The sequence below is a fragment of the Spirillospora sp. NPDC048824 genome (assembly GCF_043198455.1).
Lineage (GTDB): Bacteria > Actinomycetota > Actinomycetes > Streptosporangiales > Streptosporangiaceae > Spirillospora.
Genome location: NZ_JBICUS010000020.1, coordinates 55530 through 97530 on the forward strand (window position 1 = coordinate 55530; position 42001 = coordinate 97530).

Here is a 42001-nt window from a genome sequence, read left to right on the forward strand (position 1 = left end):
CCAGACCGGCGCCGCCCTCATTCCCGTGACACTCTGGTACGAGGGCGAATACTGGGCGGCGCGCGTCCACGACGAGATACCGGTCCCGGACGAGGGCGGCAGACAGGAGAAGATCCAGGCCATGACCCAGGAGCTCGCGCACGTCTTCGAGGCGGGCATCGCCGCCCACCCCGAGGACTGGCACATGCTGCAGAAGGTCTGGGTGGAAGACCTCGCGGACGGCGGCCCATGAAGGTCGGCATCGTCTGCCCCTACACCTGGGACGTGCCGGGCGGCGTCCAGCAGCACATCGGCGACCTCGCCGAGGCGCTGATCGCCCTCGGCCACCACGTGTCGGTGATCACGCCAGCGGACGACGACGCGGAGCTTCCGCCCTACGTCGTGTCGGCCGGACGCGCCGTCCCCGTCCCCTACAACGGCTCGGTGGCCCGGCTGGCGTTCGGGTTCCTGTCGGCGGGCCGCGTCCGGCGCTGGATCAACGAGGGCGCCTTCGACGTCCTGCACGTCCACGAGCCCGCCGCGCCCTCCCTGGGGCTCCTCGCCTGCTGGGCGGCGGACGGCCCGATCGTCGGCACCTTCCACGCGTCCTACGAGAAGTCGCGCATGGTGTCGGTGACCGCGCCGATCCTGCAGAGCGCGCTGGAGAAGATCACCGGCCGCATCGCGGTGTCGGAGGCGGCCCGCACCACGCTCGTCGAGCATCTCGGCGGCGACGCCGTGCTGATCCCCAACGGCGTCGCGACCGAGCGGTACGCGATGGCCGACCCGCTGCCCGGCTGGCCGGGGCGCGCCCCGTCGGCCGGGGGATCGGCCGGGGGCGTCCCTCGCGGACCCGGCGGCGGCGCTCTCGGGTTCCTCGGCCGGATGGACGAGCCCCGCAAGGGCCTGCCCGTGCTGCTGCGCGCCTTCGAGATCCTCGGCCGGCGGCGACCGGGCCTGCGGCTGCTGCTCGCCGGGCCCGGCGACGCCGACGAAGTGGTGGCCCGCGTCTCGCCGGAACTGCGCGACCGGGTCGTCGTCCTCGGCCTCGTCAGCGAGCAGGACAAGGTCCGCGCCTACCACTCGGTGGACGTGTTCGTCGCGCCCAACCTCGGCGGCGAGAGCTTCGGCATCGTGCTCGCCGAGGCGATGTCGGCGGGCGCCCCCATCCTGGCCAGCGACATCGAGGCGTTCGACCGGGTACTGCGCGGCGGGCGCGCCGGGGCGCTGTTCCCCGCCGGCGACCACGAGGCCCTCGCGGCGGCGGCCGGCGAGCTGCTCGACGACCCGGCCCGCCGCAAGCAGCTGTCGGCGGAGGCCCGCGCCGCCGTCCGCGACTACGACTGGTCGGCGGTGGCCCGCGACGTACTGCGGGTGTACGAGACGGTCGCCTTCGCCGGCGCCGGCGTCGTCGAGTCCGGCCTCGGCGCCTAGGAGGCCATCGGATGTACGACTGGATCATCGACGTCCTGTTCTGGATCGCCGTCGTCTTCCTCGCCGGCGTGTACGTGTCGTGGCGCGCCACCCGGCTCGACCGGCTGCACGTCCGCGTCGAGACCGCCCGCGCCGCGCTGGACGCCGCGCTGGTCAGGCGGGCCGCCGCCGCGCTGGAACTGGCCGCGTCGCGGCTGCTGGACCCGGCGGCCAGCCTGGTCCTCGCCACCGCCGCGCACGAGGCCCGCACCGCCGACGCCGACAACCGCGAGTTCGCCGAGAGCGACCTGTCCCGGGCTCTGCGCGCCGTCGTCGACCAGCCCGAGTTCGTCGGTACCCTCACCGCCGGCGGCTCCGGTGAGGGCAAGGCGGTGCTGGACGAGCTGTCCTCGTCGGCCGCGAAGGTCGCCTACGCCCGCCGGTTCTACAACGATGCCGTCTCCCAGGCCAGGATCGCCCGCCGCAAGCTGCTCATCCGGGTCCTGCCGCTCGCCGGCCGGGCCCCGCTCCCGGACTTCTTCGAGATCGACGACGACCCGCCCGGAATCTGAGCACGCGGATCCGAGCACGCGGATCCGAGCACGCGGGATTGATCACTTTCGGCCCCCGCGGCCGTACCGCCGAGCGGGCGGGCGCACACGGTCGCGTTCGCTACCCTCTGGCAGAAGGTAAAGGGAGGGTTCATCGTGCGATCCGCCTGGGGCACCACCGGCAGGGGCCGAGCGGCCGCGGGTCTCGGGGCCCTCGTCCTCGGCGTCGGCCTTTCGGCCTGCTCGGACTCGGGCGGCCCGGAGACGGCGCCGCCGCCGCGCAGCACGGGCGGGCCCCAGCAGACCGGGCCGCCGCCCCCGCCGCCGACGCATCCGTTCACCGGTGAGCGCAAGGGCCTGGACAACCCCGTCCTCGCCGTCAAGATCGAGAACACCAGGCCCGCGCTCCCGCAGAGCGGGGTGAAGGCGGCCGACATCGTCTACGTCGAGCAGGTCGAGGGCGGCGAGACCCGGCTGATGGCGGTGTACTCGTCCGAGCTGCCGAAGCGGGTCGGGCCCGTCCGCAGCGCCCGCATCTCCGACCTGCACATCCTGCCGCAGTTCGGCCGGCCCGCCTTCGCGTTCTCCGGCGTCCAGAGCAAGATGAAGAAGTACGTCCGCGAAGCGCCGGTGTACGACATCTCACAGGAGAACGCCGGAGGCGCCTACTTCCGGTCCGGGGGCAAGCCCATCCCGTACAACCTCTACGCCGACCCGAAGGTCCTGCTCAAGAAGGCGCCCAAGGCCGCCAAGCCCCGCGACATCGGCTTCCGCTTCGGGGACGCCCCGCCCGGCGGCGAGCCCACCAAGTCCTTCACCGCGCGGTGGCCGTCAGCGAGCATGGGGTTCACCTGGTCGAAGAAGCATGAGCGGTGGCTCGCCAGCTTCGGCGGGCGGCCCGACCGCGCCGCCGAGGGCGGGCGTCTCGGCGGCCAGACGGTCGTCGTCCAGTACGCCAAGACGACCCGGTCGAAGTTCCACGACTTCCTCGGCAGCTACACGCCGCTGATCGACACGACCGGCACCGGGCGGGCCCTCGTCCTGCGCGACGGGAAGTCCTACAAGGCCAAGTGGTCGCGGCCGTCCGAGAAGAAGGGGACGACCTTCACCACGGCCGGCGGCGAGCCGATGAACTTCGCCCCGGGACAGGTCTGGGTGGTCCTCGTCAACGACGGCAAGCCCTTCATTCCCTAGGCGCCGCCCCGCGGGCGCCGCGTCAACCGCCACTGTGTAAGGCTCGCCCGCCGCGCGTTGACACTGTGGCGGGTCCAGAGGTCCCACGAGCAGGCAATACCATGGAAAGGACTTATCGTCCGTCCACGTGAGGAATGCCCGTGTCCACTTCCAGTCCCGCCCCTGAGAACGCCGCGCCCGAGACCGGGACCGCCCGCGTCAAGCGCGGCATGGCGGAGATGCTCAAGGGCGGCGTGATCATGGACGTCGTCACGCCCGACCAGGCGAAGATCGCCGAAGACGCGGGCGCGGTGGCCGTCATGGCCCTGGAGCGGGTGCCCGCCGACATCCGCGTCGAGGGCGGCATTTCCCGGATGAGCGACCCCGACATGATCGACGGGATCATCTCCGCGGTCTCCATCCCGGTGATGGCCAAGGCCCGCATCGGCCACTTCGTCGAGGCCCAGGTGCTGCAGGCCCTCGGCGTCGACTACGTCGACGAGTCGGAGGTGCTCACCCCGGCCGACTACGACAACCACATCGACAAGTGGGCGTTCACCGTCCCGTTCGTGTGCGGCGCCACCAGCCTCGGCGAGGCGCTGCGCCGCATCACCGAGGGCGCGGCCATGATCCGCTCCAAGGGCGAGGCCGGCACCGGCGACGTGTCCAACGCCACCACGCACATGCGCCAGATCCGGCAGCAGATCCGCAGGCTGCAGTCCCTGCCCGAGGACGAGCTGTACGTCGCCGCCAAGGAGCTCCAGGCCCCCTACGAGCTGGTCAAGGAGGTCGCGTCCGCCGGCAAGCTGCCCGTCGTGCTGTTCACCGCCGGCGGCATCGCCACCCCGGCCGACGCCGCCATGATGATGCAGCTCGGCGCCGAGGGCGTCTTCGTCGGCTCCGGGATCTTCAAGGCCGGCAACCCGGCGCAGCGCGCCGAGGCCATCGTCAAGGCCACCACCTTCCACGACGACCCCGGCGTCATCGCCAAGGTGTCCCGCGGCCTCGGCGAGGCCATGGTCGGCATCAACGCCGCCACCCTCGGCGACGACCAGAAGTTCGCGGGCCGCGGCTGGTGAGGCGGGCGTGCCGTGCGGACGGCGCCGCGATGAACGGGCCGTCCCCACTGCACACGGCGCCCTTACAGGGTTTACGCTGGCGGCGCGGCCGGTAAGGGTAACGCGGGCCCCGGGGCGGTGCCCGGCCGCGGGAGGGGAGAGCATGGCTTGGTCGGTCGCGCTGGCGTGCGCGAGCTCGGGTGAACCCACCGAGGTGTTCCGGCCGGGCCTGGTGCCCGATCCGGACGCCGCCGCGGCGATCGCGCGCGGCCTGTATCCGGCGGACACCCTGACCGAGACCGGTGACACGGTCCTGGACTTCGCGCTCTGGCCGTACGAGGACGAGCTGTTCGTCGGGGCGTTCGAGCGGGCGCTGCTCCTGTGCGACCGCCGGCTGTTCTGCCTCGACGACGACGCCCGCCGCATCGCCGACACCGCGGCGGCGGCGCTGCCCGGCGCGCACTGCGGCGTCCTCGTCCTGCACACCGTCATCCGCGGCTGCTGGTTCCGCTGGTACGAGTCCGGGGAACTGCTCCGCGACGTGTTCGTCACCGCCGAGGACGGCGTCGTCGTCGACCAGGGCGAGCGGCTCCCCGCCGAGCGGCCGTTCTGGCGGGCCATCGACGCCGGCGCGCCCGACGTCCCGCTGCCGTTCGACCCGGAGGAGTTCGGGCTCGCGCTCGCCGAGGCGCACATGTTCGGCCGCGGCATCGCCGACCGCGGCAAGGACGGCTTCCTCCCGCTGGAGCTCCCGCTGCGCCGCTTCAAGCACGTGTGACGCGCCCGGACCCGGAAGATCCGCGAGGTCGGGGGGCGTTGTCGTGAACGTCTAGGCTTGCACGACCCCGCGAAACCCCGGAAGGTTGCACGTGACCGCTGTGCCGACGATCGGTGTCCTCGCCCTGCAAGGCGACGTGCGTGAGCACGCGACGGCCTTGGAGGCCGCCGGGGCGCACACCCTGAACGTACGCCGCCCCGAAGAACTGGAGCGGGTCGACGGGCTCGTCCTGCCCGGCGGGGAGTCCACCACCATGTGGCGGCTGGCGCGCTCGTTCGAACTGCTGGAGCCGCTGCGCAAGCGGATCGAGGCCGGACTGCCCGTCTACGGATCCTGCGCCGGGATGATCATGCTGGCGGACCGGATCCGGGACGGCGCCGCGGGCCAGGAGACGCTCGGCGGCATCGACATGACCGTGCGGCGCAACGCCTTCGGCAGGCAGGTCGATTCGTTCGAGTCCGCCGTCCCGCTGACCGGTATGGGAGACACGCCGTACCACGCCGTTTTCATCCGCGCACCCTGGGTGGAGTCCGTCGGTGACGCCGTCGAGATCCTCGGACGCGCCGAGAGCGGCCCGAACGCCGGTAGGATCGTCGCCGTCCGCCAGGGGCGCCTCATGGCGACCGCGTTCCATCCGGAGTTGACAGGCGATTTCCGCGTGCACCACTACTTCGCCGATCTGGTGCGCCGGACGACAGAGGAGGAGTGACAGATGTCCGGCCATTCCAAGTGGGCGACGACCAAGCACAAGAAGGCGGCACTCGACGCCAAGCGGGGCAAGCTCTTCGCCAAGCTGATCAAGAACATCGAGGTCGCGGCCCGCACCGGCGGCGGCGACCCGGACGCCAACCCGACCCTCTACGACGCCATTTACAAGGCGAAGAAGAACTCCGTCCCCAACGACAACATCGAGCGCGCGCGCAAGCGCGGCGCCGGTGAGGAGGCCGGGGGCGCCGACTGGCAGAACATCACCTACGAGGGCTACGCCCCGGGCGGTGTCGCCGTCCTCATCGAGTGCCTGACCGACAACCGCAACCGCGCCGCCTCCGAGGTGCGCGTCGCCCTCACCCGCAACGGCGGCTCCCTCGCCGACCCGGGCTCGGTCTCCTACATGTTCAACCGCAAGGGCGTCGTGATCGTCCCCAAGGACGGCACCAGCGAGGACGACGTGATGATGGCCGTCCTGGACGCCGGCGCCGAAGAGGTCAACGAGCTCGACGAGGAGAACTTCGAGGTCGTCAGCGAGGCGGGCGACCTGGTCGCCGTCCGCAGCGCGCTGGTGGACGCCGGGATCGACTACGAGTCGGCCGAGAGCAAGTTCCTGCCGACCGTCACCGTCCCCCTGGAAGAGGACAACGCCAAGAAGGTCTTCCGGCTCCTGGACGCCCTCGAAGACTCCGACGACGTCCAGGACGTCTACGCGAACTTCGACGTCTCCGACGACATCCTGGCCACCCTGGACTGACGCCGCGGCCCCCACGGCCCCCCGGCCCCGGCCGGGATCGCGACGCGCCCCCGACACCCGCCGCCCCGCCCTTCTCTCCGGATTTTCCGCCGACACGCCGCCGCCCCCTCCACGATACGGGGCCGGATTGGTAGCGTTGGCGGCCGAACAGGTGATCGAAGGAGCGGCCTTGCGGGTGATGGGGGTGGACCCCGGGCTCACCCGGTGCGGGGTGGGGGTCGTCGAGGGCACCCCGGGCAAACGGCTCCACCTGGTGCACGTGACCGTCGTGCGGACCGCGCCCGAAGACGACATCCACCTGCGCCTGCTGGGCATCGAATCGGGCATCGAGGCGCTGATGGACGAGTTCCGTCCCGACGCCGTCGCGGTCGAGCGCGTGTTCTCCCAGCACAACGTCCGCACCGTGATGGGCACCGCGCAGGCGGCCGGGGTCGCGATGCTGGTGGCGGCCCGCCGCGGCCTGCCCGTCGCGCTGCACACCCCGAGCGAGGCCAAGGCCGCCGTCACCGGGAACGGGCGCGCCGACAAGGCGCAGGTGACCAGGATGGTGACCCGGCTGCTGTCCCTGGAGTCGGCCCCGAAACCGGCGGACGCGGCCGACGCGCTCGCGCTGGCCATCTGCCACGTGTGGCGCGGGGGAGCGCAGCAGCGGCTCGCCACGGCCCAGCGGTCGCGGATCGAGGAGGCTGCCAGGGCCGAGCGCGAGCGCCTCGCCGCCCGGAACAGCACCGCCAGGAACAGCGCCGCCCAGAACAGCACCGCCCAGAACAGGGGAGGAACCGTACAGTGATCGCCTTCGTCAGCGGCCGGGTGGCCGCCGCCGGGCCCGACGGCGCGGTGATCGACGTGCACGGCGTCGGCCTGGCGGTGCAGTGCACCCCCGCCACCCTGGCCGGGCTGCGGGTCGGCGACGAGGCGAAGGTGCCGACCTCCCTCGTCGTCCGCGAGGACTCCCTCACCCTGTTCGGCTTCGCCGACGACGACGAGCGGACGGTGTTCGAGATGCTGCAGACGGCCAGCGGTGTGGGGCCCAAGCTCGCGCTGGCGATGCTCGCGGTCCACCCGCCCAACGCGCTGCGCCAAGCGGTGGCGAGCGAGGACCTCACCGCTCTCACCAAGGTCCCCGGCATCGGCAAGAAGGGCGCCCAGCGCATCGTGCTGGAGCTCAGGGACCGCCTCGGCGGCCCGGTCGGGGACGGCGCCGGCGGCGTGCGCGCGCCCGCCCGCGCCGAGCCGTGGCGCGAGCAGGTCCAGATGGGCCTGATCAACCTGGGCTGGTCCGCCAAGGACGCCGACGCCGCCGTGGACGCCGTCGCCGCCGACCTCGACGGGGGCGAGACGCCGCCGGTCGCGGCCCTCCTGAAGTCGGCGCTGAAGAAACTGAGCAAATAATGAGCGGGAGCGAACCGGGGGGTGTGGGGGGTCGTCCCCCCACAGGGAGCAGGATGAGCGGGAGCGAACCGGGGGGTGTGGGGGGTCGTCCCCCCACAGGGAGCAGGATGAGCGGGAGTGAGCCCGAACGGCTGGTGTCGCCGGATGCGGACGGGGCCGAGGAACAGCGGATCGAGGCCGCGCTGCGGCCCCGGAAGCTGGACGACTTCGTCGGGCAGGAGCGGGTGCGCGAGCAGCTCTCGCTGGTGCTGCAGAGCGCGCTGCGGCGCGGCCGGACGCCCGATCACGTGCTGCTGTCGGGCGGGCCCGGCCTCGGCAAGACCACCCTCGCCATGATCATCGCCGCGGAGCTGGGGCAGCCGCTGCGGATCTCCTCCGGCCCGGCCATCGAACGGGCCGGAGACCTGGCGGCGGTGCTGTCCACGCTCGCCGAGGGCGAGGTGCTGTTCCTGGACGAGATCCACCGGCTGGCGCGGCCCGCCGAGGAGATGCTCTACATGGCGATGGAGGACTTCCGCGTCGACGTCGTCGTCGGCAAGGGCCCGGGCGCGACGGCGATCCCCCTGGACATCGCGCCGTTCACGCTGGTCGGCGCCACCACCCGGGCAGGGATGCTGCCCGGGCCGCTGCGCGACAGGTTCGGGTTCGTCGCGCACATGGACTTCTACGAGCCCGCCGAGCTGGAGATCATCGTCCGGCGTTCGGCGGCGCTGCTGGACGTGGAGATCGGCGACGACGCCGCGGCCGAGATCGCCGGCCGGTCCCGGGGCACCCCCCGCATCGCCAACCGGCTGCTGCGCCGCGTCCGCGACTACGCCGAGGTGCGCACCGACGGGACCGTCACGCTGGAATCAGCGCGGGCCGCTCTGGCGTTGTACGAAGTGGACGAACGGGGGCTGGACCGGCTCGACCGTGCCGTCCTGGAGTCGCTGATGCGCAAGTTCGGCGGCGGCCCCGTGGGGTTGTCGACGCTGGCCGTATCGGTGGGGGAGGAACCCGAGACCGTGGAGGTCGTCGCCGAGCCGTTCCTCGTCCGGCAGGGCCTGCTGGCGAGGACGCCGCGCGGGCGCATCGCCACCGCGGCCGCGTGGGCGCATCTGGGTCTCACGCAGCCGCCGACGGCGCCGATGGCGGGAACGCTGTTCGACGTCGACGGAGACGCCGGCCGTCCCGAATAGTGATCATCCGATAACGGGTTGGGAACTTCCCGGTGTCGCCGGTCGTCACGTCGTTGCCGGGGTCTCGCGTACTCTCTAGACTCCGGGACTTGGTTCACCGTCTCCAGCCGGCGGTCCCGTTGCACATGACCGGTCCGGTCACAGGCTGGGCTAACGACATCGGAAGGATGCCCCAGTAATGGGCGGCGACATGATTATCGCGGCGGATTCGGGCGGCAGCGGGGCCTTCAACCTGCTTCTGCTCCTCGCCATTCCCCTGGTCTTCTACTTCCTGCTCATCCGGCCGCAGAGCAAGCGCCGCAAAGAGCAGATGCAGATGCAGAACGCCATCGAGCCCGGTGTGCGGGTGCTGACGACCAGCGGCATGCGCGCGACCGTCGTGGAAGCCGACGACGACGGCATCGTCCTGGAGATCGCCGACGGCGTCGAGGTCCGCTTCGTCAAGCAGGCCGTCATGCAGGTCCTCAAGGACGACGAGCCCGAGGACCTCGACGACGAGCACGATGACGACGACGAGGACGGCGAGGACGGCGACCGCGTCGACCTGTCCAAGGACGGCGACTCCGGCGACGAGGCCGACGAGGACTCGGCCGGCGACGACTCGGACGAGGACGGCCCGGACGAGACCGCCGAGGCGGAGGAGCCCGACTCCAAGTCCGGCAAAGGGCTGAAGGTGAAGACGGCGAACAAGTCCGCCGGCTGACCCCTTCTCCCGCCACGATCCGGAATCAGGGCCATGCCGGCCGGGCACCGGGCCAGGGCGGCGGCGACATCGCCGGACCGGGCTGCAAGTACGGACTGGGCTGCAAGTACGGATTGAACGAGAACGGCGTCGGCGTGAAGCCGTCGCCGTTCTCGTCTGCCGTCCCGTCCGGTGCCGGCGGCGGGCCCGCCGCCGGCACCGGAGGTCCCGGCGGTACAGTCGCCGTCCGTAGGTCGTGCGGACCGGGACGCGGCGGCGGCCCGGACGCGGGACCCGGCAGCGACGGCGCGGCGGCAAGTAGGAGCGAACTGTGGACCTCGGCAAGCTGATCCAGGAGCGGATCCGCGACGTGGACGACTACCCCAAGCCCGGGGTGGTCTTCAAGGACATCACGCCCCTGCTGTCCGACCATGTCGCGTTCGCCGGTGTGGTGGACGCGATCGTCAACCACCACGGCCGCGGCACCATCGACAAGATCGTCGGGATCGAGGCGCGCGGTTTCATCCTCGCCGCGCCCGTGGCCTACCACTTCGGCGCGGGGTTCGTCCCGGTGCGCAAAAAGGGGAAGCTGCCGTCGCGGACGCGCGAGGAGACCTATGATCTCGAGTACGGGACCGAGACGATCGAGATCCACGTCGACGCGCTCGAACCCGGTGACCGTGTGCTGATCGTCGACGATGTCCTGGCGACCGGAGGGACGGCCAGGGCCGCCGCCGAACTCGTCCGCCGGAGCGGAGCCGAGGTCGCCGGCCTGACCGTCCTCCTTGAGCTGTCGTTCCTGGACGGACGCGACAAGCTGGGGAATCTGGATGTCCATTCGCTGGTTACGGTCTAGTAGGAAATGGGCGCCGGATAGACTGGCGCCATCAGGGTCCGGTGGGGAACGGGCGCATCTCGCGGAAGCGGGCGGTGCGCCCGGATGGACTAAGGAGGCTGGGTGCCCGGTGAGGTGGTATCGACCGACGCGGTGAACGACGCCGCCCCCGAGGCTCACCCGGTGCCGGAGACCACGGGGGAGAACGGTGTGCGACCCGCGTCCGCCGCGCCGCCGCGCCGCACGGCACGGAGTGCGCCACCGCCCGGCCGGCCCGCCGCCGAACCCCCGGAGCCGCCCCCCGAACGGTCCGCGCCGTCCGCGGAGAAACCGGGGACGCCCCTGGGCCCACCGGCGAAGGACTCTGCCGGACCGGCCCACACCGCCCAGGCTCCCGAAGGGCAGGCCCCCGAAGGGCAGGCCCCCGAAGGGCAGGCCCCCAAAGGGCAGGCCCCCAAAGGGCAGGCACTCGAAGAGCAGGCACTCGAAGAGCAAGGCCTCCACGATCAGGAACCTCAGGGGCATGGCCGTCAAGAGCAGGCCCCGCCCCCCGAGGACCCCGGCCCGGCCGGGGACGCCGACACCCCCGAGCCCGCCGTTCCGTCCAGGCCCACGCCGGCCACGATTCCACCGTCTGCCGCCCGGGTGCGCCGAAGGCTCGCCAGGTTGGGCGCCCAGCGCGGCCCCGCTATGAACCCGGTACTAGAACCACTGATCAAGACGGTCCGCAACACTCATCCGAAGGCGGACCTCCGGCTCATCGAGCGCGCCTACGACGTCGCCGCTCACCACCACCGCCACCAGAAGCGCAAGAGCGGCGACCCGTACATCACGCATCCCCTCGCCGTCGCCACGATCCTCGCCGAGCTCGGCATGAACACCGAGACGCTCTGCGCGGCGCTGCTGCACGACACCGTCGAGAACACCCCCTACACCCTTGAGCGGCTCGGCGCCGACTTCGGCGACGAGATCGCCGCCCTGGTCGACGGCGTCACCAAGCTCGACAAGGTCAAATACGGGGAGGGCGCCGAGGCCGAGACCGTCCGCAAGATGGTCGTGGCGATGTCCCGCGACATCCGCGTCCTGGTGATCAAGCTGGGCGACCGGCTGCACAACATGCGCACGCTGCGCTACATGCCGCGGCCCAGGCAGGAGAGGAAGGCCCGCGAGACCCTGGAGGTGTTCGCGCCGCTCGCGCACCGCCTCGGGATGAACACGCTGAAGTGGGAGCTGGAGGACCTCTCGTTCGCCACGCTGTACCCCAAGCGGTTCGACGAGATCGCCCGGCTGGTGTCCGAGCGCGCCCCGCGCCGTGACGTCTACCTGCAGGAAGTGATCGAGTACGTCTCCACCGACCTGCGTGAGGCCCGGATCAAGGCCTCCGTGACCGGACGGCCGAAGCACTACTACTCGGTCTACCAGAAGATGATCGCGCGGGACGTCAGCTTCGACGACATCTACGACCTGGTCGGCATCCGGGTCCTCGTCGACAGCGTCCGCGACTGCTACGCCGCCCTCGGTTCGATCCACGCGCGATGGAGCCCGGTCCCCGGCCGGTTCAAGGACTACATCGCGATGCCGAAGTTCAACATGTACCAGTCGCTGCACACCACGGTGATCGGCCCCGAGGGCAAGCCCGTCGAGCTGCAGATCCGCACCTGGGGCATGCACCGCCGCGCCGAGTACGGCGTCGCCGCGCACTGGAAGTACAAGGAGGAGACGGTCGGCGGCCGCAAGGCCGGTGACATGCAGTGGCTCCGCCAGCTTCTCGACTGGCAGAAGGAGACCGCCGACCCGGCGGAGTTCCTGGAGTCGCTGCGCTTCGACCTGTCGGTCTCCGAGGTGTTCGTGTTCACCCCGAAGGGCGACGTGATCGCGCTGCCGCAGGGCGCGACCCCCGTCGACTTCGCGTACGCCATCCACACCGAGGTCGGGCATCGATGTATCGGCGCCCGTGTCAACGGGCGTCTGGTCCCCCTCGAATCGACCCTCGACAACGGCGACACCCTCGAGGTCTTCACCTCCAAGTCGCAGGACGCCGGCCCGAGCCGCGACTGGCTCGGCTTCGTCAAGAGCGCCCGCGCCCGCAACAAGATCAAGCACTGGTTCTCCAAGGAGCGCCGCGACACCGCGATCGAGTCCGGCAAGGACGCCATCGCCCGCGCGATGCGCAAGCAGAACATGCCGCTACAGCGGATGATGTCCGGGGAGGCGCTGCTCGCCCTCGCCCGCGACATGCGCTACCCGGACGTGTCGTCGCTGTACGCGGCGGTCGGCGAGAGCCAGGTCTCCGCGCAGCACGTCGTCCAGCGGCTCGTGGACGCCCTGGGCGGCGTGGAGAGCGCCGAGGAGGACCTTGCCGAGATCGCGCTGCCGACCCGCCGCAAGCGGAGCCGCCCGGCGGGCGACCCGGGCGTCGTCGTCGCGGACGACCCCGACGTGTGGGTGCGGCTGTCGCGCTGCTGCACCCCGGTGCCGGGCGACGACATCGTCGGGTTCGTGACGCGCGGCCACGGCGTGTCCGTCCACCGGGCCGACTGCGCCAACGTCGAGAGCCTGAAGTCGCAGCCCGACCGGCTGATCGACGTGAAGTGGTCCCCGGGCGAGGACTCGGTCTTCCTGGTCGCCATCCAGGTGGAGGCGCTCGACCGTCCCCGGCTGCTGTCGGACGTGACCCGCGTGCTGTCCGACCAGCACGTCAACATTCTGTCGGCGTCGGTCACCACGACCCGCGACCGCGTCGCCGTCAGCCGCTTCACGTTCGAGATGGGCGACCCGAAGCACCTCGGCCACGTCCTGAAGGCCGTCCGCTCCATCGACGGCGTGTACGACGTCTACCGGGTGACCAGCGGCGCCACCCGGTAGGGGCGGCGCCGCTTTCGCCGGTCAGCTTTCGCCGGGCCCGTCCCCGTCCTCGGCCTGGTCCTCGGGGTCGACGTCGATTCCGGCCTCCGCGCGCTGCTGCGGCGTGATCGGCGTCGGCGCCGCGGTCAGCGGGTCGTACCCGGACGCGGCCTTCGGGAAGGCGATCACGTCGCGGATCGAGTCCTGCCGGGCCAGCAGCATCACCATCCGGTCCCAGCCGAACGCGATGCCGCCGTGCGGCGGCGGGCCGAACTTGAACGCCTCCAGCAGGAACCCGAACTTCGACTCGGCCTCCTCCTTCGACAGGCCCAGCACGTCGAAGACCCGCTGCTGCATCTCCGCGCGGTGGACGCGGATGGACCCGCCGCCGATCTCCGTGCCGTTCAGGACGAGGTCGTAGGCGTTCGCGAGCGCACCGCCGGGGTCGTCCTGGAAGGTGCCCGCGAACTCCGGCTTCGGCGCGGTGAACGGGTGGTGGACGGCCGTCCAGCCGATCTGCTCGCCCTTGTCGTCTTCGACGGGCTCGAAGACCGGTGCGTCGACGACCCACACGAACTTCCACGCCGACGCGTCGATCAGTTCTCGGCGGCGGCCGATCTCCAGGCGGGCGGCGCCGAGCAGCTCCTGCGTGGCATGCCGCTTCCCGGCGCCGAAGAAGATCGCGTCGCCGGCGCCGGCGCCGGCCGCGGCGGCCAGCCCCTCCTTCTCGGTGTTGGACAGGTTCTTGGCGACCGGGCCGCCGAGCGTCCCGTCGTCCTGGACGAGCACGTACGCGAGGCCGCGGGCGCCGCGCGCCTTCGCCCAGTCCTGCCAGCCGTCCAGTTCCCTGCGGGTCTGGGACGCGCCGCCCGGCATGACGACCGCGCCGACGTAGGGGGCCTGGAAGACGCGGAACGGCGTGCCGGCGAAGTACTCGGTCATGTCGGTCAGCTCAAGACCGAACCGCAGGTCGGGCTTGTCGGATCCGTACCGGGCCATCGCGTCGGCGTAGGTGATGTGGGGGATCGGCCGCGGGATCTCGTATCCGGCGATGTCCTTCCACAGCCGGGCGACGAGGTCCTCGCCGACCCGCAGGACGTCCTCCTGGTCGGCGAACGACATCTCGATGTCGATCTGGGTGAACTCCGGCTGCCGGTCGGCGCGGAAGTCCTCGTCGCGGTAGCAGCGGGCGATCTGGTAGTAGCGCTCCAGCCCGCCGACCATGAGCAGCTGCTTGAACAGCTGCGGCGACTGCGGCAGCGCGTACCAGTGGCCCGGCTGGAGCCGGACGGGGACCAGGAAGTCGCGGGCGCCCTCGGGCGTCGACCGGGTCAGCGTCGGCGTCTCGACGTTGACGAAGCCGTGCTCGCGCATCACCTCGTGCGTCAGGAACGACGCCTCGGAGCGGATCCTCATGGCCCGCGCGACGGCGTCGCGGCGCAGGTCGAGGTACCGGTACCGGAGCCGGATCTCCTCGTTGACGTTGACGTCGCCCTCGATGGGGAACGGCAGCGGTGCCGCGTCCGACAGCACCTCGATGTCGGTGGCGGCGACCTCGATGTCCCCGGTGGGCAGCTCCGGGTTCTCGTTGCCCTCCGGCCGGACGCGGACCTCCCCGACGATCTTGACGCAGAACTCCGAGCGCAGGTCGTGCGCGGTGTCCTCTTCTCTGAACACGACCTGCGCCGTGCCGGACGCGTCGCGCAGGTCGATGAACGTGACGCCGCCGTGGTCGCGGCGGCGGCCGACCCAGCCGGCCAGCGTGACCTGCTGACCGGCGTGCTCCTTCCGGAGCGTCCCCGCCTCGTGCGTGCGGATCATTTCGAAAGCCTTTCCTTCAACGTCGTGACGATGCCGGTGAGCGGGACGGCTGTCTGCTCGCCCTCGGCCAGATCCTTGACCTGGGCGACGCCGTCCGCGATATCTCGCTCCCCGAGGATCACGGCGTAGCGGGCACCCGAGCGGTCCGCGTCCTTCATCGCGCCCTTCAGCCGCTTGCCGCCGAACGCCATGTCGGCGGCGATCCCGGCCCGGCGCAGGTCGTCGACCAGCGCGAACATCCGGCGCTCGGCGGCGTCGCCGAGCGCGACGCCGAACGCCTCGCAGCGCGGCCCGGTGGTGAACGCGGCGGCGCCGTCCTCCTGCGACTCGGCCTCCAGCGCGAGGACGGTGCGGTCCAGCCCGAGCCCGAACCCGATGCCGGGCAGCGGCGGGCCGCCGATGTCCTCCGACAGCCCGTCGTAGCGGCCGCCGCCGCCGATGCCGGACTGGGCGCCGAGCAGCGGGTGGTCGAACTCGTAGGTCGTCCGGGTGTAGTAGTCCAGGCCGCGGACGAGGGCCGGGGTGTCCTCCCACGGGATGCCGAGGTCGCCCAGCAGCTCGCGGACCCGGTCGTGGTGGGCCTTGCAGGCCGGGCACAGGTGGTCGGCCATCAGCGGGGCGTCGGCGATCTGGGCCTTCACCTGCGGGCGCTTGTCGTCCAGGACCCGCAGCGGGTTGATCTCGACGCGGGCGCGGGTGTCGTCGTCCAGGTCCAGGCCGCGCAGGAAGTCCTGCAGCAGGGCGCGGTAGGCCGGGCGGCACTCCTTGCAGCCGAGCGAGTTCAGCAGCAGCCGCACCCGGGTCAGCCCGAGCGAGCGGTACCAGTTCCACGCGATCGCGATCGTCTCCGCGTCGACCTGCGGGTCCTCGCTGCCGATCGCCTCCAGGTCGAGCTGGTAGAACTGCCGGTAGCGGCCCTGCTGGGGGCGTTCGGCGCGGAACGCGGGCCCGGTCGTCCACACCTTCACCGGCAGCGGGCCCTTGTGGAGGTTGTTCTCCAGTACCGACCGCAGCACCGACGCGGTGAACTCGGGACGCAGCGTCAGCGACCGGCCGCCCCGGTCCTCGAACGTGTACATCTCCTTGGACACCACGTCGGTGGACTCGCCGACGCCCCGCCTGAACAGGTTGGTGTCCTCGAAGACGGCCAGCTCCAGGTAGCCGTAGCCGGCCAGCCTCGCCTGCTCGGCGAACGCCTCCCGGATGGCGTAGAAGAGGTCCGCGCGCGGCGGTACGTATTCACTGACCCCTTTGGGGGCCCGGAAGCTCGAACTCATGATTTTTTTGGCTCAGAATCCCTTGCTGGGGCCGTCCGCCGGCGTCAACTCCGAAAGGAACGGGTTGGTGGCGCGCTCGCGGCCGATTGTGGTCTGCGTCCCGTGGCCGGGCAGGACGGCCGTCTCGTCGGGCATGGCGAGGCACACCCTGGACAGGCTCGCGAGGATCTCCTCGTACGATCCGCCCGGCAGGTCGGTGCGTCCGATGGACCCGGCGAACAGCAGGTCACCGGTGAACATCACGTCCGGGAGCTGCTGCGTCTTCGGCGTCCGGAACGTCACCGACCCCGGTGTATGGCCCGGCGCGTGGTCGACGGTGAAGCTCAGCCCGGCCAGCTCCAGTGCCGCCCCGTCGGCCAGTTCCCGCACGTCGTCCGGCTCCGACAGCTCCAGCCCCCCGAACAGCTGCTGACCGGCGCCCAGCGACAGTCCCTTGGCCGGATCGGTGAGCAGATCGCGATCGTCCGGATGGATGTAGGCGGGCACGTCCCTGGCGCCGCAGACGGGGGCCACCGACCAGACATGATCGATATGGCCGTGCGTCAGAAGCACCGCGACCGGCTTCAGCCGGTGCTCGCGCAGGATCTCCTCGATCCCGGCCTCGGCGTCCTGGCCGGGGTCGATGATGACGCATTCCTCACCCGCGGAGGGCGCCACGACATAGCAGTTCGCGGCGAAGGATCCAGCGGGGAACCCGGCGACGAGCACGGTCGTCCTTCCTTAGAACCAACTCGGGTGGGCTTACCCGAGGGTACCGGCGCGGCCGCGGCCACCGCGAACGAGATGGCGCGGTCGCCGTGTCGTCGCGCAGGGCATGCGGCGCACCGGTAAGCGCACCCTGAAAGCGGAGACGCGTTCACTCTCCTGGACCGCTACTATGCGCTGCACGTTCACCTGATCACACCGGAGGAGCAGCCACGTGGCGGGGAAGGACCGCAAGAAGCAGCTCGCGCGGCAACGCTACGAGCGCCAGCAGCAGCGGCGGGCCCAGGAGGCGGCGAAGACGCGCCGCCTCAAGATCATGGGCTCGGCCGCCGCGGTGGCCGCCATCGTCGTGGGCGGCGCCGCGATCGTCGCGTTCACCGGCAAGGACGACGAGCCCGAGGCGGGCGCGAAGGCGTCCGCGACGCCCCAGGCCAAGCCGGGGGAGTGCGCCTACAAGCCGGCGTCGGTGCCGGGGGCCCCCAAGGACCTCGGGACACCGCCCGTCAAGCCGGTCCGCACGGGCACGGTGAAGGCGACCGTCGAGACCGACCACGGCGACGTCGTGTTCGAGCTGGACGGGCAGAAGGCGCCCTGCACCGTCAACTCCTTCGCGTTCCTGGCCGAGAAGAACTACTACGACAAGACCGAGTGCCACCGGCTGACCAGCGGCGGGCTCAACGTCCTGCAGTGCGGCGACCCCACGGGCAAGGGGACCGGCGGTCCCGGCTACCAGTTCGCCAACGAGAACACGGAGGGCGCCAAGTACACCGCGGGCACGCTCGCCATGGCGCACAGCAGTCAGCCCGACTCCAACGGCAGCCAGTTCTTCATCGTGTACGAGGACTCGGAGCTCCGGCCCGACTACACCGTGTTCGGAAAGATCACCAAGGGGCTGGACGTCGTGCAGAAGATCGCCAAGGGGGGGTCGGACCCCAAGGGTGACGGCGCACCCAAGAAGAAGGTCACGATCCAGGACGTCTCGATCGCCGGGAAATAGGCGAACGGGATACTAAGGTGTGGAGGGTCCGGTGGCTTTGAGCACATTCGGACCCGCGATTCAGGAGGCAAGGGTGTCCAGCGCGACCGATCCCTGGGGCCGGGTGGACGAGGACGGCACCGTGTATGTCACGACGTCCGAGGGCGAGCGGGTCGTCGGATCCTGGCAGGCCGGCGCACCCGAAGAGGCCCTGGCCTACTTCAAGCGCAAGTACGACGCGCTCGTCACCGAGATCGGCCTGCTCGAACAGCGGGTCCGCACCACCGACCTGCAGCCCGCACAGGCCCAGCAGAGCATCGACAGGCTCCGCGAAGCCGTCGCCGAGGCGCACGCCGTCGGCGACCTCGACGCCCTCGGGCGGCGCCTGGACTCCCTCACCGAACGGGTCGGGCAGCGCCGCGAGGAGGTCAAGGCGCAGCGCGAGCAGCACCGCCACGAGGCCCGCGAGATCAAGGAGCGGATCGTCGCCGAGGCCGAGCGGATCGCCGTCGAGGAGACCCACTGGAAGAACGGCGGCGAACGCCTGCGCCAGCTCGTCGAGGAGTGGAAGGCCGCCGACCGCATCGACCGGCCCACCGAGACCGCCCTGTGGAAGCGGCTGTCGTCCGCCCGCAACGCCTTCACCAAGCGCCGCAAGGTCTACTTCGCCACCCTGGACGACCAGCGCGAGGAGTCCCGCAGGGAGAAGGAGCGCCTCGTCGCCGAGGCCGAGGCGATGTCCGGCTCCACCGACTGGGGTGAGACGGCCGCCGCCTACCGCGACCTGATGCGCCGCTGGAAGACGGCCGGCCGCGCCTCCCGGGACGCCGAGGAAGACCTCTGGTCCCGCTTCAAAGGAGCCCAGGACAACTTCTTCCAGGCCCGCAGCGCCGCGTTCGCCGAACGCGACGCCGAGTTCCGCGGCAACGCCGAGGAGAAGGAGAAGATCCTCGGCGAGGCCGAGCGGCTCCTGCCCGTCAGGGACATCCGGCAGGCCAGGCAGGCACTGCGCGGCATCCAGGAACGCTGGGAGGCCGCCGGCATGGTCCCCCGCGACCAGCGCGACCGCCTCGAAGGCCGGCTCCGCAAGATCGAGGAGACCGTCCGCGCCGCCGAGGAGAACGAGTGGCGCCGCACCAACCCCGAGGCCCGCGCCCGCGCCGAAGCCACCGTCACCCAGCTGCGCACCTCCATCGAGCAGCTGGAGAAACGCCTCGCCAAGGCCCGCGACAACGGCCGCGAAAAAGAGATCAAGGAAACCGAGGAAGCCCTCACCGCCCGCCGCGCCTGGCTCGAAGAAGCCGAACGCACCCTCGCCGAATTCTCTTAGTTTCCCAGGGGGCGTCCCCCTGGAACCCCCGTTGAGCACGGCGGGCCGGGGCTAACAACGGCCTAGGAAGGCGAGCATCCGGGTCTGCTCGTCGGCGCCTTTGGGGGCCGGGAGGGGCGGGGCCAGGTGTCCCGCGGCGCGCAGTGGGGCCGCGACGACCTGGGCGGTCGCGAACGCGTGGTGGACGAGGTCAGGGTCCAGGCGGGACGGCTGGCCCGTCGACCTGGCCAGATCCCAGGCGTGCACCAGCGGCTCCAGGATGTAGCCCTCCAGATAGTCGGCCAGCGGCAGTTCGCCCAGGCCGCCGAACGGGATGGGGCGGCCCAGCGCGTCCGGGGTCAGGGAGGCGGCGCACTCCTTGCGGGCCGTCCGCCAGCTCATGAGGACGTCGCCCGGGACGAACCGGGCGGGGGTGCGGCCGATGTCGGGCTCGGGCTCACCGCCGGCCAGCGCCTGGATCAGGTACTGGCCGCCGGTCACGTGGCCGGCGACGTCCCGTGCGGTCCACCCCTCGCAGGGCGACGGCATGTCCCAGCCGTCCCCGGGGACACCGGCCACCAGGCCCTCGAACAGATCGAGGGCCCGGTGGTAGCCGCTGAGGTTCTGAGCCATGGTGGCCAGTGACGCGCGATCCGACCGCCCTGTCAAGCGCTATCGCGAAGGTCGCCTCCCGACCCGTCAGGCGTTCCGGCTCCGCAGCATCGAGGTCATCTGGGCGACCTCCGCCCGCTGGCCGTCCACCATCGTCCGGGCCAGCCGGCGGACGCGGTCGTGGCCGGTGAGGGTGAGCACCGCCTCCGCCATGTCGACGCCGCCGCGATGGTGGGCGATCATCAGGCGCAGGTACAGGACCTCGGCGGCGCGGCCCGACGCGTCCTCCAGGTCGGCGAGCTGCTCGCGCGTCGCCATTCCCCGCATCGTGGACGCGGCGCCACCGTGGTCCGCGTGCCCCGACATCCAGCGCATGGGACCGCCCGGGTCGGCCTTGGGCAGTCCCCATTCGTCCAGCCAGGCGGTCATCATTCCGATCTGCGCCGACTGGGTGTTGATGATGTCGTACGCCAGGAGGCGGACATCGCGGTCGCCGGTCCGGTCCCGGACGATGAACGACATCCGCACCGCCTGGGCATGGTGGGTGCTCATGTCGCGGGCGAACCCGGCCTCGGGGCCGTCCGTGGCCGGTTCGCCCGAGCGGTACACGGCCAGCGCCACCAGAGCCACGCCGGTCAGGAGGACGAGGACGGCGAGGACGACGGCCGGCCGGCGTCCCCGGGGCGTCTCACCGCTCACGGTGCGTCCTTCGCGCCGGCGCAGGCCGCGCCGGGTTCCGGCGTCTGCGGGCCCTTCACGAAGGCGCGCAGGAACGCGTCCACGCGCGGGTCGGACGCGTCCTGGACCTTGACCTGCCTGCCCCAGGCGGTGAGCACGATCGGGGCGTCCAGGGACGGGTACGGGCTCATGAGCGTGTAGTCGGTGCCGGTTACCTTGGCCTTGAGCGCGTCGAGCTGGCCGGCGGCGAGCCCGGGACGGTAGGTGATCCAGACGGCGCCGTGCTCCAGGGAGTGCACGGCGTTCTCGTTGCGGAGCGGTGAGTCGTAGACGCGGCCGTCGCAGTTCTGCCAGGCGCCGTCATGCTCGCCGCCCATCGGCGGGTCGGTCTCGTAGTCGACCGCGCCGGTGACGTGGTCGCGGCTGAGGTCGTCCTTCGTCACCAGGCCGGCGATGGACGAGGAGTCGGCGGACGACCTGGACTGCATGAACGCGTACCCGACGGCGATGAACGCCACGAGGCCGATCACGCTGAAGAAGGCGATGGTGCCCCAGGGCACCTCCGGCCGGGTGAGTGCGTTCTTGCGGGCGTTGCCGTTACGTGCGGCCTTGTTGCGGGCGCTCTTGGACACGTGCGGGTCCTCTCGGGGCGGTGCGGCATGGCTGTGCGGACATGAGGGCGCGCCGCGTCGTGTCGACATGGCGGCGCCCCTGGCCTTGCGGCCCGCCTTCTACAGCCGGAGCACCTGGAGAGAGCGCCTGAACGTGGGGGTGGACGCGCCTCGGGAGGGCGGGGCGAGCGCCCAGCCGACGCGGGCGGGAAGGCGGAAGACCGGACGTCCGAGACCGGTGGCCAGGGCGAGAAGGACGAGGGTGAACAGCACCGCCAGGCACAGGCCCGCGTTCATCGGCGTCAGCGGGGGCTTCTGCTTCAGGGGGGCGGCCGACGCAGGTTCGGCGGAGCCGTGAACGTCCTGGAGAGGCGAAGAGCCCTGGAGAGACGCGACCCCGGTGATGGAGGACGCGACGCCGGCGGGCACGCTGACGGCGTGCTCGGTGCACACGCGCGGCACGGGCGCATGTCCGAGCCCGTAGCTGAAGATGAGCCCGCCCACGACGAAGAGGATCGCGAGCAGCCCTGCCTGCCCGTGCCGCCGACGCGGGGTCATACCGGACACCGTCACGCTCCTGAATGTTCCTTCCGGGCTGTTCCAACGCCACAGCCGTGTCCCGGGTTCCCGTGCCGCGGGAGGGCCGGGGATGTCCGCCCCGGCGGATAGTGTCGGAGCGTGACCAGCAGGGCGGAATCGGGCGAGCCGGAGGGCCTTTTCGACGCGCCGGTGGAGGCGGGCGCCGGCTCGCCTCGGGGCGGGGTGCTCCCGGACCGGGCGCCCCCGGCCGTGTCCGGCACCGGAGGGGCGGGGCAGCCCCTCGCCGTGCGGATGCGTCCCCGGGCGCTGGCCGAGGTCGTCGGGCAGGGCCATCTGCTTGGACCGGGCACCCCGATCCGGCAGCTCGTCGAACGGGACGTGCCGATGTCACTGGTCCTGTGGGGGCCGCCGGGCACCGGCAAGACCACCCTCGCCACGGTCGTCAGCCAGGTCACGTCCAGGCGGTTCGTGGAGATCTCCGCGGTGAGCGACGGCGTCAAGCGCGTCCGCGCGGAGATCGACCTGGCCAGGCGCGAGCTCGGCATGACGGGACGGCAGACCGTCATGTTCGTCGACGAGGTCCACCGGTTCAACAAGGCACAGCAGGACGCGCTCCTGCCGGCGGTGGAGAACCGCTGGGTCTCCTTCATCGGCGCCACCACCGAGAATCCGTTCTTCTCCGTCATCAGCCCGCTGCTGTCGCGCTCGCTGCTGCTCACCCTGGAGCCGCTCGGCGAGGACGACCTGCGCGAGGTGATCCACCGGGCGCTCACCGAGGAGCGCGGCCTGAACGGCGCGGCCGGTCTCGACCCCGCCGCCGAGGATCATCTCATCCGGCTGGCCGGCGGCGACGCCCGGCGTGCCCTCACCTACCTGGAGGCCGCCGCCCTGGTGGTCGAGGACGGCGCCGTGATCGACACCGGCGTCCTGGAGAAGGCCGTCGACCGGGCCGCCGTCCGCTACGACCGCGAGGGCGACCAGCACTACGACGTCATCAGCGCGTTCATCAAGAGCATCCGCGGCAGCGACGTCGACGCGGCGCTGCACTACCTCGCCCGCATGATCGAGGCCGGGGAGGACCCGCGGTTCATCGCCCGGCGGCTGATCGTCCACGCCAGCGAGGACGTCGGCATGGCGGACCCGACCGCGCTGCAGACGGCGGTCGCCGCCGCGCAGGCGGTGGAGTTCGTCGGCCTGCCCGAGGCCCGCATCAACCTCGCCCAGGCGGTGATCCACCTGTCCCTCGCCCCCAAGTCCAACGCGGTGATCACGGCGGTGGACGGGGCGCTCGGCGACGTGCGCAAGGGCCTCGTCGGTCCCGTCCCCGGCCATCTGCGCGACGCGCACTACAAGGGCGCGGCGAAGATCGGGCACGGCGAGGGCTACAAGTACGCGCACGACCATCCCGGCGGGGTGGTCAGGCAGCAGTACGCCCCTGACACGGTGCACGGACGGGAGTACTATCGCCCGACCAGGCACGGCGCCGAATCCCGGTTCACCGAGGTCCTCGCGCGGATCCGCTCGGTCCTGCGCGGCTCGGGGGACCGGCACTGACCGGTCCTCCCCGGCCGGTGCTCCCGGCATGCGGGCCGGTTGACCGGTAAGGTCTTTCACGCCATGCCCGGCCCCCGAGCCGAACTCACGCGAACGGAAAGCCCTGATGCTCACTGGTGGACAGTTGGCAGGTCTCATCGTGGCGGTGTTCTGGGCGGTGCTCGTCTCGTTCATCGCGCTCACCCTGCTGAAGCTCTCCCGACTCCTCGGCGAGGCAAGCAAGGTCGTCCACGACATCGGCGACCAGGCGGGCCCGCTGATGGACGACATGACCCGGACGGTGAAGCACGCCAACGAGCAGCTCGGCCGCACCGACGTCATCACCAAGCAGGTCGCCGGAGTCACCCAGAACGTCTCGGCCGTCACCACCGTCATGACCTCGGTGGTGGGCGGCCCGCTGGTGAAGGCCGCCGCGTTCTCCTACGGGGTCCGCAAGGCCCTCGGAAGCCGGGACGGCGACGGGCGGCCCGAGTCCGGCCGGCCGCAGCTGCAGGCCCGATCCCCGGGTAAGGGACGCAGATGAGGCGGCTGTTCTGGGTCTCGGTCGGCGCCGGCGCCGGCGTGTACGTCTCGCACCGCGTCAAGCGCCGCGTCGAGCGGATCGCGCGCGCCTGGTCCCCCGAGGGGGTCGCGGCGCGGGCCGTGTCGACCGGGCAGGGCGCGGGCGAGCGATTGAGGCATTTCGCCTCGGACGTACGTACCGAGATGCGTGCCCGTGAAGTCGAGTTGCGCGAGGCCGTCCGCATGGACCAGGCTCCGCCGGACGCCGAGGTCCCCCGGCCCCGCCGGGTGCTCAAGGCGCGCTACACGATCATCGAGAACGACAGCACCGACAACGACAGCACCGACAACGACAGCACCGATCACGACAAGGATGGCCACTGATATGGAGTCGGCAGAGGTCGCACGCCGCTTCCTCAGATTCTTCGAGGAGCGCGGGCACCTGGTGGTGCCCTCGGCCAGCCTGATCGCCGAGGACCCGACCCTGCTGCTGGTCAACGCCGGCATGGTCCCGTTCAAGCCGTACTTCCTCGGCCAGCGCACCCCGCCGTCCCAGCGCATGACCAGCGCGCAGAAGTGCGTGCGGACGCCGGACATCGAAGAGGTCGGCAAGACCACCCGGCACGCCACGTTCTTCCAGATGCTGGGCAACTTCTCCATCGGGGACTACTTCAAGGAGCAGGCGATCCCGTTCGCCTGGGAGCTCCTGACCCGGTCGCGGGACGAGGGCGGCTTCGGGTTCCCGGAGGAGAAGCTGTGGGTCACCGTCTACCACGACGACGATGAGGCCCGCGACCTCTGGCACGACAAGGTCGGCGTCCCCGAGGAGCGCATCCAGCGCCGCGGGCTGGCCGACAACTACTGGCACATGGGCGTGCCCGGCCCCGGCGGGCCCTGCTCGGAGATCTACTACGACCGCGGCCCCGAGTACGGCCGTGAGGGCGGCCCGGTCGTCGACGAGGACCGGTACCTGGAGGTCTGGAACCTCGTCTTCATGCAGTCGCAGCTGAGCGAGGTCCGCTCCAAGGTCGACTTCGACATCCAGGGCGATCTGCCGGCCAAGAACATCGACACCGGCATGGGCCTGGAGCGCATGGCGGCGGTCCTGCAGGGCGTCGACAACATCTACGAGACCGACACCCTGCGGCGGGTCCTGGACCGCGCCGCCGGGCTGACCGGCGCCGAGTACGGCCGCGACCACCGCTCCGACGTGTCGCTGCGCGTCATCGCCGACCACGTCCGCAGCGGGACGATGATGGTCGCGGACGGCATCCGCCCCGGCAACGAGGGCCGCGGCTACGTGCTGCGCCGCATCCTGCGCCGCTCCATCCGCAACCTGCGGCTGCTCGGCGGCCAGGACGCGGGCCTCATGCACGAGCTGACCGCCGTCGCGATCGAGGCGATGGGCGAGCAGTACCCCGAGCTGGTGCGCACCGCCGCGAACATCCACACGGTCATCGACGCCGAGGAGGACTCCTTCCTCCAGACGCTGCGCACCGGCACCGCCATCTTCGACACCGCCGTCGAGGACGCCAGGCGGTCCGGCGGTGCGACGCTCGCCGGCGAGCAGGCGTTCAAGCTGCACGACACCTACGGCTTCCCGATCGACCTCACCCTGGAGATGGCGTCCGAGCAGGGCCTCCAGGTGGACGAGGAGGGCTTCCGGCGGCTCATGCGCGAGCAGCGCGACCGCGCCAAGAAGGACGCCCGCGACAAGCGGACCGGCAACCTGGACGTCTCCGTCCTGGACGAGCTGCTCACCGGCGCCGGCGGGCAGGTCGACTTCATCGGCTACGGTCACCTGCTCGGCGACGCCCGCCTGGTGGGCCTGCTGGTCGGCGGCGCGAGCGCGCCGGCGGCCGGGGAGGGCACCGAGGTCGAGGTCGTCCTCGACCGCACCCCCTTCTACGCCGAGGGCGGCGGGCAGCTCGCCGACCACGGCCTGATCCGGCTCGGCAACGGCGCCGTCATCGAGGTGACCGACGTGCAGGCGCCCCTGCCGGGCCTCATCGTGCACCGCGGGCGGGTCCGCAGCGGCGAGGCGCAGGCCGGCGACTCCGCGCACGCCGAGGTCGATGTGGAGCGGCGCAGGGCGATCTCCCGCTCGCACACCGCGACCCACATGGTCCACGCCGGGTTCCGCCGCGCGCTCGGCGAGTCCGCCGCGCAGGCCGGGTCGGAGAACTCGCCCGGCCGGTTCCGGTTCGACTTCACCGCGTCCGGCGCCGTCCCCGTGAGCGTGCTGCGCGACGTCGAGGACGAGGTCAACGAGGTGCTGGTCGGCGATCTGGACGTCCGCGCCTTCCACACCTCGATCGACGAGGCCCGCGCGATGGGCGCGCTCGCCCTGTTCGGCGAGAAGTACGGCGACGAGGTCCGGGTCGTGGAGGTCGGCGACTACTCCCGCGAGCTGTGCGGCGGCACCCACGTCGCCCGGTCCGGGCAGCTCGGGCTGATCAAGGTGCTGGGCGAGTCGTCGATCGGCGCCGGCGTCCGGCGCGTCGAGGCCCTCGTCGGCATCGACGCGTTCCGTTTCCTGGCCCGCGAGAGCGTCCTGGTGGCGCAGCTCGCCGAGCAGATGAAGGCGCGCAGGGAGGAACTGCCCGAGCGCGTCTCCGGCGTCGTCACCCGGCTCCGCGACGCCGAGAAGGAGCTCGACAAGCTCCGTTCCCAGCAGGTCCTCGCCATCGCGGGGTCGCTCGCCGACGGCGCCAGGGACCTCGGCGGCATCGCGTTCGCCGGCTACCGCGCCCCCGACGGCACAGGCGCCGACGACCTGCGCAAACTCGCCGTCGACATCCGCGGACGGCTCATCGCCCGGCCCGCCGTCGTCATGGTCACCGGCGTGCCGAAGGACCGTCCGGTGGTGGTCGTCGCCGTCACCGAGGGCGCCCGCGAGCGCGGCCTCAAGGCGGGCGGGCTCGTCGGCCTCGCCGCCAAGGCCCTCGGCGGGGGAGGCGGCGGCAAGGACGACCTCGCCCAGGGCGGCGGTGCGGACCCGGCCGCCATCGGCGACGCGCTGGACGCGGTCGAACGAGCCGTAGGGGCCGCGTGAGCCCGGCGTTTCGGGGTAAGCGACCGGAGCCGATGCGATGAGGCAGGGCGTCCGGTTGGGAGTCGACGTGGGGAGCGTGCGGGTCGGGGTCGCGCGGTGCGATCCGGGTGGTGTGCTCGCTTCTCCCCTGGAGACCGTGAAGAGCGGCAAGGGGGACATCGACCGGCTTGTGGAGCTCGTCGCCGAACATGAGGCGATCGAGGTGGTCGTGGGGCTGCCGACGTCGCTGTCGGGCCGCGAGGGTCCGGCGGCGGCGTCCGCGCGCAGGTTCGCGGACCGGCTCGCGGGCCGTCTCCCCCCGGGAACGGTCCGGCTGCACGACGAGAGGCTCACCACGGTCACCGCCGAGAGCGGCCTGCGGGCCGGCGGCGTGCACGGTCGGGCCCGGCGCAAAGTCGTCGATCAGGCAGCCGCGGCGGTCCTGCTCCAGGCGGTCCTTGACGCGGAACGGTTGACTGGCGGCCCCCCGGGAGAGATCGTCCGGGGGAACTCATGAACGATGTCGACCTTTTCTCAGATCCGTACGGCGACGGGCGTCCGCCGCCGTACGAGCGGTCCGGAAGGGACCGGCGGCGCGCCCGCAAGCGGCAGAAGCAGCGCAGGCGCAACGGCCGGGCCGCGGCGCTGTTCGCGATGGCGTTCCTGGTGGCGGTGTTCGGCACCGGCGGGGTGCTGGGGTACGCGTGGCTGGACAACCGGCAGAACCCGCCGGACTACGACGGCGCCGGCTCCGGGAATGTCACGGTCCAGATCAAGGACGGCGCCACCGGGTTGAAGATCGGGGCGACGCTGGAGGAGCACGAGGTCGTCAAGAGCTCCCGCGCGTTCGTCAAGGTGTACACCAAGGAGACCCGCGCCTCCAGCATCCAGCCGGGCTTCTACCAGATGCGGCTGAAAATGTCGTCCGCGGCGGCGATGGCGCTGCTGCTGGACCCGAAGTCGCGGGCCGGAAACCAGATCACGGTTCCGGAGGGGCGGCGCGCCACCGAGGTCTTCGAGCAGCTGTCGAAGAAGACCGGGATATCGGTGAAGGAGTTCCAGGCGGCCGCGAAGAAGCCGGAGGGGCTCGGGCTGCCGCCGTACGCGAAGGGCAAGGTGGAGGGCTACCTGTACCCGGGCCGCTACGACCTCGACCCGAACGGCTCGGCGGCGCAGATCCTCAAGCAGATGGTGACCCGCTTCAACGAGGAGGCGGAGAGCAGCGGCCTGGTCGGCCAGGCGAAGGACGCCGGGCTGAACCCGGGGACCGTCATCACGCTGGCCAGCCTGATCCAGGCGGAGGGCGCCAGGCCCAGCGACCTGCCGAAGGTGTCCCGGGTGATCTACAACCGGATCGACAAGGACATGAGGCTGCAGTTCGACAGCACGGTCGTGTACGCGCTCGGCAAGCGGACGCTCACGGTGACCAACAAGGACCTCGAGTACGACTCCCCTTACAACACCTACAAGTACAAAGGCCTGCCGCCGGGCCCGATCGGAAACCCGGGGGGCGCGGCGATCGAGGCGGCGCTGAAGCCGAAGGAGGGGACGTGGCTGTTCTTCGTCACGACCGACCCCACCCGCAAGATCACCGAGTTCGCCACGACCTATGAGCAGCAGCTGGAACTTGAGAAGAAGTTCCGGGCCTGGCAGCGGGCGAATCCGGGCAACTGACCCCGGGGGGATCGACCCGGACGTGACGGGGAGTTCTGATCGTGCAGAGGGAGTGTCAGTGGAGGAGACGGCCCGGCGTGCCGCGGTTCTGGGGTCGCCGATCGCCCATTCACTGTCGCCGGTGCTGCACCGGGCGGCGTACTCCGAGATGGGGCTGTACGGGTGGTCCTACGAGGCGGTCGAGTGCGGCGAGGGCGACCTGGCGGCGCTGCTGGACGGCCTCGGTCCCGGCTGGGCGGGCCTGTCGCTGACCATGCCGCTCAAGCGCGTCGCGCTCGACCTGGTGGACACGGTGTCGGACCTGGCCGTGAAGGTCGGCGGAGTCAACACGATCGTCCTGCGGGACGGGCGGCGCCACGGCGACAACACCGACGTGCACGGCATCGTCACGGCGTTGACCGAGGCGGGTGTGAAGACGTCCGGGCCGGGCGGCGGGACGTCCGCGCTGGTGCTGGGCGGCGGCGCGACCGCCGCGTCCGCGCTGGCCGCGCTCGCCGGGCTCGGCATGGACGAGGCGGTGCTCGCGGTGCGGAACCCCGGACGCGCCGCCGGTGCCGCCGAAGTGGGTGAGCGGTTCGGGCTCGCGGTCCGGGTCGTGACGCTCGACTCGGCGGCCGCGCACCTGCCGGCCGCCGAACTGGTGGTGTCGACGCTGCCGGGGCGGGCCGCGGACGCGTTCGCCGGGCCGGTCGCCGCCTCGGGCGCCGCCCTGTTCGACGTGGTGTACGCGCCGTGGCCCACGGCACTCGCGGCGGCGGTCGGGCGGGCCGGCGGGACGGTCGTCGGCGGGTTCGGGATGCTGCTGCACCAGGCCGTCCGGCAGGTGACGCTGATGACCGGCCGTGACGACGTGCCGGTGGAGGCGATGCGGGCGGCGGGGGAGGCGGAGCTGGCCCGCCGCGCCTGACCGACCCGCCGGTTCACGATGCGGCCGGGGGCGGTCCCCGCGGTGTGCGACGCCGCTTCACCGACTCGTCGATGCTGGTGAGGATGACGGGCAGGATCACGCTCAGCCAGAAGTCCTTCCAGCCCCACGCGCCGAGGGCGACGCCGAAGGCGCTGCCGGCGCACACCAGGCCGAGCAGCAGCGCCGCCCAGTGCCGCCGCGCGAGCGCCACCGGGTCGATGAGCCGGCGGTGCGGCAGCAGCGCCGTGAGCGGACGCTCCCGCGCGTGGGCGCGTTGCACGACGGTCGCGTCCGGCAGCCAGTGCAGCACGTCGGCGTTCCCGGCGAGGGGGATCCGGGTGAGCGCGATCAGCGTCTCCAGCCGCCACCACAGCGTCCACAGCGACGTGCGCCCGCTGCCCGGGTAGCCGTTCCAGCGGGGGCCGGCCACCTCGCCGCGGACCAGCGTCCGGAACGTGCGGGCGATGGCCGGGCCGTGCGGGCCGCGCGGGTCCCGCAGCAGGGCGGTGAGCGCGATCGGCAGGCCGTAGTGCCAGAGAGCCAGCCGCCACACCGGCTTGGACCCGGCCCCGTGCGGCGAGACGTCGTAGGTCTCGATCCACGTGTGGTCGTCGTCGGGGTCGAGGTTCTCCAGCAGCCAGTCGTAGGCGTCCAGCAGCCGCTCGGTCGCCAGGTCCGGCCGCGCCTCGGCCAGCGTCACCAGCGCGAACGCGGTGTGGGTGACGGTGGGCCGGGACGCCTGCGTCGGTCCCCAGCCGGGGCGGCGCGCCGTCCGGTCCGCGGTCAGCCACTCCACGCCCCGGTCGACCGCCGGGTCGTAGGGGTTGAGCTGGCTGAGGGCGCGCAGCGCCAGGCACGTCAGCCACACCCGCGACCGGCAGCCGTGCAGCGACCCCCAGCCGCCGTCGGGGTTCTGGTTCTGTACCAGCCACCGGTAGGCGCGTTTGAGGTCGGGCGCGTCGTCGCGCAGGTCGCAGCGGGCGCGGGCGAGAAACCGCGCGATCCAGCCGGTCGCCTCCACCACCGGCATGCCGAGGCTCGTCTTGGTGGCCCAGCCGCCGTCCCGCAGGGCGTCGCCGGACGTGGTCTGCCGGGCGGCGAGGAAGGCGAGGCCGTCGTCGAAGTACTCGAACGGGTGGCCCGCCTCCACGAACGCCAGCAGCCCGAGGGCCGTCGCGGTCGTGCCCGGCTCGGGACGCGTCAGCTCGTGGTACCAGCCGCCGCCGGCGCCGAGCGCGGGCGCGTAGGTGTCGCGCAGGACGTCCAGTGACTCGTTCAGCCGGGTCTGCAGCACCGCCATGTCGATGACGGGGACGTCGGCGGGCGGGAACGGGCCCAGGAATCTTGCACCGCGTGGGCGGTCGGCGCGGGGGGCGGGTGCGGGGAGTGGAGGTGTCTGATTCACGATGTCGCCTTCTGCTCCCTTTGTTCCCGTCAGGCCATGCTTTGTACCCCGTGGGTTCCATGTCTGTGTCCGTGGCCGTACAGATCACCGGTACCGGGCACCGGGCATTGTGGAGGGAAGGCGTCCAGGATGCTGGAGGAGGCTTGGCCGAGCCGACGGTGGGGGACGAGCCCGGTCATGAGTGCGTGCTGTGCCCGCCTCTGCGGTTCCGGTTCAACGGCATGGCCGGACTCCCCGGGGAGTCGGGAGTCGTCGCGCGCGACGGCGACTTCCTCCTGATGCCGGACGTGGCGCCGCTCACCGAGGGGCACGTCCTGCTGGTGACGCTCGAACACCACCGGTGCGCCGGGGCGTTCGGCCGGGACATGTGGGAACGCGCCTTGTCGTGGCGTGATCGCGTCGCCCGCCTCTACGGCGCGGTGTACGGAAGCGACGAGCTGCTGCTGTTCGAGCACGGCCCGGCCAGACCCCAGAGCGGGGGTGCGTGCATCGACCACGCGCACTGGCATCTGCTGCCCGGAACGCACGGCGTCCGGACGGTGGTGGAAGCGCAGGGCCATCCCGGAGCGCCCGCCGACCACGCCGCCCTGCGGGCGTACCTCCGCACCGGGCGCTCCTACCTCCTGATAGAGGAGGACGGCATCGCGACCGTCCACCCTGGTGACGGCGTCCCGAGCCAGTTCCTGCGCTGGGCCGTCACCGCCGCCGGGCGCGACGAGACGTGGCGCTGGCAGGAGACGTTCGGGCTGCCGGGCAGCAGACGCCGGTTCCTCCGCACCCTTCAGGCCCTGCGCGCGGCCATGGCGGCCTTGGGGGAAGGAGTCCCGGAGGACGGTCACGGGCCCGACAGCCACCAGTAGAGCTCGGCCGCGGCCAGCCGGTCACCGAACCCCGCCCGCTCCACACCGTCCCCGTAGCCGGTCGCGTACTCCAGGAGCAGCCCTTCCCGCTGGTACGCCAGCACCCGCTCAAGCGACGTGGCGCCGAAACGCAGCAGCCACAGCGGGCGGCCCGGCACTGCGCGGTCCAGAACCGGCAGCAGGTCCCGCACCGCGCGGCCGCCGGCCGGCGCCGGACGGCCGAGCAGCCGCGCCAGCGTGGGGGCCTCGGAGATGACGAGATCCGACAGCGCCAGCATCGGCAGCACGGCCTCCGCCGGGAGCCGCGCGTCGATGTCGTGCGGGACGAGGTCGAACGCGACCCGCGTCCCCGCGGCGCGGGCCGTCCGGGCCGCCGCGCGCAGCGCCGCCCGCGACACCGGCGACAGCAGCGAGTACCCGTCGGTGACCAGCACGTCCGCGGCCTCGATCCCGGCCGCCGCGGCGCGGACCTCCCGCTCGGCGAGGCGGCGGCCCGGCGGATCGTCCCGGACGACCAGGAGCCGGGCGCCCGGCCCGCCGCCGCACGGCCGGTCACGCAGCATCACCGCGACGCCGTTCGCCGTGCCGGGTTCGACGCGCAGGTGGTCGTCCACGCCGATCCGCCGCAGCTCCCCGCGGATCACCGGCGTGAAGTCGTCGTCGCCGACCTTGCCCAGCACACCGACCCGGCGGAAGTAGCGCGCCGCGCACCGGGCCAGGTTGACGGCCGTCCCCGCGACCATGGCCCTCGCCGGGGCGTAGGAGAGACGGTCCGCGTCCAGGTCCGTGAAGCGGACGTCCGGGAGCGATGCGCGGACCTCGATGCCCACGTCCCCGATGACGAGGAGTTCGAAGCGGCGCTCGCCGGCACCCTCCAGCCCCGGCCACTGCGCCGGCGATCGGGACGGCGTCATGTCGCGGCGGCGCTCAGCGGGGCGGAAGCAGGAAGGCCCGCATCACCGGACGCAGGCTCGGGATGAGGTCGTAGCGCCGGATCTCATCGAGTGGCACCCAGGCGCAACCGTCCAGGTGGTCGCTCGTGTCCTGGTTCTCCAGGCTGGTGTCCACGGTCACCGGCCGGCAGCGGCGCGCCGCCGCCACGACGCGTATCTGCCCGCCGTGGCCAGGGGCCGCACGGTCGGGCATGAACCACTGCCACAGATGGAACGGCGGCCCTGGATCGATCTTGAGGCCGACCTCCTCCCAGACCTCCCGGCGGATGTGGTCGTCCAGGTCGAGGTCGTCGGCCACCTCGAGGCGCCCGCCGGGCACCTCCCAGCGGCCCGGGTGGAACGGGTCGGAGGCGGACTTGCGGACCAGCAGCAGGCGTCCGCCGGAGACGATGAACGCCTTCTGGGCGAACTCCAGCCTGATCGGTGACAAGGCGGTGAGGGGGCCGGCCGTGCCGGCTTCGACCGAGGGCATCGCGGGAACTACCTCCCTGTGCCGGCCCCACCGGGCCGTCTCAGCTCCACCGTAACAAGCCGGGACCGCCGCGCCGAGAGGCCCGCCGGGTCAGAAGACCCTCACCTTCCCTGCCGGGCCGCACCCGCCACTGCAGCCTCCCGCGGCCTCACGGCACGACTCTCCCCGGGCCGGGGAATGGGTGGACGCCCCGGACCGTTGACACAGTCGTAGTGACACAGTGGCGTACCTCACGCAGGTTCACTCGATCTCCCGGCGTGCGGGTTCTGCGCATGGCGCACCGGGCCCTCGCAGGTGGTAGTCTGGGTGGCCGACCGGCCCTGTGCGCGCGATCACGACGGTGGTGCGCACCGGGCGCTCAAGCGGAGGCCACCTCCCACCTGACCGGCCGATGAGGCCGGTGGGTTCTCGGTCCGGCGAACGGGCGCGCGGCGCTCGTCTCGCCGTCGTCCCCGGCGGCCCGGCCGTCAGGGAGACCGAAGGTGGCCCCGTACGTGAGTCGTGCGGGGCTTTTCTTGTGGAAGCCTCGGGGTACGACCGGTCCAACGAACTTGAGAACGGCCCCAAGGAGGTCCCATCAGCGCCGAACCGCGTATCAACGACCGCATTCGCGTGCCCGAGGTCCGGCTCGTCGGCCCGAACGGCGAACAGGTGGGCATAGTGCCCATCGCCAAGGCCCTTGAACTCGCGCGTGAGTCGGATCTCGACCTCGTCGAGGTGGCGCCCACCGCGCGTCCGCCCGTCGCCAAGCTCATGGACTACGGCAAGTTCAAGTACGAGTCCGCGATGAAGGCGCGTGAAGCGCGGAAGAACCAGGCGCACACGGTCATCAAGGAGATCAAGCTCCGCCCGAAGATCGACCCGCACGACTACGAGACCAAGAAGGGTCACGTGGTGCGGTTCCTGAAGGCCGGGGACAAGGTGAAGGTCACGATCATGTTCCGTGGCCGTGAGCAGTCCCGTCCCGAGCTCGGTTACCGGCTGCTGCAGCGGCTCGCAGACGACGTCGAGGAGCTCGGCTTCGTCGAGTCCCGGCCCAAGCAGGACGGCCGGAACATGATCATGGTGATCGGTCCGCACAAGAAGAAGACGGCCCGCGGGCAGGAGGCGGAGACCACCGCCTGACGGCCGTTCCGGGACGGCCGCGCGGCGGTCCCGACTCCGCGGCCTCGCGGCTGAGCGAGGTCGCGGTGCACGTACATTTAGCCTGGCCTGGCGCGTCCATGGACACGTCCGCGGAACTCCGTGTGATGCGCCGATCAGGCGCGCCCCCGTGCGGTCCGCGCGGGGGCCGGAAAAAAGGAGACGACGGCGACCATGCCGAAGACCAAGACACACAGTGGTGCCAAGAAGCGCTTCAAGCTGACCGGCTCCGGCAAGGTGATGCGCCGCCGCGCCAACAAGAACCACCTGCTCGAGCACAAGGCGTCCAAGCGGACCCGGCGGCTCTCCGGCCCGGCCGTGGTGGCCGACGCCGACGCCAAGAACATCAAGAAGCTGCTGCGCAAGTAGCGCTCGACCTGCAATATCAGCGACCGGCCGAGGTCGGCATGGCCTCGGCCCCCACGAAGGAGTTCATCACGTGGCACGCGTGAAGCGGGCGGTCAACGCCGCCAAGAAGCGTCGGGTCGTCCTGGAGCGGTCGAGCGGCTACCGCGGTCAGCGTTCGCGCCTGTACCGCAAGGCCAAGGAGCAGCAGCTCCACTCGATGACCTACGCGTTCCGGGACCGCAAGGACCGCAAGGGGCAGTTCCGCCGGCTGTGGATCCAGCGGATCAACGCCGCCGCCCGCGCCAACGGCATCACCTACAACCGGTTCATCCAGGGCCTGAAGGCCGCGGAGATCGAGGTCGACCGGCGCATGCTCGCCGAGCTGGCCGTCAACGACGCCCCCGCGTTCGCCGCCCTGGTCCAGGTCGCCAAGGACGCGCTCCCGGCCGAGGGCTCGGAGGCCGCCTGAGCCGGGTCCCCGGCGAACAGGCGATCACAGCGATATGGCGGGCCGCGAGCTGACCTCCCTCCGATCACCACGGGTGAAGGCCGCTCGCCGGCTCGCCAAACGCGCGTTCCGCCGCCGTGAGAACCGGTTCCTCGCGGAGGGGCCGCAGGCGGTGCGGGAGGCGCTGGAGATCCCCGGCGGACTCGCCGAGCTGTTCACCACGGCCGAGGCCGAGGCCCGCCATCCCGAACTGGTGCTGGCCGCCGAGCGCGCCGGCGCGCCGGTGCTGCGCGTCAGCGGCGAGATCATGGCCGAACTCGCCCAGACCGTCACCCCCCAGGGGCTGCTGGCGGTCTGCGAGTTCGTCGACGTCCCGCTGGGAAAGGCGCTGGAGGCAGGCCCGCGGCTGGTGACCGTCCTCGCGCACGTCCGCGACCCCGGCAACGCGGGGACCGTTCTGCGCACCGCCGACGCCGCCGGCTCGGAGGCGGTCGTGTTCACCGACGCGTCCGTCGACCCCTACAACGGCAAGTGCGTGCGCGCCTCGGCGGGCAGCCTGTTCCACCTGCCGGTCGTCGTCGGCCCGCGGTTCGGCCCGCTGATCGCCGAGCTGAAGGAGACGGGGCTCACCGTCCTCGCCGCCGACGGCACGGGCGGCCGCACCCTCGACGAGGCCATCGACGAGGGTCTGCTCGCGCGGCCCACCGCCTGGGTGTTCGGCAACGAGGCGTGGGGGCTTCCGGACGAGATCCTCGAGCACGTCGACGAGGTCGTGCGGGTGCCCATCTACGGGCGCGCCGAGAGCCTGAACCTGGCGACGGCCGCGGCCGTATGCCTGTACGCCTCGGCCCGCGCCCAGCGCAGGACATGACCGACCGCACGTGAGGACGGTCGTGGCGGTTCAATGCGATCCGTGATCGGATGGCCGCAATCGGTCGCCCCGGGCGACGTTGTCCGGCCGGTGAACTGGGAGGATGGTACGCGCGCGGACGGGAGGCAGGGGGCCTGCCGCCGCGCCGGGGGCTCGTCCGCAGGTAGGACGCGATACAGGTCCGGCGAGGGATTCGCCCCGTCCGGCCCCGCGCCTACGGTGTTGATCAGTGCGTTGACCAGGGGCGGCGACGATGCCGTGCAGAGGGGGCGAACGTGATGACCGAGGAGATCGGGCCTGCCAGGAGGGCGGGCCGCCGCGTGCCGGAGGTGCGGTGCCGGACGGCCGCTCCGGCGGCCGGATCCCGCGCGCCCGCCGCGGCCCCCCGGTTCGCCGGGGTCCCGGTCCCCGGAGCCGGCGGACCGGTCGACGGACTGGAGGTCGCGGTCGCCCGGGTGCGCGGCGACACGGCGGTCGTCGCCCTGACCGGCGAGATCGACCTGCGCACGGCCGACGGCCTGAGGGCGCGGCTCGTCGAGCTGCACGCCGCGGGGCCGCGCCGGCTGCTGGTCGACTTCACCGCCGTCCCGTTCTGCGACGCGGCCGGGCTCGGCGCGCTGGTCGCCGCGCACAACCAGATCTCGGCGTCGGGCGGTGAGATCGTGCTCGCCGGCGTCCGCCCCGCCCAGTCGCGGCTGCTGCGCATCACCGGGCTGCACCGCCTGTTCCAGACCCACGCGGACGTGCGCCGTGCGCTCGCCGCGCTCGATGAGCCCACCACGTCCAGATGAGGCCGCCGAGTCGCTGGTGAGACCTCGTTCCGGGCGCCCCGGAACGCCGCCCGGAGGCCACACATGCCTTGCCGCCGGGGGGTTCGCGGGTCCCCTTGGGTGCCCGACTGCGGCTAGAGTCTCTTCTCGACAGGCCGCGTTCTCTTCGGTGTTGTGGAGGCCGCTGTGGGCGGAGAGGAACCCCCTCGCGTGGCCGCATGCGCGCCCTCGGGGGGGCCCGGGCCGGGCCCCGGGGAGATTTCGGCGGACGACCTGCCCGACGGGATGCTGGTCGCCGACCACGCCGCCCGGGTGGTGGTGTTCAACACCGCCGCGACGCGGATGACGGGGATCGCCGCCGCGTCCGCCCTGGGCCGCGACTTCCGCGACGTCCTCCCGCTGCACGACGCGGAGGGCCGTGACTGGTGGAAGTGCCTGGCCCCCTACGACGGCCTGCGCACCCGCACCCGCCACCCCGAGCGGGTGCTGTTCCTGCCCGGAGGCTCGGAGGTGCTGGTGACGGCCTCGTACCGGCGGGACGCCGAGGGCCGGGTGGAGCGGTTCACGGTCTGCCTGCGCGACGCCCTGCACCGTGCCCGCCAGGAACGCGACCGCGCCGACCTCGTGTCCACCGTCGCCCACGAACTGCGCTCCCCGCTGACGAGCGTCAAGGGCTTCACGGCGACGCTCCTGGCCAAATGGCACCGCTTCAACGACGACCAGAAGCGCGTCATGCTGGAGACCGTCAACGCCGACGCCGACCGCGTCACCCGTCTGATCACCGAACTGCTGGACGTGTCCCGCATCGAGGCGGGCCGGCTGGAGATGCACCGCCAGGTCGTCGACCTGCCCGAGGAGGTCCGCAAGGTCATCGCGGGCCGGGTCGCGGCCGGCGAGGCGGAGGACCGGTTCCATTTCGAGGCCCGGGGCGAGCTGCCGGAGATGTGGCTCGACCCCGATAAGATGGACCAGATCCTGGGTAACCTCGTGGAGAACGCGGTGCGCCATGGGGCCGGAACCGTCACCATCGTGGTGGAGCCGGACGCGCACAAGGAGGGAGCGGCCGTGTCGGTGCGCGACGAGGGCGAGGGCATCCCGCCCGAGGCCGTCCAGCGCGTCTTCCGGCAGTTCTGGCGCGGCCCCGGCGGCAACCGCCGCGGCGGCACCGGCCTGGGGCTCTACATCGTCAAGGGCCTCGTCGAGGCGCACGGCGGCGTGATCACCGTGCGGAGGGCGCCCGGCGGCGGCGCCGAGTTCCGATTTACCGTGCCCGCAGGGGCCCCCGACTACGCCACCTGAGCGCGGCGCACGCCGCGCGGCACGGCCCACGACGCCGGGCGAGGCGTCGCGGGGTCCCGCAAGGGCCAGCGCGTCTTGCGCACGCTTTCCGGATCCTCACCGCCCGCGCACTAGACTGCGGGCGTCCCACGCCGACCGGAGTCGATCACACCACCATGTCTGCACCCAACAAGTCCTATGACCCTGTCGAGGTGTCCGCGTTGCAGCCCGAAGAGCTGGACCGCGTCCGCGACGAGGCCCTCGACGCCATCGCCGCCGCCGCCGACCTCGACGCGCTGAAGCAGGTCCGCCTGTCGCACGCCGGGGACCGTTCCCCGCTGGCCCTCGCCAACCGCGAGATCGGCGCGCTGCCGCCCGCCGCCCGCGCCGACGCCGGCAAGCGCATCGGCGCCGCCCGCGGCGCGGTGTCCACGGCGCTGAAGGAGCGCCAGGCCGAACTGGAGGAGGAGCGCGACCAGCGCGTCCTCGTCGAGGAGACCGTCGACGTCACGCTGCCGTGGGACCGTGCCCCCCGCGGCGCCCGGCATCCGCTGACCACCATGCAGGAGCGGATGGCCGACGTCTTCGTCTCGATGGGCTTCGAGATCGCCGAGGGCCCCGAGGTCGAGGCGGAGTGGTTCAACTTCGACGCGCTCAACTTCAAGCCCGACCACCCCGCCCGCACGATGCAGGACACGTTCTTCGTCGGGTCGGAGGAGACCGGGCTGGTGCTGCGGACGCACACCTCGCCGGTGCAGATCAGGGCGCTGCTGTCCCGTGACCTCCCGGTGTACGTGGTGGTGCCCGGGCGCACGTTCCGCACCGACGAGCTGGACGCCACCCACAGCCCCGTCTTCCACCAGCTCGAAGGTCTCGCCGTCGACGAGGGCCTGACCATGGCCGACCTGCGCGGCGGCATCGACGCCTTCGTCACCGGGATGTTCGGCGCGGGGCTGAAGACGCGGTTCCGGCCGTCGTACTTCCCGTTCACCGAGCCGTCGGCCGAGGTCGACATGCAGTGCTTCGTGTGCCGGGGCGCGTCCGCCGAGCCGGGCGCCGACGCGTGCCGCACCTGCAGCTCGGAAGGCTGGATCGAGCTGGGCGGGTGCGGCATGGTCAACCCGCGGGTGCTGGTGGCCTGCGACATCGACCCGGACCGCTACAGCGGCTGGGCGTTCGGGCTGGGCGTCGAGAGGACGCTGATGTTCCGGCACGGCGTGGAGGACATGTACGACATGGTGGAGGGCGACGTCCGGTTCACCCTCCCGTTCGGGACGGAGATCTGATGCGGGCCCCGCTTTCCTGGCTGCGCGAGTACGTCGAACTGCCGGCCGGCGTCGACGGCCGCGCGCTGGCCGCCGAGCTGATCGCGGCGGGCCTGGAGGTCGAGACCGTCGAGCGCGCCGGTGCCGACATCACCGGCCCGCTCGTCGTCGGCGAGGTCCTGGCGGTCGAGGAGCTGACCGGCTTCAAGAAGCCGATCCGCTACTGTCAGGTCGACGTCGGCGACGCCAACGGCACCGGCGACCCGCAGAACATCGTGTGCGGCGCCACCAACTTCGCGGCCGGCGACCGGGTCGCGGTCATCCTCCCGGGCGGCGTGCTGCCCGGCGGGTTCGAGATCGGCGCCCGCAAGACCTACGGCAAGGTCTCCGAGGGCATGATCTGCTCGGTCAGCGAACTCGGCATCGGCGACGACCACAGCGGCATCCTCGTCCTGCCGCCGGACGCGCCCGTCGGCGCCGACGCGATCGAGCTGCTCGGGCTGCGCGACGACGTCCTCGACATCGCCGTCACCCCCGACCGCGGGTACGCGCTGTCGATCCGCGGCATCGCCCGGGAGGCCGCCACCGCCTACGGTGTCCCGTTCAAGGACCCGGCCGGCGTGGAGCCGCCTCCCGAAACCGGTTCGGGCGGTGCGTACCCGGCGAGCATCGCCGACCCCACCGCCTGCGACCGGTTCGTGCTGCGGGAGGTGCGCGGCCTCGACCCGGACGCGCAGACCCCGATGTGGATGCGGGTCCGCCTGCACCGCGCCGGGATGCGCCCGGTGTCGCTGGCCGTGGACGTCACCAACTACCTGATGCTGGAGCTCGGTCAGCCGCTGCACGCCTTCGACCGGGGCGCGCTCACCGGCCCGATCGTGGTGCGGCGCGCCGCGCCCGGCGAGCAGCTGGAGACGCTCGACCACGTCAAGCGGACCCTGGACCCCGAGGACATCCTCATCACCGACGAGTCGGGGCCGATCTCGATGGCCGGCACGATGGGCGGGCTCGCCACCGAGATCGGCGAGCGGTCGTCCGACATGGTCATCGAGGCCGCGCACTTCGACGACATCGGCACCGCCCGGATGAGCCGCCGGCACCGGCTGCACAGCGAGGCGTCCTACCGGTTCGAGCGCGGCGTCGACCGCGAGCTGCCGCTGCATGCCTCCTACCGGGCGGCGCGGATGCTCGCCGAGCTCGGCGGCGCGGAGATGGTGCCCGGCGTCACCCACGCGGAGGCGCCGGTCGAGCCGGTCACCGTCACGATGGCCGCGGGCCACCCCGACCGGGTCGCGGGCGTGACCTACGGGCGGGACGCGGTGGTCCGGCGGCTGGAGCAGGTCGGCTGCACCGTCGAGGGGGACGAGACCCTGACGGTGACGCCGCCGTCCTGGCGCCCGGACCTCACCGACCCGAACGACCTCGCCGAAGAGGTCATCCGGCTGGAGGGGTACGAGGACATCCCGGCCCGGGCGCCGCGTCCGGTCGCGGGCAAGGGCCTGACCGCCCAGCAGCGGCTGCGCCGCCGGGTGGGACGCGCGCTCGCCGGCGCCGGCCACGTCGAGGCGCTGACGTTCCCGTTCGTCGCGGAGAAGGATTTGGACGGCCTCCAGCTCCCCGCCGGCGACGCCCGCCGCCGCATGCTGCGTCTCGCGAACCCGATGTCGGAGCAGGAGCCGCTGCTGCGCACCACGCTTCTGCCGGGCCTGCTGAAGGCGCTGGCGCTCAACGTGGGACGCGGCTTCGGCGACACCGCCCTGTACGAGCTGGGCGTGGTGTTCCGGCCGAACCCGGACGCGCCGGAGCGGGCGCCGCGCCTCCCCGTGGACCGCGGCCCGACGGCCGGTGAGCTGGCGGAGCTGGAGGCGGCGCTGCCCGACCAGCCGTACCGGGTGGGCGTCGTCATGTCCGGCGACCGCGAGCCCTCCGGCTGGTGGGGCGAGGGCCGTCCGGCGCTGTGGGCGGACGCGATCGAGGCGGCCCGCACCGTGGCCCGCGAGGTCGGCGTCGAGCTGACGGTCAAGGCGGACCGGCACGCGCCCTGGCACCCGGGCCGCTGCGCCGCGCTCTACGCCGGCGACATCCTCGTCGGGCACGCCGGTGAGCTGCACCCGCGGGTCACCAAGGCGTACGGGCTTCCCGCGCGGTCGTGCGCGATGGAGCTGGAGCTGCGCCGCCTGGGCGATCCCGCGGCCGTCCGCGCGCCGCACGTGTCGAGCTACCCGGTCGCCACCCAGGACGTCGCGCTGACCGTCGACTCCTCGGTCGCCGCCGCCGAGGTGGAGTCGGCGCTGCGCGACGGCGCCGGCGACCTGCTGGAGGCGATCCGGCTGTTCGACGTCTACACCGGTGAGCAGGTCGGCGAGGGCCGCAAGTCCCTGGCCTACTCCCTGCGGTTCCGCGCGTCGGACCGCACCCTCACCGCCGAGGAGGCGTCGCAGGCCCGCGCCGCCGCCGTGGCGGCCGCGTCCGACCGCACCGGCGCCGTCCTCCGAGGCGCCTGACATCCGCGGACGTGGCCCCGCCCCCCCCCGGGGGCGGGGGCCCGCCCGGGGCCCCCCCCCGGGGGGGGGGGGGGGGCCCCCGGCGGGCGGCGGCCCCCCCGCGCGGCCGGGGGGGCCCCGGGGGGGGGCCCCCCGGC

The 42001-nt window shown here is 72.2% G+C and carries 42 protein-coding genes (1 of these 42 running past the window's edge); 32 read left to right on the forward strand and 10 right to left on the reverse strand.

Features of this window, described 5'->3' with window-relative positions; genetic code table 11:
- The 14 genes from ACGFIS_RS31270 to ACGFIS_RS31335 form a co-directional block, all read left to right on the forward strand.
- Positions 1–232, forward strand: the final stretch of a protein-coding gene (locus tag ACGFIS_RS31270) for a phosphatidylinositol mannoside acyltransferase (protein ID WP_392912949.1). The gene continues 731 nt to the left of window position 1, outside the view; 232 of the gene's 963 nt are visible here — the last part of the coding sequence; its start codon lies beyond the left edge, outside the window; it ends in the stop codon at positions 230–232.
- Complete coding sequence (locus tag ACGFIS_RS31275; protein ID WP_392912948.1) at positions 229–1413, forward strand: glycosyltransferase family 4 protein; 1185 nt, start codon at positions 229–231, stop codon at positions 1411–1413. Before ACGFIS_RS31270 ends, ACGFIS_RS31275 begins: the two co-directional genes overlap by 4 nt.
- Positions 1414–1424: 11 nt before the next feature.
- Positions 1425–1964: a hypothetical protein gene (locus ACGFIS_RS31280; protein WP_392912947.1), complete on the forward strand. Its 540-nt coding sequence runs from the start codon at positions 1425–1427 to the stop codon at positions 1962–1964.
- Between the two features lie 135 nt (positions 1965–2099).
- The gene (locus tag ACGFIS_RS31285) at positions 2100–3137 is read left to right on the forward strand and encodes a DUF3048 domain-containing protein (RefSeq protein WP_392912946.1); all 1038 of its coding nucleotides are present in this window, start codon (positions 2100–2102) and stop codon (positions 3135–3137) included.
- Positions 3138–3271: 134 nt separating this feature from the next.
- Positions 3272–4195 (forward strand): pyridoxal 5'-phosphate synthase lyase subunit PdxS, encoded by a 924-nt coding sequence (gene pdxS / locus ACGFIS_RS31290; RefSeq protein ID WP_392912945.1) that lies wholly within the window; start codon positions 3272–3274, stop codon positions 4193–4195.
- A 142-nt stretch (positions 4196–4337) separates the two neighbouring features.
- Complete coding sequence (locus ACGFIS_RS31295) at positions 4338–4952, forward strand: DUF6928 family protein (RefSeq protein ID WP_392912943.1); 615 nt, start codon at positions 4338–4340, stop codon at positions 4950–4952.
- A gap of 91 nt (positions 4953–5043) precedes the next feature.
- A complete protein-coding gene (pdxT, locus tag ACGFIS_RS31300; protein WP_392912942.1) occupies positions 5044–5661 on the forward strand; it encodes a pyridoxal 5'-phosphate synthase glutaminase subunit PdxT in 618 nt (205 codons plus the stop codon).
- A 3-nt stretch (positions 5662–5664) separates the two neighbouring features.
- Entirely contained in the window at positions 5665–6417 is a 753-nt protein-coding gene (locus ACGFIS_RS31305) for a YebC/PmpR family DNA-binding transcriptional regulator (protein WP_392912941.1), read from the forward strand.
- Positions 6418–6586: 169 nt separating this feature from the next.
- Positions 6587–7207 (forward strand): crossover junction endodeoxyribonuclease RuvC, encoded by a 621-nt coding sequence (gene ruvC, locus ACGFIS_RS31310; RefSeq protein WP_392912983.1) that lies wholly within the window; start codon positions 6587–6589, stop codon positions 7205–7207.
- Positions 7204–7809, forward strand: a complete 606-nt coding sequence (gene ruvA, locus ACGFIS_RS31315) for a Holliday junction branch migration protein RuvA (RefSeq protein ID WP_392912940.1) — start codon at positions 7204–7206, stop codon at positions 7807–7809. The genes ruvC and ruvA overlap by 4 nt, the downstream gene beginning before the upstream one ends.
- 107 nt (positions 7810–7916) lie before the next feature.
- Positions 7917–8987 carry a Holliday junction branch migration DNA helicase RuvB gene (ruvB, locus tag ACGFIS_RS31320; protein ID WP_392912938.1) on the forward strand — a complete coding sequence of 357 codons (1071 nt, stop codon included), beginning with the start codon at positions 7917–7919 and terminating at the stop codon, positions 8985–8987.
- A 178-nt stretch (positions 8988–9165) separates the two neighbouring features.
- Positions 9166–9690, forward strand: coding sequence for a preprotein translocase subunit YajC (gene yajC / locus ACGFIS_RS31325; protein ID WP_392912937.1), 525 nt, complete (start codon positions 9166–9168; stop codon positions 9688–9690).
- A gap of 310 nt (positions 9691–10000) precedes the next feature.
- Positions 10001–10525, forward strand: coding sequence for an adenine phosphoribosyltransferase (locus tag ACGFIS_RS31330; RefSeq protein WP_392912936.1), 525 nt, complete (start codon positions 10001–10003; stop codon positions 10523–10525).
- Between the two features lie 669 nt (positions 10526–11194).
- Positions 11195–13369, forward strand: a complete 2175-nt coding sequence (locus ACGFIS_RS31335) for a RelA/SpoT family protein (protein WP_392912935.1) — start codon at positions 11195–11197, stop codon at positions 13367–13369.
- A 21-nt stretch (positions 13370–13390) separates the two neighbouring features.
- Here ACGFIS_RS31335 and aspS read toward each other — a convergent pair whose 3' ends face one another.
- From aspS to ACGFIS_RS31350, 3 genes are read right to left on the reverse strand one after another with little or no spacing between them, the layout of a single operon-like run.
- The gene (gene aspS, locus ACGFIS_RS31340; protein WP_392912934.1) at positions 13391–15169 is read right to left on the reverse strand and encodes an aspartate--tRNA ligase; all 1779 of its coding nucleotides are present in this window, start codon (positions 15167–15169) and stop codon (positions 13391–13393) included.
- Complete coding sequence (hisS, locus tag ACGFIS_RS31345; RefSeq protein ID WP_392912933.1) at positions 15166–16446, reverse strand: histidine--tRNA ligase; 1281 nt, start codon at positions 16444–16446, stop codon at positions 15166–15168. The genes aspS and hisS overlap by 4 nt, the downstream gene beginning before the upstream one ends.
- Before the next feature lie 12 nt (positions 16447–16458).
- On the reverse strand, positions 16459–17154 hold the full coding sequence (locus tag ACGFIS_RS31350; protein WP_392912932.1) for an MBL fold metallo-hydrolase: 696 nt from the start codon (positions 17152–17154) through the stop codon (positions 16459–16461).
- A gap of 211 nt (positions 17155–17365) precedes the next feature.
- Between ACGFIS_RS31350 and ACGFIS_RS31355 the strand changes: the two genes are divergently transcribed.
- Together ACGFIS_RS31355 and ACGFIS_RS31360 are read left to right on the forward strand one after the other, a co-directional pair.
- On the forward strand, positions 17366–18148 hold the full coding sequence (locus ACGFIS_RS31355; RefSeq protein WP_392912931.1) for a peptidylprolyl isomerase: 783 nt from the start codon (positions 17366–17368) through the stop codon (positions 18146–18148).
- Between the two features lie 73 nt (positions 18149–18221).
- Positions 18222–19457, forward strand: coding sequence for a DUF349 domain-containing protein (locus ACGFIS_RS31360; protein ID WP_392912930.1), 1236 nt, complete (start codon positions 18222–18224; stop codon positions 19455–19457).
- A 51-nt stretch (positions 19458–19508) separates the two neighbouring features.
- On the opposite strand, the gene ACGFIS_RS31365 is transcribed toward ACGFIS_RS31360, so the two are convergent.
- The 4 genes from ACGFIS_RS31365 to ACGFIS_RS31380 all read right to left on the reverse strand — a co-directional run bounded on the left by ACGFIS_RS31365 (position 19509) and on the right by ACGFIS_RS31380 (position 21895).
- Positions 19509–20069 carry a TIGR03086 family metal-binding protein gene (locus tag ACGFIS_RS31365; protein WP_392912929.1) on the reverse strand — a complete coding sequence of 187 codons (561 nt, stop codon included), beginning with the start codon at positions 20067–20069 and terminating at the stop codon, positions 19509–19511.
- 66 nt (positions 20070–20135) lie between these two features.
- Entirely contained in the window at positions 20136–20747 is a 612-nt protein-coding gene (locus ACGFIS_RS31370) for a DUF305 domain-containing protein (protein WP_392912928.1), read from the reverse strand.
- Positions 20744–21358, reverse strand: coding sequence for a DUF3105 domain-containing protein (locus ACGFIS_RS31375; protein ID WP_392912927.1), 615 nt, complete (start codon positions 21356–21358; stop codon positions 20744–20746). Before ACGFIS_RS31375 ends, ACGFIS_RS31370 begins: the two co-directional genes overlap by 4 nt.
- Before the next feature lie 99 nt (positions 21359–21457).
- A complete protein-coding gene (locus ACGFIS_RS31380) occupies positions 21458–21895 on the reverse strand; it encodes a hypothetical protein (protein WP_392912926.1) in 438 nt (145 codons plus the stop codon).
- 273 nt (positions 21896–22168) lie between these two features.
- Between ACGFIS_RS31380 and ACGFIS_RS31385 the strand changes: the two genes are divergently transcribed.
- From ACGFIS_RS31385 to ACGFIS_RS31415, 7 genes are all read left to right on the forward strand, one after another.
- Complete coding sequence (locus ACGFIS_RS31385; RefSeq protein ID WP_392973407.1) at positions 22169–23431, forward strand: replication-associated recombination protein A; 1263 nt, start codon at positions 22169–22171, stop codon at positions 23429–23431.
- 106 nt (positions 23432–23537) lie between these two features.
- Positions 23538–23954 carry a DUF948 domain-containing protein gene (locus ACGFIS_RS31390; protein WP_392973396.1) on the forward strand — a complete coding sequence of 139 codons (417 nt, stop codon included), beginning with the start codon at positions 23538–23540 and terminating at the stop codon, positions 23952–23954.
- Entirely contained in the window at positions 23951–24316 is a 366-nt protein-coding gene (locus tag ACGFIS_RS31395) for a hypothetical protein (protein ID WP_392973397.1), read from the forward strand. The genes ACGFIS_RS31390 and ACGFIS_RS31395 overlap by 4 nt, the downstream gene beginning before the upstream one ends.
- A gap of 1 nt (position 24317) precedes the next feature.
- Positions 24318–26987 (forward strand): alanine--tRNA ligase, encoded by a 2670-nt coding sequence (gene alaS / locus ACGFIS_RS31400; RefSeq protein WP_392973399.1) that lies wholly within the window; start codon positions 24318–24320, stop codon positions 26985–26987.
- A 37-nt stretch (positions 26988–27024) separates the two neighbouring features.
- Entirely contained in the window at positions 27025–27483 is a 459-nt protein-coding gene (gene ruvX, locus ACGFIS_RS31405) for a Holliday junction resolvase RuvX (RefSeq protein ID WP_392912922.1), read from the forward strand.
- Entirely contained in the window at positions 27480–28640 is a 1161-nt protein-coding gene (gene mltG, locus ACGFIS_RS31410; protein ID WP_392912921.1) for an endolytic transglycosylase MltG, read from the forward strand. Before ruvX ends, mltG begins: the two co-directional genes overlap by 4 nt.
- 58 nt (positions 28641–28698) lie before the next feature.
- Complete coding sequence (locus tag ACGFIS_RS31415; protein WP_392912920.1) at positions 28699–29547, forward strand: shikimate dehydrogenase; 849 nt, start codon at positions 28699–28701, stop codon at positions 29545–29547.
- A gap of 13 nt (positions 29548–29560) precedes the next feature.
- Here the strand turns inward: ACGFIS_RS31415 and ACGFIS_RS31420 are convergent, their stop codons facing one another.
- On the reverse strand, positions 29561–30952 hold the full coding sequence (locus ACGFIS_RS31420; RefSeq protein ID WP_392912918.1) for a prenyltransferase/squalene oxidase repeat-containing protein: 1392 nt from the start codon (positions 30950–30952) through the stop codon (positions 29561–29563).
- Positions 30953–31095: 143 nt separating this feature from the next.
- Here ACGFIS_RS31420 and ACGFIS_RS31425 point away from each other — a divergent pair, with 143 nt between their 5' ends.
- Positions 31096–31812, forward strand: coding sequence for an HIT family protein (locus ACGFIS_RS31425; protein WP_392912917.1), 717 nt, complete (start codon positions 31096–31098; stop codon positions 31810–31812).
- On the opposite strand, the gene ACGFIS_RS31430 is transcribed toward ACGFIS_RS31425, so the two are convergent.
- Entirely contained in the window at positions 31788–32726 is a 939-nt protein-coding gene (locus ACGFIS_RS31430) for a PfkB family carbohydrate kinase (protein WP_392912916.1), read from the reverse strand. The genes ACGFIS_RS31425 and ACGFIS_RS31430 overlap by 25 nt on opposite strands.
- Positions 32727–32739: 13 nt before the next feature.
- On the reverse strand, positions 32740–33237 hold the full coding sequence (locus tag ACGFIS_RS31435; RefSeq protein ID WP_392912915.1) for an NUDIX domain-containing protein: 498 nt from the start codon (positions 33235–33237) through the stop codon (positions 32740–32742).
- Between the two features lie 594 nt (positions 33238–33831).
- Here ACGFIS_RS31435 and infC point away from each other — a divergent pair.
- From infC to pheT, 8 genes are all read left to right on the forward strand, one after another.
- Entirely contained in the window at positions 33832–34362 is a 531-nt protein-coding gene (gene infC, locus ACGFIS_RS31440) for a translation initiation factor IF-3 (RefSeq protein ID WP_392973409.1), read from the forward strand.
- A gap of 192 nt (positions 34363–34554) precedes the next feature.
- Positions 34555–34749 (forward strand): 50S ribosomal protein L35, encoded by a 195-nt coding sequence (rpmI, locus tag ACGFIS_RS31445; protein WP_358462586.1) that lies wholly within the window; start codon positions 34555–34557, stop codon positions 34747–34749.
- Positions 34750–34819: 70 nt separating this feature from the next.
- Complete coding sequence (gene rplT / locus ACGFIS_RS31450; protein WP_358462584.1) at positions 34820–35197, forward strand: 50S ribosomal protein L20; 378 nt, start codon at positions 34820–34822, stop codon at positions 35195–35197.
- Positions 35198–35231: 34 nt separating this feature from the next.
- Complete coding sequence (locus ACGFIS_RS31455) at positions 35232–36047, forward strand: TrmH family RNA methyltransferase (protein ID WP_392973401.1); 816 nt, start codon at positions 35232–35234, stop codon at positions 36045–36047.
- 278 nt (positions 36048–36325) lie between these two features.
- Positions 36326–36838: an STAS domain-containing protein gene (locus tag ACGFIS_RS31460; RefSeq protein ID WP_392912913.1), complete on the forward strand. Its 513-nt coding sequence runs from the start codon at positions 36326–36328 to the stop codon at positions 36836–36838.
- A 189-nt stretch (positions 36839–37027) separates the two neighbouring features.
- Positions 37028–38116, forward strand: a complete 1089-nt coding sequence (locus tag ACGFIS_RS31465) for an ATP-binding protein (protein WP_392912912.1) — start codon at positions 37028–37030, stop codon at positions 38114–38116.
- Positions 38117–38271: 155 nt separating this feature from the next.
- Positions 38272–39381: a phenylalanine--tRNA ligase subunit alpha gene (pheS, locus tag ACGFIS_RS31470; protein ID WP_392912911.1), complete on the forward strand. Its 1110-nt coding sequence runs from the start codon at positions 38272–38274 to the stop codon at positions 39379–39381.
- Positions 39381–41864, forward strand: coding sequence for a phenylalanine--tRNA ligase subunit beta (pheT, locus tag ACGFIS_RS31475; protein WP_392912910.1), 2484 nt, complete (start codon positions 39381–39383; stop codon positions 41862–41864). Before pheS ends, pheT begins: the two co-directional genes overlap by 1 nt.
- Positions 41865–42001 lie beyond the last annotated feature (137 nt).

Excerpts from the sequence above, each read along its gene's own strand:
- ACGFIS_RS31275 (WP_392912948.1), top strand. The coding sequence starts at position 229 with ATGAAGGTCGGCATCGTCTGCCCCTACACCTGGGACGTGCCGGGCGGC.
- ACGFIS_RS31280 (WP_392912947.1), top strand. The coding sequence starts at position 1,425 with ATGTACGACTGGATCATCGACGTCCTGTTCTGGATCGCCGTCGTCTTC.
- pdxS (WP_392912945.1), top strand. The coding sequence starts at position 3,272 with ATGCCCGTGTCCACTTCCAGTCCCGCCCCTGAGAACGCCGCGCCCGAG.
- ACGFIS_RS31295 (WP_392912943.1), top strand. The coding sequence starts at position 4,338 with ATGGCTTGGTCGGTCGCGCTGGCGTGCGCGAGCTCGGGTGAACCCACC.
- ACGFIS_RS31305 (WP_392912941.1), top strand. The coding sequence starts at position 5,665 with ATGTCCGGCCATTCCAAGTGGGCGACGACCAAGCACAAGAAGGCGGCA.
- ruvB (WP_392912938.1), top strand. The coding sequence starts at position 7,917 with ATGAGCGGGAGTGAGCCCGAACGGCTGGTGTCGCCGGATGCGGACGGG.
- yajC (WP_392912937.1), top strand. The coding sequence starts at position 9,166 with ATGGGCGGCGACATGATTATCGCGGCGGATTCGGGCGGCAGCGGGGCC.
- ACGFIS_RS31335 (WP_392912935.1), top strand. The coding sequence starts at position 11,195 with ATGAACCCGGTACTAGAACCACTGATCAAGACGGTCCGCAACACTCAT.
- aspS (WP_392912934.1), bottom strand. The coding sequence starts at position 15,169 with ATGATCCGCACGCACGAGGCGGGGACGCTCCGGAAGGAGCACGCCGGT.
- hisS (WP_392912933.1), bottom strand. The coding sequence starts at position 16,446 with ATGAGTTCGAGCTTCCGGGCCCCCAAAGGGGTCAGTGAATACGTACCG.
- ACGFIS_RS31365 (WP_392912929.1), bottom strand. The coding sequence starts at position 20,069 with ATGGCTCAGAACCTCAGCGGCTACCACCGGGCCCTCGATCTGTTCGAG.
- ACGFIS_RS31380 (WP_392912926.1), bottom strand. The coding sequence starts at position 21,895 with ATGACCCCGCGTCGGCGGCACGGGCAGGCAGGGCTGCTCGCGATCCTC.
- ACGFIS_RS31385 (WP_392973407.1), top strand. The coding sequence starts at position 22,169 with ATGCGTCCCCGGGCGCTGGCCGAGGTCGTCGGGCAGGGCCATCTGCTT.
- ACGFIS_RS31390 (WP_392973396.1), top strand. The coding sequence starts at position 23,538 with ATGCTCACTGGTGGACAGTTGGCAGGTCTCATCGTGGCGGTGTTCTGG.
- ACGFIS_RS31395 (WP_392973397.1), top strand. The coding sequence starts at position 23,951 with ATGAGGCGGCTGTTCTGGGTCTCGGTCGGCGCCGGCGCCGGCGTGTAC.
- alaS (WP_392973399.1), top strand. The coding sequence starts at position 24,318 with ATGGAGTCGGCAGAGGTCGCACGCCGCTTCCTCAGATTCTTCGAGGAG.
- ruvX (WP_392912922.1), top strand. The coding sequence starts at position 27,025 with ATGAGGCAGGGCGTCCGGTTGGGAGTCGACGTGGGGAGCGTGCGGGTC.
- mltG (WP_392912921.1), top strand. The coding sequence starts at position 27,480 with ATGAACGATGTCGACCTTTTCTCAGATCCGTACGGCGACGGGCGTCCG.
- ACGFIS_RS31430 (WP_392912916.1), bottom strand. The coding sequence starts at position 32,726 with ATGACGCCGTCCCGATCGCCGGCGCAGTGGCCGGGGCTGGAGGGTGCC.
- ACGFIS_RS31435 (WP_392912915.1), bottom strand. The coding sequence starts at position 33,237 with ATGCCCTCGGTCGAAGCCGGCACGGCCGGCCCCCTCACCGCCTTGTCA.
- rpmI (WP_358462586.1), top strand. The coding sequence starts at position 34,555 with ATGCCGAAGACCAAGACACACAGTGGTGCCAAGAAGCGCTTCAAGCTG.
- ACGFIS_RS31455 (WP_392973401.1), top strand. The coding sequence starts at position 35,232 with ATGGCGGGCCGCGAGCTGACCTCCCTCCGATCACCACGGGTGAAGGCC.
- ACGFIS_RS31460 (WP_392912913.1), top strand. The coding sequence starts at position 36,326 with ATGACCGAGGAGATCGGGCCTGCCAGGAGGGCGGGCCGCCGCGTGCCG.
- pheS (WP_392912911.1), top strand. The coding sequence starts at position 38,272 with ATGTCTGCACCCAACAAGTCCTATGACCCTGTCGAGGTGTCCGCGTTG.
- pheT (WP_392912910.1), top strand. The coding sequence starts at position 39,381 with ATGCGGGCCCCGCTTTCCTGGCTGCGCGAGTACGTCGAACTGCCGGCC.